Here is a 57,671-nt window from a genome sequence, read left to right on the forward strand (position 1 = left end):
GTCTTTCCAGACAGGAAAACGACTTATCCTCTTTGTCGTTCATCCCTCCCTTGCGCCCGATTTGTTCCTCCGCTCGGACTTTGAATTAGAACGGTAGCATTGACAAATGCGTACACGAACAACAATTTTTGAACACTGTCTGTTCAAAAACGTACAGATACAGAGGCAGAAGCGACTGCAATTGTTTGGGAGGGGTGCATGCGGCAGTTCACATGGGACGATCTGCAATATTTTCTGGCGGTCGCGCGCACCGGCCAGCTCTCCACGGCTGCACGGCAATTGCGCACCAGCCATGTCACTGTTCTGCGTCGGATCGACCGGCTCGAGCAGGCCCTTTCGACCAAGCTTTTCGAGCGCAATCCGCGCGGTTATCTGCTGACGCCGATCGGCGAACGGCTGGTGGTGTCTGCCGAGGTCATGGAACGCGAGGCGATGAAGTTCCACACCGAAGCCACCGGCAATCTGGCGGCGCTGTCGGGTGTCGTGCGCCTTTCGACGCTGGAAGGTTTCGGCAATTTCTTTCTTGCCGACCGCCTGCCAGTGCTGGCGCAATCCTATCCAAGCCTGTTTGTGGAAGTGGTGACGATCCAGCAGATCATGTCGCTGTCACGTCGTGAGGCGGAACTGTCGATCACGTTGCATATGCCGCGCACGGGTCCCTATCACAGCGAGAAGCTGACGCCTTATCGTCTTTTCATCTATGGACATCGCGATTATCTGGAGCGGCATCCGCCGATCAGGACGCGCGAGGATATGGCCCGGCATCCCTTCATCGGATATATCGACGACATGGTTTTCACGCCTGGCCTCGATTATATGCGCGAAATCCTGCCGGGGCAGCGCTGTACCTATCAAAGCTCCAGCATCCATGCGCAGCTTATCGCCACGCAGATCGGATATGGCCTATGTGTCCTGCCTTATTTTATCGCCAGCCGGCATCCGGAACTGGTTCCGGTTCTGCCGCGTGAAATGCATCTGGTGCGTGAATACTGGATGAGCTGCCATATCGACGTCGTGGCCGCACCGCGAATCCGGGTGCTGAGCGATTTCATGATCCGCGCTGTGCGCGAGTCTTCAGCAATCTTCCTTGGGGAACCCCTGCTGCGGGCATGAATTATAGTGAGATGGTCGTTCGTTGCCGGTCAAAGCATTTCCAGCAAAAGTGCGAAGCGTCTACGTGGGGAAATCAGTTCACTGGACTGATTTCTGATCCCGCTTCGATGCGTAGGATAATGCGTAAAAACAAAGAGATAGAGCGGCTCTACGATTCCGTCTTAACTGAAACCGCTCTAGATCGTGCCCCCGCCAATGGCGAAAATGCATGTGATGACGAGCGCGGTAAAACCGAACCCGATAATGAATAAATTGAGCGTTCTCATGTCCCCTCCTTTTCAACCCAGGGGCGTTATGTTCGACTTGGGGTGGAATGTCTACCTTAAATTGCAATGATCCAGACTAAAGTTGTGGAGTCTTGTTTCAAACAGTTTCGCGCTCGATATCACGACGAAGAACGATTGCAGTAGTGAGATCCTCTACAGTTTCATGGGTAGCGATGAGATCGCGCAGGCTGTTGAGACGATCGATGGTAGGCACTTCAACCTCGACGATAAGATCAAGCTGACCGCTCACCGAGGAGACCCGGCGCACTTCGGCGTGTCGCGCCAGTTCATCGAGAAGACCGAGGGCCGGGGTGCGTTTGAGGCTGACGAGGATCATGGCGCGGATGACATTCTTGTCGATCTGGCCTATGTCGGCCCTGTAGCCGCGTATGACACCGTTCTTTTCAAGATTGGCGACGCGCTCGCCGGTTGCGCTGCGGGACAGGCCGATACGCCCCGCCAGCGTTTTCAGCGGTATGCGCGCTTCCTTGGAAAGAATGGCCAGTATCTCGCGATCTTTCGCATCCAGTTCCCGCATGGTCGGTTCTTTCGTGCTGCCGTAAATGTGCCGGTTCATTCCGGCAAAGTGCCGGTCTGACCGACGTCTTGTCTGATGCCTGAAAATCGCGGACATGCCAAGCTGATCCTATGATCTCCCATTCATATTCAACCCGTGAAGCACCTCCCATGACCGATATCTCGCATCCCGCCCCCGACTTTTCTGCGCAAGAGGCCGAAGTGCTGGCCCAGCTTCATTTCGGTGTGACGGCAAGTGCTTCACCGCTCGACAGTGAGCGCGACCGCAATTTCCGGCTGAAGACGGGCAATGGATCAGGGGACTGGATTCTGAAGGTCGTGAATGCGAGCGAGCCGCGCGTGGAAAGTGAGTTCCAGACCGCGCTCCTGCAGCATCTGGCCAAGGCCGATCCGGCGCTCGCCGTGCCGCGCCTGAAGGCGAGCCTGTCGGGCGAGGTTCTGGCTTCTGCCGAAAAGGAAGCGGGCAAGCCGCATGCGCTGCGGGTGGCAAGCTGGCTTCCCGGCACGCCGCTGGCCGAGGTCAAGCGCACCAACACGCTGATGCACAATCTGGGCGGTGCACTGGGGCAACTGGACCGCGCCTTGCAGGGCTTCATTCATCCGGGCGCCTTGCGCGATTTCGACTGGGACGTGCGCCATGCGGGCCGGGCGCGTGATCGCCTGCATTTCATCGACAAGCCGGAAGATCGTGCCGTCGTCGAGCGTTTCCTTGTTCGTTTCGAGCGTGATGTGGCTCCGAAACTGCCGCTCCAGCGCGCGCAAGTGATCCACAGCGACGCCAATGACTGGAATGTGCTGGTCGACCCGCAGGACAACGAGCGTATCGCCGGGCTGATCGATTTCGGCGATGCGGTTCACACCGTTCTGGTTGCCGAAGTGGCGATTGCCGCTGCCTATTCCATTCTGGATATGGACGACCCGATTGGTGCCGCCGCTGCCCTTGCTGCCGGGTTCCATGCGAAATATCCGCTTTTGCCGCAGGAAATCGACCTCATATTCGATCTGATTGCGATGCGCCTCGTCACCAGCGTGACACTGTCGGCCTCGCGCCGCGAAAAGACCGGCGATAATCCCTATCTTGCGATCAGTGAAGCGCCTGCATGGCGGCTTCTGCACAAGCTCGATGCCATGAACCCGCGCTTTGCGACCGCCATTTTGCGCAAGGCCTGCGGTTTCGATGCTGTCGACGGTGCCGGTGCGGTCCGCGACTGGATCAGCGCCAACCGAAAGAACTTCGCCTCCATCGTCCGCCCGCATCCGGCGACCATGACCAAGGCGCTGGTGCCTTATGGCGATCCGGCCCATGTGATGACAGTCGATTCCGCCGCGCAGCGCCCGAAGGAAGCAACGGCCTGGTGGGACGATTTCTGTGCCCGCAACCATGTGGAACTGGGCATCGGCCCGTGGGGAGAAAATCGTACCGTTTATACCGATGAGGCGTTTCGTTCCCGCTTTGTCGAAGGCGAGCGGCGTGTCCACCATCTGGGGCTCGACCTGTTCATGCCTGCAGGTACGCCCGTCTACACGCCGCTTGCAGCCACTGTGAAAAGCGTCGAGATCGAGACCGCGCCGCTTGGCTATGGCGGGCTGATCGCGCTGGAGCATCAGCCGGAAGGCTGCCCGCCTTTCATCACGCTTTGGGGCCATATGGCGCATGAGGCTGTGTCCCGCCTCAAGCCGGGGCAAAAGCTCGCCGCCGGTGATCTCGTTGGCCCTATGGGCGACATGCATGAGAATGGTGGCTGGACGCCGCATCTCCATTTCCAGATTTCGACCGATACCGGCCTCACGGCAGCGGAAATTCTAGGTGTCGGCGAGAATGCTTATCTCGATGTGTGGGCCGATATTTTCCCGGATGCCGCAGTCCTTGCCGATATTCCGGCGGAAGCCTTCCATCAGACAGGACGCACGCGCGCCGAAATCGTCAGCGCACGCAAGGACATTTTGCTGCCGAACCTCTCCATCTCCTATTCCGAGCCGATCAAGTTCGTGCGCGGCGAAGGGGCATGGCTGATCGACAATCGGGGTCGCGCCTATCTCGATTGCTTCAACAATGTCTGCCATCTCGGTCATGCTCATCCGCAAGTGGTGGAAGCGATCGCCAGACAGGCTGCGATCCTCAACACCAATACGCGCTATCTGCACGACAATATCGTTTCCTATGCGGAACGCCTGACAGCGACCTTGCCTGAAGGTTTGACGGTGGCGTCTTTTGCCTGTTCGGGCAGTGAAGCGAACAGTCTGGCGCTGCGCATGGCACGCGCGCATTCAGGCCAGCGCGATGCGCTGGTGCTCGACTGGGCCTATCACGGCACGACGCAGGAGCTGATCGATCTCAGCCCCTATAAATACAAGCGCAAGGGCGGCAAGGGACGTCCGGACCATGTGTTCGAAGCGGTTATTCCCGACAGCTATCGCGCGCCGGAAAATTGGCCGTTGCAGGAACATGGCAAGCGTTTTGCCGAAAGCATTGCCGAGCAGATTGAGGCCATCAAAAGCCTTGGACGCGGCCCGGCTTATTTCATCGCCGAGTCGATCCCGAGCGTTGCCGGTCAGGTCTTCCTGCCGGAAGGTTATCTGCAGGAAGTCTACAGGATGGTGCGGGCGGCTGGCGGTGTCTGCATCGCGGACGAGGTGCAGGTCGGCTTCGGCCGTGTCGGCAGCCACTGGTGGGCATTCGAAATGCAGGATGTGGTGCCGGATATCGTCACCATGGGCAAGCCCATCGGTAACGGCCATCCGATGTCGGCTGTGGTAACGACCCGCGAAATAGCCAACGGCTTCAACAATGGCATGGAATATTTCAACACATTCGGCGGTAATCCGGTTTCCTGCGCGGCGGGTCTGGCAGTGCTGGATGTCATTGAGCGCAATGATCTGCGCCGCAACGCGCTCGATATCGGCAATTATCTCATCGACGGGTTCCGCTCGATGCAGAAGCGCTTCGATATTATTGGCGATGTGCGCGGGCAGGGGCTGTTCCTCGGTATCGAACTGGTGATGGATCGCAAGACCAAGGAACCGGCGACGGCGCTGGCCAAGAAAATCAATGATGGCGCGCGCGAACGCGGCATTTTGATGGGAACCGAAGGCCCGTTCGACAATGTTCTGAAAATGCGCCCGCCGATGATCTTCACACGCGCCAATGCCGATCATCTCTTAAGCATTCTGGAGGATAGCTTCGCGGCTGCTCTGAAGTAGTTCGTAGTCGGATAACTGAACAAACAACAAGCCCGGCGGCATGTCGCCGGGCAATGGATCGGCTTTTGCCGAAACTCTGGGAGGAGGAACAATGAAAAAGATAGTTTTGGGTTCGTTGTTGGCGGCAGGTTTTGCTCTGTCTGCCCAGACTGGTGCGCAGGCGGATACGCTCAGCACCGTGAAGGAGCGCGGCAAGATCAATTGCGGCGTCAGCCAAGGGGTTGCGGGATTTTCGTCGCCGGACGACCAGGGCAAATGGACCGGCTTCGACATTGATTTCTGCCGCGCCGTATCGGCGGCAGTCTTCGGCGACCCTGACAAGGTGAGCTTTATTCCGCTTTCGACCAAGGAGCGCTTTACCGCATTGCAGTCCGGCGCGGTCGACCTGCTTTCGCGCCAGACGACCTGGACGCTTTCACGCGATGCGGGCATGGGCGTCCATTTTGTCGGCACGGCCTATTATGACGGACAGGGCTTCATGATCCGCAAGGATCTGGGCGTCGATAGCGCCCTGAAGCTTGATGGTGCGTCGGTCTGTACCGAACAGGGGACGACCACTGAACAGAACGTTGCCGATTATTTCAGCGCCAACAACATCAAATACGAGCCGGTGGTGATCGATTCCGCCGACGGTATTCTGAAGGCGTTCGAAACGGGTCGCTGCGATGTTTATACGACCGATGCATCCGCACTTTATGCGCAGCGTCTCAAGCTTGCCGAACCCGATGCTTTCACCGTTCTGCCGGAAGTGATTTCCAAGGAGCCGCTTGGACCCGCCGTCCGACAGGGTGATGACAAATGGTTCAATATCGTTCGCTGGACCCTGTTTGCAATGCTTGAGGCAGAGGAGTTGGGCATTACGCAAGCCTCTGCCGAAGCGGATCTGAATTCCAAGAAGCCGGATGTGCGCCGGTTCCTTGGAACCGAAGGCGACAGCGGCCAGCAGCTCGGCCTTGAGCCGAAATGGGCCTATAATGTCGTCTCCAAGATCGGCAATTATGGTGAAATGTTCGAACGCACCATCGGCAAGGGCAGCCTGCTCAAGATCGACCGTGGCATCAACGCATTGTGGAACAAGGGCGGGCTGATGTACGCGCCGCCCGTAAAGTAATAGGACTTATACCAAGGCGCTGAAATGCTAACGCATCACGCCTTGAAAAAGTTCAATCGCCACTTGGGCTTAACCAAAGTCCAATGAGTTTTATTCAATGGACTTAGAGCATTTCCTATTTTGGTTCAATTTTTGGAAATGCTCTATCTATTTGTTTTTACGCATGTCTTTATCCCGAAACCGGTTCCCACTTTCGGGAGACATGTTCTAGGTTTACAATTCCTCGAGCAGATCGCCGAAGGCTTCAATATCGCGCAGGCGCTTTCGTCCGGAAGCGCCTGCTTTTTCAATCGCCCGCGTGGTCAGCAGATGGCAGAGCGCCATGACCGCGACGTGGTTGAACAGCGGGCCGGGCGCCAATGTCTGGCAATGAAAATGCCATTGCGCGGAAGCCCGGAACGGCGCGCCTTCATCGGTGATATAGAGAAGTTTCGCACCGCGCTTTTCGATGGCGGCAAGAATGTCATCCATCTTCGCGATGCGGCGGCGAAGCGCGAAGACGATGACCAAATCGTCGGGGCTGATGCTCGCAATATATTCACCGAGTGTCTGGCCCGGTCCGGGAACCGCAACGATATTGTCCACCACCTGTATCATCTGCCATTGCAGGTAGGCCGCAAAAGGCTGGCTGCTGCGAAAACCGAACACCCATGTCTTGCGCGCACTGAGCATCGCGTCCACAACGGCATCAATCTGCGTTTCGCGTATGGAAAGAAAGGTCTTTTCCAGATTGGCAATGCCCTGACCGACATGCGAGGATAGGGACTGCCCGCTCTCTGAATCGGTAGCACTCGACAGAAACAAACGCGATCCCGTCTGTTTCTCTTCGCGGGCGTGACGTCGGGATTCTTCATAAGTGTCGTAGCCGAGACGCTGCACGAAGCGCGTCACAGTCGCGTTGGAAACATGGGCGAGCGCCGCCAGTTCCGACGCCGAATAGCTCGCCAGTTCCCCCGGAAAATCACAGACGAATTCACCAAGCCTTTTTTCGGCTGGCGGCAGTTCGCCCATGACGTCTCTTACACGGGTCAGAAAGGACTTTTCGGTGGGTTTCATGGCCTGCCTGATGAAATCAGATTTTCAGAATGCCTAACTATTAGCAGCTTTTGATTAATTTTGCATCTTTTTCGCTTAAGGATTGAGCAGATTATCTATCTGAAAATAAAGGATAAAAAAGTTCTTGTAAAAATTGATTTTCTGATGTTTGATTATGAAAAAATAATTTCATGCGGCTAATATCATGGGAGTTGGACCGTTATGGCAGGGGAACAAATGATACAATCCGGTGCGACATCACCGGCCATCAAGCAGATGGAAAATGCTTTGGGAAACATCGGTGTGACGACTGCGCACAAGCAGATTCTCGCGCTGATCCTGATCGGCTGTCTCTTTGACAGTTTTGAGCAGAATACGATTGGCCTTGTGGGGCCGATCCTTCGCGAACAATGGGGTCTGTCGGGTGCCGATATCGGTTTCCTCAACACCATCACCTTCGCAAGTGCGGCAGCAGGCCGTCTCCTGTCCGGCATTCTTGGTGACCGGTACGGTCGCCGTGTCATGCTGACAATCAATCTTCTTCTCTTCACCGTCGGTTCCGCACTTTGTGCACTCGCTCCGAGCTTCGGCTGGCTCTGCTTCGCCCGTGCCATTGTCGGTTTTGGTGTCGGCGGCGAAATCTCGACCGCAGTGACGATGCTTGCCGAATTCTGTTCGCCGAAGTTCCGCGGAACCGCTGCCGGTCTCGTCAATGTTGGTGCAGGCGGCTTTGGCAACTTCCTCGCACCGGCTTTCGGCCTGCTGGTCTTCACGCTCTTTCCGGGCGACGACAACTGGCGCTGGCTCTTCGCCGTATTGGCTATCCCCGCTTTCCTCGTCGTATTCTTCCGCCGTTACGTGCCGGAAACACCGCGTTTCCTCGCTTCGCAAGGCAAGATCGACGAAGCAAACAAGGTGCTTTCCATTCTGGCGTCCGGAACACTCCGGCCCAAGAACCTGAAAGTCACTGAATATCTGTCGAAGTCGGAAGATAGTGACGTCAAGCCAGTCAAAGGCAACTGGAAGGAACTGTTTCAGGCCCCTTATCTCGGTCGCACCGTCCCGGTGGCGATTGCGATCTTGATGAGCTACGGCGCGCAGCTTTCTGTCCTGACGCTGATGCCGATGATCTTCGTTTCGATGGGCTATACGCTTTCGGGCAGCCTCCTTTACAGCATGATCATCCAGAGCGGCAGCGTGCTCGGCGCCATTGCGGCATCGGCCTTTGGCTACTACTTCCCGCGTAAGAAGGTTCTCAGCCTCGGTGCGGTCTGCGCCTGCGCCGCAGCACTTTCGATCATCTATCTTGGCACGAATATCTATCTGGTGCTGTTCTTCGGAGCCTTGTTCCAGTTCTTTGTGCTGTTGCTGAACACGTCGATCTGGATTTACGCGCCGGAACTCTACCCGACCCGCATCCGTGGCTTCGGTGTGGCACTTATCCTCGCGAGCGGTTCGGCAGCCGGGTCCTTCGTGCCGACAATTGCTGGCGCCTTGTTCGACACATATGGAATGCTCGGTGTCTTCGGCCTTGCAGCATCGATGTACGCGATCTTCGCATTCTGCATCCAGCTTGGACCGGAAACCTATGGCCGGTCCATGGAAGACCTGACCCAGCCGGCGGAAGCCGAGGAGCCAACGGTCGACTTCACTAAAACTGCTAAAGAACAGGCCTGAATATGACTGCATCATCCCCTTATGTCCTACTGATCAATCCAAACAGCTCGGAGGCAACGAGCGGGATGATGCTCGATATTGCCAGACGCAGGGCGGATGGACGGCTTCGGATTGAAGCCGCCACCGCCACGCGCAGCCCCTCGATGATCGTCAATGACGAGCAGCTTCATGCTTCGGCGGCACAGGTCATCGAAATCGGCAGAGGGCAGGATTCGAACTGTATCGGGGTCATCGTCAGCGCTTATGGTGATCCCGGTGTCGTGCATCTGCAGGAGATACTGGCCGTGCCGGTTCTTGGCATATGTGAAGCGTCGATGTTGGATGCAACACGAAATGGACGACGTTTCGGCATTGCGACAGTAACGCCGGATCTTGCCGATGCGATAGCGGCCCGGGCGGAAAGCCTCGGCCTGTCGCATCTTTATACAGGTATCCGTTGCACGCCCGGCGACCCTGAAAAGCTGGCGCGCGACGGCGCGCGTCTGCGCACTGAGCTGGAAGCGGCAGTGCGGTTATGCATCATGGATGGAGCGGAAGCGGTCATTATCGGCGGCGGACCGCTTGGGGAAGCGGCAGAACAACTGCGCGGAAGCTTCGATATTCCGATTGTGGCGCCGATCTCGTCAGCCGTGGAACTGATGATTGAAGCGCTCGACAATCAGCAGATTTGCGGAGAAGTGCAGGCCTGATCGCGAGTTCTATTTGCACGCTTCCCTCTTGGCCGAGAGGGAAGCGTGTTTTTGTCTGGACCGGTTTATCGCTGTTTGGCGAGGCCCTGTTCGCGCATCTGGCTGAGGCTCATTTTTGGTGAAAGTGCTTCGGGGTCGATGCGGATTTCGATCAGTCCCGGCTTGCCGGACTTTTCGCAAGCCTCGAAGGCCGGTGCAAAATCAGCCGTCTTTTCCACCACTTCGCCATGCAGGCCGTAAGCACGGGCAAGCGCTGCAAAATCGGGGTTGGCAAGACCGGTGCCTGAAACGCGGCCCGGATAGGTGCGCTCCTGATGCATGCGGATCGTGCCATACATGCCGTTATTGACGACGATGAAGATGGCATTGGCCCCGTATTGGGCTGCTGTTGCCAGCTCCTGCCCGTTCATGAGGAAGCAGCCGTCGCCTGCAAAGGCAACGACCGTGCGTTCCGGCGCCGTGAGCTTGGCCGCGACGGCAGCCGGTACGCCATAGCCCATCGAGCCGTTGGTCGGCGCAAGCTGGCTGCGATAGGTACGATACTGGTAGAAGCGATGCGGCCAGGCGGAGTAATTGCCTGCACCATTGGTTATGATGGCGTCGGCAGGCAGGTGCGCGCGCAGCCACTCCATCACTTCGCCCATCTGCACATCGCCGGGGATGACAGGCGCTTTGATATTGTCACGGTAATCGGCATTCGCGCTGTCCGTCCATGCCTTCCAGCGTGGATTGGCAACCGGCGCGAGCTTTGCCGCCGCAGCACAGAAGGCAGGCATGGAGGCATTGACCGGAACGTCTGCATGATAGACGCGGCCGAGTTCCTCTGCGCCCGGATGGATATGGACGAGCTTCTGCTGCGGCACCGGAATGGATACCAGTTCGTAGCCCTGTGTCGTCATTTCGCCGAGGCGCGCGCCGATCACGATCAGAAGATCGGCGTCGCGCACGCGCTGCGCCAGCTTGGGACTGATCGAGGTTCCCATTTCGCCCGCATAGAGCGGATGGGTATTGTCGAACATATCCTGGCAACGGAAGGATGCCGCGACCGGCAGGTGCATGTTCTCGGCAAATTTTTGCAGATCGCTGACGGCTCTAGCATCCCAGCCGCCACCGCCGACGATGACCAGAGGCCGCTCGGCCTTCGCGAGCAGCGCCTGCATGTCCTGGAGCTGGTCAGCGCCTGGATGCATCTGAACCTGCTTAAAGGCAGGTGCGTCGCTGACGGCGGCAAAAGATGTCAGCATGTCTTCCGGCAGTGCGATCACGACTGGGCCGGGGCGACCGTTGACGGCGCGGTGAAAGGCTTGGCTCACAAGTTCCGGTATGCGTGCGGCATCGTCGATCTGCACGACCCATTTGGCCATCTGGCCGAACATGCGGCGATAATCGATTTCCTGAAACGCTTCGCGCTCGACCTGATCGCTGGCGACCTGACCGATGAAAAGCAGCATCGGCGTCGAGTCCTGAAAGGCTGTATGTACACCGATGGAGGCATTGGTCGCGCCGGGACCGCGGGTGACGAAGCAGATGCCTGGCTTGCCGGTGAGCTTGCCATAGGCCTCCGCCATATAGGCCGCGCCGCCTTCCTGCCGGCAGACGATCAGGTCAATCGCGTCGCTGGAATCATGAAAGGCGTCAAGCGCTGCGAGATAGCTCTCGCCGGGGACGCAGAAGACCCGGTCAGTGCCATGGATGCGCAGCGCATCCACCAAAATCTGACCTCCGGTACGGGCATTGGGTTTGCTCGTCATGTGATGCATTTCCTCAATCTCACCATGTCTGGCTTGCCATTCCGGCTCGCCTTGCAAGGACGGTTTCTCCGCCTCTTTTCGAAAAAGATTGCCGTAAATTTCCGACAACCTATGTGTTTAGGGGAACGGGAATTCATGGTCAGACGCACCCAAATGGCCGAAAGGTGCACCGGGCCTGTTTAGTTTTACGGCAAAGTTTTCTTGTTCAGCCGTCTGCTTCTCCTCCCAGTCAAACACGCTGATATGAACATAGCCAGCGGTGCGAATACAGATTAAACATCATGACTAAACTGTATGAACTCATGATGCACCGGTATGGAGGAACGGCGATGGCCAAGGAAAACACGGGCAAGATTCGCATCGGTATTGGCGGATGGGCCTATGAACCGTGGGACAAGAGTTTTTATCCTGAAAAACTGTCGAAGAAGCGCCAGCTTGAATATGCCTCCAGCAAGCTCACATCCATTGAGATCAACAGCACTTATTACGGGCCGCAGAAGCCTGCGACCTTTGCCAAATGGCATGATGAAACGCCGGAAGGTTTTGTGTTTTCGCTGAAGGCGCCGCGTTTTTCCACCAATCGCCGCGTGCTGGCGGAGGCGGGCGAAAGCATTGAACGGTTCATGACCGGCGGCATGATGGAACTGAAGGACAAGCTCGGTGTGGTCAACTGGCAGTTCATGGGAACGAAGAAGTTCGATCCCGTGGATTTCGAGGCGTTTTTGAAGCTGCTGCCGAAGCGTGTGGACGGGCGCGATGTGCGCCATGCGGTCGAAGTGCGCCACGACAGTTTCAATTCACCGGACTTCATTGCCTTGCTGCGTGAATATGGGGTGGCCGTGGTGATTGCGGGCGACAGCGACTTTCCGCAATTTGCTGATATGACCGCGCCTTTCGCCTATCTTCGCATCATGGGAACGAAGGAAAGCGAACCGCTTGGCTATAGCGAAAGCGATCTCGACCAGTGGGCGGCGCGCGCGCAGGCGATAGCCGTGGGAGAAATTCCCGAAGGATTGAGGACCATCACGCCGCCTGTCGCCGATCATATCGCCCGCGATGTCTATCTCTATGTCATCAGCGGCTATAAGGCGCATAATCCGCATGCGGCCATGGCCTTGATTGAACGGATAAAATAATGCCTCGTGGTGACTGTTGATTTTCATCTGAGTCGCCTGAGCATCATGTCAAAATTCGATCTTTCCGCGCTTGAAGCCTTCGTTCATACCATTCCGCAGAATTACAAGGGGCCGGGCGGTGCGGTCGCGGTGCTGAAAGACGGCAAGGTCGTGCTGCGCCATGCATGGGGCTTTGCCGACCTTGCTGCGCGCAAGGCGATGACGCCCGAAACGCGTATGCCGATCTGCTCGGTCAGCAAGCAGTTCACCTGCGCCGTTCTGCTCGACAGTGTCGGCGAGCCGGAAGTACTTGACGATGCGCTGGCCGCCTATCTCGACAAGTTTGCGGAAAAGCGGCCAAGCGTGCGCGATCTGTGCAACAATCAGTCGGGCCTTCGCGATTACTGGGCGCTGACGGTTCTGTGTGGGGCCGATCCGGAAGGCGTTTTTCTGCCCGAACAGGCGCAAAGCCTGCTGCGCCGCCTGAAGACCACGCATTTTGCACCGGGCACGCATTATTCCTACTGCAACGGCAATTTCCGCATTCTGGCTGATCTAATCGAGCAGCATACGGGCCGGTCGCTTATCGAACTTCTGTCGAAACGCATTTTTCAGCCAGCGGGCATGAAGACGGCGGAGCTTATCCCCGATACCGCGCTGTTCAACGAGTGCACCGGCTATGAGGGCGATACGGTGCGCGGCTTCCTGCCTGCCGTCAACCGCCTCCACTGGATGGGTGATGCGGGCATCTGCGCGTCGCTGGACGACATGATTGCCTGGGAACAGTTCATCGACGCAACCCGCGACGACGAAAACGGAATCTATCGTCGCCTGAGCGGGCCGCAGACATTCCGCGATGGTGCGTCAGCGCCTTACGGTATGGGCCTCAAATTCGAGGAAACGGGCGGCAAGCGGCTGACCGGTCATGGTGGTGCTCTGCGCGGCTGGCGCTGCCAGCGCTGGCATTGCGCCGATGAGCGCCTCTCGACAATCGTCATGTTCAATTTCGAAGGCGGCGCATCTGACGTTGCCTTCAAGCTGATGAATATCGCGCTTGGCGTTTCCACATCGGAGCCGGTGCGGGTCGAAGCCGATGCCGCGTGGTTCGGCTCATGGCTCGACCGTGAAACAGGTCTTGTGCTGAGCCTCGAAGATGCGGGACGTGGATGCATGAAAGCACGTTTCAGCACCGGTCCGGAAATCATGGACGTGATGAGCGAGAACGAAGCGCATTCGTCAATGACCACAATCCGTCGCGATGGTGATACGATCCATCTGGCGCGTGAGGATGAAAATCTGAGCCTGACGATGCAGCGCCTGAAAGGTACGGCGAAGCAGGATATTGCGGGGCGTTATCGCAGCGACGAACTTGAGGCCGATCTTTTGATCGTCAATGAGGGCGGTGCTTTCTATGGAGCCTTTGAAGGATTTCTCGGCAAAAGCGATATGTATTCGCTCTATGAGGCGGGACCGGATGTCTGGCTGCTGCCGGTGCAACGCTCGATGGATGCGCCGTCGCCGGGGGAATGGAAACTTGTCTTCCATCGCGATGCCAAAGGCGAGATAACAGGCATGACCGTCGGCTGCTGGCTGGCACGGCATGTGGACTACAGGAGAATTCAGGAATGAGCGAACTGAAAGTCAGAACCCGCGAGACGGGCGCCGTCGCCGAAATGCCGCATGGAAAGCTGCCTGTCATCACTACGCCGACCGGCGGCGTGGTTGAAATCGTCACCAGTGTCAGTCAGGCAGGGTTTAACCCGCTCGACCTCATCTATTCGTCGGTCGCCGCCTGCATGGCGCTCAGCGCACGTATTGCCGCTGGCAAGCTTGAACTGAAGGAAAAACTGACCAATGTTCGGGTGGAAGTGAAGGGCGACAAAGCCCACGAAGGGCCGTCGCGTATCGAACGGTTCAACATCACCTTCCATTTCGATGGCGATCTGACGGATGATGAAAAACATCGCCTTGCCGAAATGGCCGAGGAAATCTGTACGGTCAGCAATACGCTGCGCGGCGAGCCGCAGTTTGATCTGAACGTGTCCTAACGTTCAGATCACGTCCCGAATACGCTCGACGCCGACCTTAATGACGTTTTCCATCGCCAGACGCGCCTTTTGCGGATCACGCGATGCAATGGCATGCGCAATGCGCAGGTGATTGGCCGCGCATTCGGTAATGCCCTCGCGCGAAGCCGCTGGTGAGGAGAGCTGAAATGAGACTGCCAGTGCCGCCTCAATTAATCCGCTGACCGAACGCATGAACGGGTTACCGGACATGCGGGCAATGGCAAGATGGAATTCAAGATCGACCTTGGCGATGGATTCCGGCGTGTGGCTTGGATCGTCGAACTTGGCAGCGAGCGCGTAAAGCTCGACAATCTCGTCGCTGGAAGCGCGCTCTGCTGCCGCGGCTGCGGCTGCCGGTTCCAGTGCCATGCGCATTTCGGCCAGATGGTCCACGAAGACCTCATCGAAGCCTGCTTCAAAGCGCCATGTCAGCACATCGGGATCGAAGAAGTTCCAGCTTGCATGGCCCAGAACACGCGTGCCGACCTTGGCCTTGGGTTCGATCAGGCGCTTGGCGGCAAGTGTTTTCATCGCCTCCCGCAAAACTGTGCGGGAGACGCCGAAGCGCAACGACAGTTCATGATCGCCCGGAAGGATGGACCCTTCGGGAATGGTGCCCGCGACGATGCCACGACCCAATTCCCCCACGACGACTGCGTGACTATTATGGCGCTTGCGTCCGGTTATGGCCGTTTCCAGCAATCCCAATTCAGGCCTCCTTCATACGTTGCCTGGTTAGATATTTGTTTCAACGCGCATCTTGCCCGAAAACCGTTTCCCACTTTTCGGGATGCGCTTTAGATCCGAGAACCACGCAAGTCCTCGTTGCAGGGCAATAAACAGGAACAGCAATATACCGATTGCTATTTTCGTCCACCAGGAAGACAGCGTGCCGTCAAAAACAATGTAGGTCTGGATCAGCCCCTGAATGAGAATGCCGACGAATGTTCCGGCCACAAGGCCTGCACCGCCCGTCAGCAAGGTGCCGCCGATCACCACCGAAGCGATGGCGTCCAGTTCCACCCCGACCGTCGCCAGCGAATAGCCTGACGAGGTGTAAAGCGTATAGACGATCCCGGCGAGGCCGGAAAGGATGCCTGACATCGTATAGATGCCAATTGTCGTGCGGGCAATCGGAACGCCCATCAGTTCCGCCGACTGCTGGTTTCCACCCAGCGCATAGATATTGGCGCCGAAGCGCGTGCGATGAGCGATGATGCCGCCGATGATGAAGACTGCGAGCATGAGCATGGCGATGAATGTCAGCCTGCCGCCACCGGGAAGGCGGAAATAAAGCCCCTGCAACGTATCGAGAAATGGATGCGCGATGGGCACGGATTGCGTCGAGATGAGAAATGCTGCGCCGCGTGCCAGAAACATGCCGGCAAGTGTTGCCACGAAAGGCGGGATGCCGAGGAAATGGATCATCATGCCCATCCACGCCCCGAACAATGCAGCAATCACCAGAACGAGCGCGAAGGCCACAAGCGGATGCACCCCAAGCTGTCCGACCAGCACGGCAACGAAGACACTTGTAAAGGCGATGACGGAGCCGACCGAAAGATCGATGCCGCCGGAGATAATCACAAAGGTCATGCCGACTGCGGCAATGCCGAGAAAGGCATTGTCCGTCAGAAGATTGCCGATGACCCGTGTCGACAGCATGTTCGGAAACTGGATGACGCAGAGCGCATAGGCGAGCAGGAAGATCGCGACTGTGGTCAGGAAAGGCAGATTGCGAAGAGCTCTCATTGCCGTGCTCCCTGCTGGCTTTGGCCGACTGTGTTGGCTCCATTGCCCTTGCGTTCGGAGCGCAGGAAGGTGATGAGCTGGACTATTGCCGGCGACTGGAAGGTGAGCACGATCACGATGATGACCGCCTTGATGATGAGGTTGAATTCCGGTGGAAAGCCCGCCATCAGGATGCCTGTGTTGATCGACTGGATGATGAGCGCGCCGAGCAGCGAGGCCATGATCGAGAAACGCCCGCCATTAAGCGATGTGCCACCGATGACGACGGCCAGAATGGCGTCGAGTTCAAGCCACAGTCCGGCATTGTTGGCATCCGCGCCGCGAATATCCGCCGTCGCGATCAGCCCCGCAAGGGCAGCGCCAACGCCCGAAACTGCATAGACGCTGAACAGCAGGAACCTCGCCTTGACGCCCGCCAGCATGGCGGCGCGCCGATTGATGCCGGTTGCTTCAATCAGAAAGCCGAGAGCGCTGGAACGCACCGCGATACCGACTACCAGCCCGGCGAAAATCCAGATCAGCACCGGGATGGGTATGCCGAGAAATGCGCCGGAGCCTAGCGCTGCAAAGGAATCATTGTTGAAGGTCAGGATTGCGCCTTCGGTGATAAGCTGTGCGATGCCGCGCCCTGCTACCATCAGAATGAGCGTTGCAATGATCGGCTGGATATCGAAGACGGCAACCAGAAACCCGTTCCACAAGCCGCAGAGAAGACCGACGCCGAGCGCTGCTGGAATGACAACTGCAAGGGGATAGCCTGCGACGATCAGCGATGCGGCAAAGGCGCCACTGATAGCCATGACAGCGCCGACGGACAGATCTATGCCACGCGTTGCGATCACCAGTGTCATGCCGACGGCCAGAATCGCGACGGGCGCTGCACGTACCAGAATGTCGATCAGGCTGCCGTAGAGCCGCCCGTTCTGAAACGAGATGTCGAGAAAACCGGGCGCGATAATTGTATTTGCCGTCAGGATCAGCACCAGAGCTGCCAGTTGCGGTGACAGCCTTTTCAGCTTTCTGCCCATGCGGTTCATCATGCCGCAGTTTCCTTTTCGCTTCCGGTCTCTGCGATTGCCCGGACGATATTGTCGGCGGTGATTTCCTCACCCGTGAGTTCAGCGACGTGGCGGCGATCGGACAGGACGACGACGCGGTTGGCGACGGCGGCAAGCTCTTCGAATTCGGACGAGATGATGACCAGCGACATGCCTTCGGCGCAGAGTTCGCCAATAAGCTTCAGGATTTCAGCATGGGCGCCGATATCGATGCCGCGCGTCGGCTCATCGAGGATCAGCAGGCGGGGGTCGGTGGCGAGCCAGCGCGCCAGTATGGCCTTCTGCTGATTGCCGCCGGATAGGAACTTGATCGGCTTGTCGGGGTCGGGCGGACGAATATCGAGCGCCTTGATGTAGCGCTGGGCAAGCGCCGTCTTCTCGCGTGAGGAAATCGGTCTGGACCAGCCGCGCTTGGCCTGAACGGCCAGCGCAATGTTTTCGGCAACCGAGAAATCGCCGATGATGCCATCGGTCTTGCGTTCCTCCGGGCAGAAGGCGAAACGTTCGCCAATCGCCGCGACGGGCGAGGGGAGCCTGATTTCCTTTCCGTCGACGGTCAGTGTCCCGCTGTCGGTCTGATCGACGCCGAACATCAAAAGTGCTGTTTCGGTTCGGCCAGAACCGAGCAGCCCTGCAATGCCGACGGCTTCTCCGGGCTTGATGGCGAGATCGAACGGGGCGACGCTGCCTTGTCTGCCGAAGTCCGCAAAGCGGATCGGCGCGACCGTCTCGCGGCTTACTTCTTCGGTGAGCTGGCGGCGCACGGTTTCCTGCAACTGGTGGCCGAGCATCATGGAAATGAGATCGGTGCGCGGCAATTCCGATAGATTGCGGCTTCCAACCAGACGACCGTTGCGCAGCACGGTGGCGCAATCAGCAATCGCGTAGACCTGATCCAGAAAATGCGTGATGACGACAATGCCGAGACCTTCGGCCTTCAATTGACGCAGCACGCCGAACAGCATTTCGACTTCGCGCGCGTCGAGGCTGGCGGTTGGTTCGTCAAGAACGAGTACCTTGCCCGACAGGTCGACAGCACGCGCAATCGCAATGATCTGCCGTATGGCGACTGAATAAGCGGAAAGGGGCACGCCGACATCGATGGCGAGGCCATAGCGGGCAAGGAGACTTGCCGCATCCTTTTCCAAACGGCTACGGTCGACCAACCCGAAACGTTTCGGCTGGCGCCCCAGAAACAGGTTTTCGGCGACCGTCAGATTTTCGAGAAGGTTGACCTCCTGATAGACCGTGCCGATGCCGAGCGTCTGCGCTTCCGCCACGGAAGCGGGCGCAATCGGCTGGCCGTCAAGTAGGATCGAACCGTCGAAGCCATGATAGGCGCCCGTCAAGATCTTGATGAGCGTCGATTTGCCCGCGCCGTTTTCGCCGAGCAGCGCGTGAATTTCACCACGGTTGAGCGTGAAATCGACGTGATCGAGTGCGGTCACGCCCAGAAAAGATTTGGTGATCGAACGGGCTTCAAGAAGCGGCATTGCGGCCGCCGATGGAGCGTCTTTTGCAGCCATGGCAGTCTTCCATTGCATGTGCAAAGGTCATTCCGGGCCGCGATAAACGCGGCCCGAAGACGAGGGGATCAGTAGCCGAGGCCCTTCTTGGCTTCGTAGACGGCCTTCGGGTCGTCAGCCTGGGTGTAGAGCTTCGATTCCGTCTGGATCCACTTCGGCGGAACGGTGCCCTTGTCCTTGAAGGCTTCAATCGCGTCGAAGGCCGGGCCAGCCATGTTTGGCGTCAGCTCGACGGTCGCGTTGGCTTCACCATTGGCCATGGCCTGGAAAATATCCGGCACGGAATCGATCGATACGATTTTGATCTCGGTGCCCGGCTTCAATCCGGCTTCCTTGATGGCCTGAATGGCACCGACGGCCATGTCGTCATTGTGGGCATAGACAGCGCAGATATTCTTGCCGCCACCTTCAGCCTTGATAAAGCTTTCCATGACTTCCTTGCCCTTGGTGCGGGTGAAGTCACCGGTCTGCGAGCGGGAAATCTTGATGTTGTCGTGGCCCTTGATCGCGTCCTCGAAGCCCTTCTTGCGGTTGATCGCCGGCGAGGAACCGGTGGTGCCTTGAAGCTCGACGACATTGCACGGCTTGTCGCCCACGTCCTTCACCAGCCAGTCACCGGCAACTTTGCCTTCATGAACCTGATCGGAGGTAACGGCGGTGAGATAAAGATCTTCCGGCGAATCGATCTGGCGATCAAGCAGGACAACCGGAATTTCCGCTTCCTTGGCTTCCTTCAAAACTGCATCCCAGCCCGTGGAGACCACTGGCGCTATCAGGATCGCGTCGACGCCTTGCGCGATGAAGCCACGCACGGCCTTGATCTGGTTTTCTTGCTTCTGCTGGGCATCGGCGAATTTGAGCGTGTAACCACGCTTTTCAGCTTCCTGCTTGGTCAGGGCCGTTTCTGCGGCACGCCAGCCTGATTCCGAGCCAATCTGCGAAAAGCCGACCGTCAGCGATGCGGCGGATGCGCTGGAAATCAGGGCAAGCGAAGATGCTGAGATCAGTGCGGCCGTCAGGGCCGTCAAACTGCGTTTCATGGTGGTTCCTCCCATTAAGGCCCTCCCGGCCTCGTCATTTATGAAGCATATAATATTACTTTATGGCAAGTATCTTTCGGCGTTTCCCAACAAAATGCCGGTGCGACAAACGGGCAATTTTCTCGTTTGTTGATATAAAACAAAGGCTTGTATCCGTCTTCATATGGCAGGCTTTTCCAACCAGTGGGGCGGGTGCGTCTGCTTGCTTGACAAAGCGGGCTGGAGCAAAATAGTCATATTAATAACGCGAACCGTATATTGACGCCGTATGGTGTCTTCAAGCGGTCGGGGTGAATTCCGCAATGGGTAATGCGGAAAATGGGAGGATCAATGTTACGTCTGGTACAGTTCCGCGATGCGGGCGGTGAAACGCGTGTGGCTGCATGCGGTGATGATGGTGTGGCGCATGTCGTCAAAGGCGCGTCCACGACCTATGAACTGGCCTGGGCGGCAATTCAGGCAGGCATTGGCCTCGCAGAGCAGGTTGAGCGGAGCGGTAAGGGCGAAGCCGTCGATCTCGACGCCGCTTTGGCTGCGGGCCGCGTCGGCCTGCCGATCACCCATTCCGATCCGGCTCATTTGATCGTTGCTGGCACCGGCCTCACACATCTTGGCTCTGCTGACGGTCGCGACAAGATGCACAAGGCTGCGCAGGCTGCCGAAAAGCCGACCGATTCGATGCGCATGTTCCTGATGGGCGTCGAGGGCGGCAAGCCGAAGCCGGGCCAGACCGGCGTTCAGCCGGAATGGTTCTATAAGGGCGATGGTTCCGCGCTGGTCGCGACTGGCGGCGAACTGGTTTCGCCTTCCTTCGCCGAGGATGGCGGCGAAGAGCCGGAACTTGCAGGTATTTATCTGATCGGACCGGATGGCGCGCCGCACCGTCTCGGCTTCTGCCTTGCCAATGAATTCTCCGATCACGTGACCGAAAAGCAGAACTATCTCTGGCTCGCCCATTCCAAGCTGCGTCAGGCGTCGCTGGGGCCGGAGCTTTATGTGGGTAGCCTGCCGGATCACGTCGAAGGTGTTTCGCGTATTCGCCGCGGCGATGAGGTGATCTTCGAAAAGCCGTTCCTGTCGGGCGAAGCGAACATGTCGCACACAATCGCCAATCTGGAACATCACCATTTCAAATACGAGCTGTTCCGCCGACCGGGCGATATTCACGTCCATTTCTTCGGCACGGCAACCTTGTCTTTCTCGGAAGGCGTGAAGACGCAAGTCGGCGATCAGTTCGAGATTTCGGCCAAGCCGTTCGGTTATCCGCTGGTCAACAGGCTGGCGCAGGCCCCAGCCGAAGATGCCGAAGATATTGCCGTGAAGGCGCTCTGAAATGGCTGCACAATCGAACATCGCTCTCGCAATCGTCGGTCTCGGCAAGATTGCACGTGACCAGCACCTGCCGTCCATTGAAGCCGTCGATGGTATCGAGCTGAAAGCCATTGCCAGCCGCAATGCCGGGCTGGACGGCCTGCCGTCTTTTCATGATATCGAGCAATTGCTGGCGTCGGAAGTCGCTATTGACGCGGTTTCGCTCTGCACGCCGCCGCAGGGGCGTTTCCAGCAGGCCTACGCGGCCCTGAAGGCACGCAAGCATGTAATGCTGGAAAAGCCTCCCGGCGCGACCATTTCTGAAGTGCAGGCGCTGGAGCGGCTCGCTGAAAAGCAGGGCGTATCGCTTTATGCGACATGGCATTCACGTGAGGCGGCGGCGGTGGAACCGGCCCGCGATTTCCTGAAGGATGCCGCGATCCGCTCGGTTGCGGTTGCCTGGAAGGAAGATGTGCGGCACTGGCATCCGGGCCAACAATGGATCTGGGAGCCGGGTGGGCTTGGCGTGTTCGATCCGGGTATCAATGCGCTTTCCATCGTCACGCATATTTTGCCGGAGCGCTTCTTCCTGACGCAATCCGATCTGTATTTCCCGGAAAATCGCGCCGCGCCGATTGCCGCCGACCTTCAATTCCAGACAGAAAGCGGCATACCGGTTTCGTTCGAACTGGATTGGCGCCAGACAGGCCCGCAGACATGGGACATTCGCGTCGAGACCGACAGGGGCACGGTTCTGCTCAGCCATGGCGGTAGTCGACTGACCATTGCGGGGACTGAAAAAATGGCCGAGCCGGATCGCGAATATCAGCGTCTTTACAAGCATTTTGTGCAATTGATCGGTGCGGGGCGTTCGGATGTCGATCTCGCTCCGCTGACGCACGTCGCCGATGCTTTCCTGTTTGGAAAACGGCGCGTGGTCGAAGCATTTGAAGATTAGGAAATGAGGTTGTCGCAACGCGGCCTCTTACCCAGCAGGACAAAGACATGAATAAGCCCGTCACTCCGAAAACTCCAAAGTTCCGCTCGCGCGCATGGTTCGACAATCCAGACAATGTCGACATGACGGCGCTCTATCTTGAGCGCTACATGAATTACGGCTTGAGCCAGGAAGAATTGCAGTCGGGCCGCCCGATCATCGGGATCGCGCAGACGGGTTCCGACCTCTCACCTTGTAACCGGCATCATCTGGAACTGGCCAAGCGCGTGCGCGAAGGTGTTCGTGAGGCAGGCGGTATCGTCATCGAATTTCCGGTTCATCCTATACAGGAAACCGGCAAGCGCCCGACCGCAGGTCTGGACCGCAACCTCGCCTATCTTGGCCTCGTGGAAGTGCTTTACGGCTATCCGCTCGATGGCGTCGTGCTGACGATTGGTTGCGACAAGACCACGCCTGCCTGCCTGATGGCTGCCGCGACGGTCAATATTCCGGCGATTGCGCTTTCGGTCGGCCCGATGCTCAATGGCTGGTTCCGTGGCGAGCGTACCGGTTCGGGTACCATTGTCTGGAAGGCACGCGAACTTCTGGCCAAGGGCGAGATCGATTATCAGGGCTTTGTGAAACTGGTTGCTTCCTCGGCACCGTCCACTGGCTATTGCAATACGATGGGCACGGCTACAACCATGAACTCGCTTGCTGAAGCGCTGGGCATGCAGCTTCCGGGTTCTGCGGCTATTCCGGCACCTTACCGTGACCGTCAGGAAGTGTCCTATCTGACCGGTCGCCGTATCGTCGAGATGGTCTATGAAGACCTCAAGCCTTCCGACATTTTGACCAAGGACGCTTTTGTCAACGCCATCCGCGTCAATTCCGCCATTGGCGGCTCGACCAATGCGCCAATCCATCTGAACGCGCTCGCCCGCCATGTCGGCGTGGAGCTGACGGTCGATGACTGGCAGAAATATGGTGAGGAAATCCCGCTTCTGGTCAATCTGCAACCGGCTGGTGAATATCTCGGTGAAGATTATTACCATGCGGGCGGTGTGCCAGCCGTCGTCAATCAGCTAATGGGGCAGGGCCTCATCAACGAGGATGCGCTGACCGTCAATGGCAAGACCATCGGCGAAAACTGCAAGAACGCCACCATTGAAGACAGCAATGTCATCAAGACCTATGATCAGCCACTGAAGAAGCATGCCGGTTTCCGCGTGCTGCGTGGCAATCTGTTCTCGTCGGCGATTATGAAGCTCAGCGTTATTTCGGACGAGTTCCGCAATCGCTATCTGTCCGACGATAAAGACCCGAACGCCTTTGAAGGCAAGGCGGTCGTGTTCGACGGACCGGAGGATTACCATCACCGCATCGATGATCCGTCGCTGGAAATCGATGAGCATACGGTGCTTTTTATGCGCGGTGCCGGCCCGATCGGCTATCCGGGGGCGGCGGAAGTCGTCAATATGCGAGCGCCGGATTATCTTTTGAAGAAGGGTATCAGCTCGCTGCCATGCATTGGCGATGGTCGCCAGTCGGGTACGTCGGGTTCACCGTCAATCCTCAACGCCTCGCCGGAAGCTGCCGCTGGCGGCGGTCTGGCAATTCTGAAAACCGGCGACCGTGTGCGCATCGATCTCGGTCGCGGCGCGGCGGATATTCTGATCTCTGACGAAGAACTGGCAGCGCGTCACAAGGCTCTGGAAGCGGCTGGGGGCTTCAAGTATCCGGAAAGCCAAACGCCGTGGCAGGAAATCCAGCGCGCCGTTGTCGGCCAGATGGAAACCGGCGCGGTTCTCGAAAACGCGGTCAAATATCAGGACATCGCGCATACGCGTGGCCTGCCGCGAGATAACCACTAAGGTCCGCCCGGAATGGCTCTCGATAAAAAGCCGTTTGCTGCTGTCGCCGACTGGGGCACCACCCGGTTGCGGCTCTGGACGCTGGATGCGGACGGTGTCGTGCTGGGTGAAAGCCGGGGCGATGACGGCCTGCTGCGGGCAAAGGAAGCCGGTTTCGAGCCAACGCTCGAACGGCACCTTGCTTCTATTGGCGCGCCGGACGATCTGCCCGTAGTGATCTGCGGTATGGCCGGTTCACGGACCGGCTGGATCGAGGCTCCTTATATGAGCTTGCCTGCCGGACTGGATGGCATTGTGAAGGCTGCGGTGCGTGTTCCTGCGCGCCGCCATGTCATCATGCTGCCGGGCGTTGCGCGGCGGGACGAAGCTGCTCCCGACGTCATGCGCGGCGAGGAAACCAAGCTTCTCGGTCTTGTGCATGGCGGCACGCAGGATGCGGTTGTCGTCATGCCCGGCACCCATGCCAAATGGGTGCGGATTGCCGATGGCGGTCTCGCGGATTACCGGACCTTCATGACGGGCGAATTGTTCGCACTTCTGAAAGACAAGTCGGTGCTGGCCGGTGCGCTGGAAGGCGCTGGTCCGGTTGATCCGACCGGAGCGGCGTTTGCGGCGGGTATCAAAGCCTCGCTCGAAACGCCGGAACTGATCGCCAATGCCCTGTTCTCCGTTCGTGCAGGCTGGCTCGTGCATGACGGCAAGCCGACCGACCAGCTTGCGCGGCTTTCCGGCCTGTTGATCGGGCTGGAAGTTGCGGGCGGGCGCACGCTTTACGGCAAGCCGCAGCAGGTGCTGCTGCTCTCCGACGGCATGATGGGCGGGCTGTATGCAAGCGCGCTTGAAATTGCCGGGCTTGCGTTCAAGCGCGTCGAGGCGGACGAACTGGTGCGCGACGGTCTGTTCATGGCCGCAAAGCACGCTTTTGCGGGAGGTGCCCAATGAGTGCGCGCGTTGCATGGCCGAAACTGCGCTTCCGTTGGTCGCAATCCTGCGCGGCATGGGACAAGATCGCGGGCTGACGGTCCCTGTGATTTGTTTTGGAGGAATTCCGCATAGCCGGAAGGTGGGGGCGGAAATTTTGGGAGAACGACAGGCGGAAAAGCCTGTCCCAATTTTGGGAGTGAGACAATGGCAGGCATGAAATCTCTAACAATGGCAGTCGCGATGGCCGCGCTTGCCTTCACAGGCATGGCACATGCGGAAGACAAAGGTCTTGTCGCAGTTGCCATGCCGACGAAGTCGTCGGCGCGCTGGATCGCCGATGGTGACAACATGGTCAAGGTTTTGAAGGAACGTGGTTATCAGGCCGATCTTCAATATGCTGAAGACGATGTGCCGAACCAGTTGGCGCAGATCGAAAACATGGTGACCAAGGGCGCCAAGGTTCTCGTCGTTGCATCCATCGACGGCACCACGCTTTCCGACGTACTGGCCAAAGCGCATGATGCAGGCATCAAGGTCATTGCTTATGACCGCCTGATCCGCGACACGCCCAATGTCGATTACTATGCCACGTTCGACAATTTTCAGGTTGGCGTGCTGCAGGCACAGTCGATTGAAACGGCTCTGGACCTCAAGAACAAGCCGGGCCCGTTCAATATCGAACTGTTCGGCGGTTCACCGGACGATAACAACGCCTATTTCTTCTATAACGGCGCCATGTCTGTCCTGCAGCCCTATATCGATAGCGGCAAGGTTGTCATTGCCAGCGGCCAGACCGGCATGGACAAGGTCGCAACGCTGCGCTGGGACGGTGCAACTGCACAGGCCCGCATGGATTCGATCCTCTCGGCCTATTATTCCGACAAGAAGCTCGATGCGGTCCTGTCGCCTTATGACGGCATTTCCATTGGTATCCTGTCGTCGCTCAAGGGTGTAGGCTATGGCAGCGGTGACATGCCGATGCCGGTCGTATCCGGTCAGGATGCGGAAGTGCCTTCGGTGAAGTCGATCCTCGCTGGTGAACAGAATTCGACCATCTTCAAGGACACGCGTGAACTTGCGAAAGTCACGGTTGATATGGTCGATGCGCTGATGAGCGGCAAGGAGCCGGAAGTCAATGACACCAAGACATATGACAATGGCGTCAAGGTCGTGCCGTCCTATCTGCTCAAGCCGGTGATCGTAGACAAGTCAAACTGGAAGCAGGTTCTGATCGATAGCGGTTACTACAAGGAAGACCAGATCCAGTAATCTGTGGTTCTAATTTATGGTTCTGGGCGCATCGGAGGATATGCCCGGGGCTTTTCTGCAAGCCGTTGCCCCCAAAACCCCAGTCTTTCGGCTGGGGTAGCCTTGGCGATTGACAACGTTGTCTTTTTGCTGGGGCAATGGCCGCAGAAGTTGAAATGGGAGCGAGCGATGAATGTAGCCAATCCTGTCCCGCTGCACGAGCAGGGTGGCCAGCCGAATGATGCTGGCAAACCTATTCTGGAAATGCGCGGCATCAGCAAGTCCTTCGGGGTCGTGAAGGCGTTAAGTGACGTTAACTTCACGGTTATGCCGGGGGAGATTCACGCATTTGTTGGCGAAAACGGCGCTGGCAAATCCACGCTCATGAAGGTGCTGTCGGGGGTCTATCCCCATGGCAGTTATGAAGGCTCGATCTTCTTCGACGGAGAAGAACGGCAGTTTCGCGACATCAACGATTCCGAGGCGCTCGGCATCGTCATCATCCATCAGGAGCTGGCGCTGATCCCGCTGATGTCGATTGCGGAAAATATTTTCCTGGTCAATCCACCGTCAAGCCATGGCGTCATCGACCGCAGTGCCGTGCATATGCGCACGCGGGAGCTTTTGAAGAAAGTGGGCCTGTCGGAATCGCCCGATACGCTGATCACCGATATCGGTATCGGCAAGCAGCAGCTCGTCGAAATCGCCAAGGCGCTGTCGAAGCGCGTACGGCTCTTGATCCTCGATGAGCCGACGGCCAGCCTCAACGAGACGGATAGTGCAGCACTTCTGACGCTCCTGAAGGAGTTTCGGGCGCAGGGCATCACGTCGATCTTGATTTCGCACAAGCTCAATGAAATCCGTGAAGTTGCCGACAAGATCACCGTGCTGCGCGACGGCAAGGCCGTGGCGACGCTCGATTGTCATGCAGGCGAGGTCGAGGAAGACGATATCATCCGCAAGATGGTCGACCGCGATCTGGAAAGCCGCTATCCGAAGCGCGATCCCAAGATCCGCGATGTTATTTTCGAAGTCGATAACTGGTCGGTCTATCACCCGTTGCATCCAGAGCGGCATTCGGTCAAGAACGTGTCGTTCAAGGTCAAGGCGGGTGAGATTGTCGGCATTGCAGGCCTGATGGGCGCTGGGCGCACTGAATTCGCTATGAGTCTGTTCGGACGCTCCTGGGGCACGAATATTACCGGCGAGGCACGCATCAACGGCAAGGCCGCAGATATTTCCACCGTGGCGCGGGCGATCAAGTCGGGACTTGCCTATGTGACCGAGGATCGCAAAAAGCTTGGCCTCGTTCTGGGCGAAAACATTTCACGCAACATTTCGCTGGCCAATTTGCGGGGCGTCAGCCCGAAGGGTGTCATCGACGATATTCGCGAAATGAAGGTTGCCGGTGAATATCGCAACCAGATGAGCATTCGCAGCCATAATGTCTTTCAGCAGACCGGCACGCTTTCGGGCGGTAATCAGCAGAAGGTGGTGCTGTCGAAATGGCTGTTCACCGGACCGGATGTGCTGATCCTCGATGAGCCGACGCGCGGCATTGATGTCGGCGCGAAATACGACATTTACACCATTATCAATTCACTGGCGGAGAGCGGCAAGGGCGTGGTCGTCATTTCTTCGGAAATGCCGGAACTGATCGGCATCTGCGACCGCATCGTCGTCATGCATGAAGGCGCTTTCGTCGGCGAAGTCGCGGGCGAAGAGGCAACGCAGGAAAACATCATGCGCGCCATCATGCGGAACAAGGGAAAACGGCAATGAGCGAGAACATAATCGGAAGCAGTGGATCGAAAGTTCCGGCAAGCAGCGTGGGGCGTTATCTCAAGAACAATCTGCGCGAATCCGGGATGCTGCTCTCGCTCGTCGCGATCATGATCTTCTTCCAGATTGTCACCGGCGGTGTGCTGATGAAGCCGCTGAACCTGACCAATCTGGTGTTGCAGAACAGCTATATCGTCATCATGGCGCTCGGCATGCTGCTCATCATCGTGACCGGCCATATCGACCTGTCGGTCGGTTCGGTCTGCGGCTTCATCGGCGCAGTGGCTGCGGTGATGATGGTGAAATGGGGCGTACCGTTCCCAATCGCCGCCATTCTCTGCCTGCTGGTTGGCGGACTGATCGGTGCGTTACAGGGCTTCTGGGTTGCCTATTTCAACATACCGTCTTTCATCGTCACGCTGGCGGGCATGCTGGTCTTCAAGGGTCTGACGCTCGCTGTGCTCGGCGGTCAGTCAGTCGGGCCTTTCCCGGTCGTGTTCCAGAAACTGTCGTCGGGTTTCATTCCGGAAATCATAGGCACGACAGGCGGCGTCTATCTGACATCGCTCATCATCGGCGTGCTTTTGGCGGCCTTCATGATCTGGCAGAATGTGAAGTCGCGCCAGCGCCATATCGCGCATGAAGTGGAAACGGAGCCGTTCGGCTTGTTCGTCATCAAGAACGTTCTGTTCTTTGCAGCGATTGCCTATCTATCGCTGCTGATTTCCATGCATCGCGGCCTGCCGAATGTGCTGATCATCATGGCGGTGCTGATTGCGGCTTATGCCTTTCTCACCAACCGCACGGTGATCGGCCGCCAGATCTATGCGGTCGGTGGCAACCGCCATGCGGCCAAGCTTTCCGGCGTGAAGACTGAGCGGCTGACCTTCCTCGCTTTCGTCAATATGGGGGTGCTGGCGGCACTTGCCGGTCTGGTCTTCGCCGCCCGTCTCAACACCGCGACGCCGAAGGCTGGTATCGGCTTCGAGCTGGACGTGATCGCGGCCTGCTTCATCGGCGGTGCATCGGCCTATGGCGGTGTGGGCCGTGTGACCGGTGCCGTGATCGGCGCACTCATCATGGGCGTGATGAACAACGGCATGTCGATCCTCGGCATCGGCATTGACTATCAGCAGGTGATCAAGGGGATCGTGCTGCTGGGGGCCGTCTGTATCGACGTCTATAACCAGAAACGCTGATATTTCGGCTCTGGCGGCCTGCAAATGGCGCTGTTCTGTTTTGGGCGCAATCGTTTCAGGTTTGTCTGTCGCGACGCTTATCCCTCATCCTGAGGTGCGGAGCGAAGCGTAGCCTCGAAGGACGAGGGCAGGCGCGGTGGGTTTTCCCTCGATCCTTCGATCCTTCGACAAGCTCAGGATGAGGAGCGAGGAAAAATGGTTACGTCATGCCTCAGATTGCCGTGCGGCGGGCGTGGTCGAGATAGATCTCACGCAGGCGCTGGGCCACTGGTCCCGGTTTGCCCGTGCCGATGGTCTTGTCATCGATGGCGATGATCGGGGTGACGAATGTGCCAGCGCTGGTGAGGAAAGCTTCCTTCGCGGCGTAGGCTTCATTGATGGTGAAGAGGCGTTCTTCCAGCTTCATGCCGCTCTCGGCGATCAGTTGCAGAAGCGAAAGCCGCGTGCAGCCGGGCAGTATGGAGTTGCTGTTGGGGCGCGTAACGACGATATCATCCTTGGTCACGATATAGGCGGTGGACGATGCGCCTTCTGTGACGTAGCCGTCCTCGATCATCCAGGCTTCGTCGCAACCGGCATTTTTGGCGATTTCCTTGGCCAGCGCCTGCGGCAGCAGGCAGACCGTCTTGATGTCGCGGCGCTTCCAGCGCAGGTCGTCCAGCGAAAGCACGCGGGCACCGGTTTTCAGTGCGGGCTTGTCGAGCAGATTGGTTTCCTGTGTGAACAGGACCACCGATGGCTTCATGCCCTTTGCGGGTACGAAGTCGCGGTCGCGTCCGTCGCCGCGTGTCACCTGCAGATAGACCAGACCTTCGGTCAGATTGTTGCGGCGGATCAGTTCACGCTCGATGGCCACGATCTCGTCTTCGTTCATCGGCATCGGAATGCCGATTTCGCCGGTGGAGCGGCGCAAGCGCGTCATATGCGGGCCGCTGTCGATGAGCTTGCCTTCCAGTACGGCGGTCACTTCATAAATGCCGTCGCCGAACAGGAAGCCCCGGTCGAAGATGGAAATGCGGGCATCGCGCGCGGCAACATAGTCACCGTTGACGTAGACAATACGGTTCTCAAGGTCTTCTGCTGAAACGGCCATGATGGGATAAGTCCTGAAATGAAAGGGCCGCGACAAATGTCGCAGCCCTTTCATAATCCACTCGATATTTTGTAGGAACAATTTTTTTCAGGCAGCCTGTTTTGCCGCTGCAATGGCTTCGCTGCGGATTTCTTCCGTCAACTTCAGGCGCAGTTCGGAAAATTCCGGGCTTGCCTTGACGTGGTAGGTGCGCGGATGCGCGATATCGACTGGCGTGATCGATTTGATCTTGCCCGGACGTGCGGTCATCGTGACCACGCGCGTGGCCATGAAGATTGCTTCTTCGATATCGTGCGTGACGAAAATCACAGTCTTGTGCTCGCGTTCCCAGATGCCCAGCAGCAGTTCCTGCATCAGGCCGCGTGTCTGGTTGTCGAGGGCACCGAACGGCTCGTCGAGCAACAGGATTTTCGGATCGTTGGCAAGCGCGCGGGCGATGGCCGTGCGCTGTTGCATGCCGCCCGAAAGCTGCTTTGGCCAATGATCTTCAAAGCCACGCAACCCCACCTTGTCGATATAGCTGTCGACGATTTCGCGGGCCTGTTTTTCCGGCACACCCTTTTCACGTAGGCCGAAGCCGACATTCTGACGGATCGTGAGCCACGGAAACAGCGTGTAGGATTGGAACACCATGCCGCGATCGGCGCCGGGGCCGGTTACGGGTTTACCTTCCAGCGTCACGGTGCCGGTGGTCGGTTTGTCGAGACCTGCGATGATACGCAGCAATGTAGATTTGCCGCAGCCCGAGGGGCCAAGGACGGTCACGAAATCGTTCTTGGGGATGACGAGATCGGTCGGCTGTAAGGCAAGCGTCGGCTTGCCGCCATGCACACCCGGAAAGGTGCGGCTGACGCCCTTGATGACGAGTTCCTGGTCGCTTTTCGTAACCATTATGCGAACCTCCATGCGAAGAGCCAGCGGTTGAAATATTTGAAGGCAAGGTCGGAGATCAGGCCGATCACACCGATCACGATGATGCCGAAAATGATCTGGCCAGTGGCCATCAGCGCCTGGCTGTTGATGATCATGTAGCCGATGCCTGACGATGCGCCGATAAGTTCGGCGACAATCACATAGGTCCAGGCCCAGCCGAGGACGAGACGCAGCGTTTCGGCAATGTCCGGGGCGCTGGCCGGCATGAGAACACGGCGGATGATACCGCTGTTCGATGCGCCGAGCGTATAGGCGGCTTCAACAAGATCGCGCCGCGTATTGGAGACGGTCACGGCGATCATGAGGATGATCTGGAATACCGCACCGATGAAGATAACGAGCAGCTTCTGCGTTTCGCCGATGCCGGACCAAAGAATCAGCAACGGCACGAAAGCCGAAGCGGGAAGATAGCGCGCGAAGGAGACGAAGGGCTCCAGCAGCGCTTCGATGGGCTTGTAGGCGCCCATGGCGATCCCAAGCGGTATGGCGACGATGCTTGCCAGAACGAAACCACCCAGCACGCGCCAGACCGTTATGCCAATATCGAAAAGGAAGCCCTGATTGGCGATCAGGTCCCATCCGTCCTTCACCATGGTGATGGGATCGGCGAGAAATGTTGGGGAAACGAAACCGCCCAGCGTGGCGACGCCCCAGAATGCAAAGAAGAGAACGAAGAATAGAATGCCCAGTAATATCCGGGCCTGACTGCCTATCGGCTGCAAGGGCTGCATATATTTTTCCGTTTAGAGCGCAGCCCGAAAAGTGTGAAACAGTTTTCGGAAAAGATGCGCGTTAAAACAAATATTCAGATCGAAACGCGCTCTAGTCGCGTATCCGCCTCGCTCTACGGGCGGAAATGAGGAAGCCCGGACATAACGTCCGGGCTAGCCCATGAAGCGGTGTTACTTGATGAAGCGCGTATCAACGATGTCGTCGAGATTGGGCTTCGATTTGATAACGCCGGCCTGTAGCAGTAGGTCGGCGGCTTCGGTCGAGAATTCCTTGAATTCCTTCTCGAAGAATTTCTGGTTTGCCGCCTTGTCCTGCCAGCGCAGATAGTCTGCCGACTTGCCGAAATCCTCGCCCGACTGCTTCACGTCCTTGCCCATGATTTCATAGGATTTGGCTTTGTCGGAAGCGATCAACTGCAAGGCTTCAAAGTAGCTGTCGGCAAGCGCCTTGGCGGCCTCCGGGTTCTTTTCAAGGAAATCGGGGGTGCAGCCAACCGTATCCATGACTGCCGGATAATCGAGTGTGGTGGCGAGAATCTTGCCCTTGTCGGGCGCTGCGCGCACGGTGGACAGATATGGCTCATAGGTCATGGCGGCGTCATTCTGGCCAGCCACGAAAGCCTGTGCTGCCGGTCCCGGTTCCATATTGACGACCTTGACGTCCTTGGTTGTCATGCCGTTCTTGGCGAGCATGAAGGCGAGAAGGAAGTAAGGCGAGGTACCCGGTGCAGAAGCGGCAACCGTCTTGCCCTTTAGATCGGCAAAAGAGTTTACGTCGGCGCGCACTGCTATGCCATCGGCACCGTAGGACTTGTCCATCTGGAAAATCTGCTTGGTCTTTACACCCGCCGCGTTCCAGACAATCCAGGTCTCCACGGTGGTGGCCGCGCACTGGATGTCACCGGAAGCCAGCGCCAGATGGCGGCTTGCCTGCGGAATCTTGGTCAGCGTGACATCAAGGCCGTTTTTCTTGAAAATACCGGCATCTTTCGCCAGCGTCAGCGGAGCAAAACCGGTCCAGCCGGACAAGCCGAGTGAAACGGCAGTTTCAGCGTGTGCGGCAGACACAAAAGTGGAAGCTGCTATTGCTGCCCCGGCAAGCAAAGTTTTCTTCATGTTTAGTACCCCTTTTATAGTGAGACTTTTCTGTCTCTTAACTCCTGCCAAATTAACAGGACCGTATCGTCTGTCCAGAGAGTTCGTCGCAGGTCTTCAAACTCCCGTTTCTCCCTGGAAAAGGCGTAAGTTACTGATCAGATTGCGCTAATCGAGATCAGGTAAATCGTTCCTTTCCCCTTTAGTTCAAGAGGCAAGGCGTCGCAGTTCGTTAGAACCGCGCAATCATGTTCCGCAAGTTTCGCCGCCTTTCCCGCAGATATGAGATCGATCTGACCTTCGGCACAGAAAAGAAGAGCCGGATCGCCACTGGCCTGCATCTGTATGGTGTCGCTGACGGGTAGGCGCTGGACCCGGTGAGCAAAACGCCAGCGTCGGGTCATGACATTGAGGTCGGTGATGGCGGAGCCGATCAGGTACGCCGCCGAACGGCTGTCAGCCGCAAAGGCCAAGGGTGCGCTTTCACGGGTGAGGGTGCTGATCTGTCCTTCGACGTCGAGCACGATACCGTCTCCCTCCAGCACCGACAATGTGCGGTCGATGCCGGGAAAGACTGAAAACGGACCATCGCTGGCAACGGTCGCCATGGAGATGCGCCAGTCGAAATCATCGACGGACGCGCCTTGCGGGTGGACGGCGATCTCGACCGTCACGCCGCCGCCGTTTTTCCACGGCATGCGGCGATGATTTTCGGCCTTTAGGACAGTGATGCCCATTCGACCTCAGTTCCCCAAAATGCCGGGCAGGCGCAGGCCCTGCTGCCTGGCCCAGTCGAGCGCTTCTTCATAGCCCGCATCGGCATGGCGCATGACGCCGGTGGCCGGATCGTTCCACAAGACGCGCTCCAGACGGCGGTCTGCATCTTCCGTGCCGTCGCAGCAGATGACCATACCCGCATGCTGGCTAAAGCCCATGCCGACGCCGCCGCCATGATGCAGTGACACCCAGGTCGCACCGGAAGCGGTGTTGAGGAGGGCGTTGAGGAGCGGCCAGTCGGACACGGCATCCGAACCGTCCTTCATGGCTTCCGTTTCGCGGTTTGGCGAAGCGACAGAGCCGCTGTCGAGATGGTCGCGACCGATGACGATCGGCGCTTTCAGCTCGCCATTGCGGACCATTTCGTTGAAGGCGAGGCCGAGACGATGGCGGTCGCCAAGGCCGACCCAGCAGATGCGTGCGGGCAGGCCCTGAAACGCGATGCGTTCTTTCGCCATGTCCAGCCAGTTGTGCAGGTGCTTGTTGTCGGGCAGCAGTTCCTTCACCTTGGCGTCGGTCTTTGCAATATCTTCCGGATCGCCGGAGAGAGCGGCCCAGCGGAACGGGCCGACGCCACGGCAGAACAGTGGGCGGATATAGGCAGGTACGAAACCGGGAAAATCGAAAGCGTTTTCCAAACCCTCTTCCAGCGCCATCTGACGGATGTTGTTGCCGTAATCGACTGTTGGAATGCCTGCATTCCAGAAATCGAGCATGGCCTTAACCTGCACCTTCATCGAAGCGCGGGCGGCTTTCGCAACACCCTTTGGATCGCTCTCCTGCTTGGCGCGCCATTCGGCGACGGTCCAGCCAAGTGGCAGATAGCCATGCACCGGATCATGCGCGGAGGTCTGGTCGGTGACGATATCCGGCTTTACGCCACGCCTGACGAGTTCCGGGAAGATTTCAGCAGCATTGCCGATAAGCGCAATGGACTTTGCCTCGCCTGCCTTGGTCCATTCATCGATCTTGGCCAGTGCTTCATCAAGGCTGTGAGTCTTCTCATCGACATAACGGGTACGCAGGCGGAAATCAGCGCGGGTTTCGTCACATTCCACGGCGAGGCAGCAGGCACCGGCCATGACGGCTGCGAGAGGTTGCGCGCCGCCCATGCCGCCGAGACCACCAGTCAAAATCCATTTCCCCTTGAGGTTGCCGTCATAATGCTGGCGACCAGCTTCCACGAAGGTTTCATAGGTGCCCTGAACGATGCCCTGTGCGCCGATATAGATCCATGAACCGGCGGTCATCTGGCCATACATGGCAAGACCCTTCTTATCCAGTTCGTTGAAGTGATCCCAGGTTGCCCAATGCGGCACGAGGTTGGAATTGGCGATCAGAACGCGCGGTGCATCCTTATGGGTGCGGAACACGCCGACCGGCTTGCCAGACTGCACCAACAGGGTTTCGTCTTCATTGAGTGTCTTGAGGGTGGCGACGATCTTGTCGAAATCGTCCCATGTGCGGGCAGCGCGGCCAATGCCGCCATAGACCACCAGCTCATGCGGACGCTCGGCCACATCGGGATCGAGATTGTTCATCAACATGCGCAGCGGCGCTTCGGTCAGCCAGCTCCTGGCGTTCAGCTCGTCTCCGCGCGGCGCTCGGACTTCGCGCTCGTTGTGGCGTGGGTTGGACATGGTTTCCTCCTCAGGATTTCAGGTCGGCGGCAATCGTTTCCAGCCGCTGCAAAAGAGTTTTGAGATGCACGCGAAGCTTGTCCGCTTTGGCTTCGTCATAGGCAAAAGGCACGGCTTCGGTCGCTAGATGGGTTGATTGGGCAAGCTCCATCTGGATGGCGTGCACGCCGGTTTCCGGCTTGCCATAATGGCGCGTCGTCCAGCCGCCTTTGAAGCGGCCATTGAGGATCGACGTGTAACCATCTGCCCCCGCGGTCACTTCGACGGCTGCTGCCTCGATCTTCGGATCGCAGGTCTTGCCCATATCCGTGCCGATGTTGAAATCGGGTAATTTGCCTTCAAACAGGAACGGAATATGCGAGCGGATCGAATGGCAGTCATAGAGGATGGCGACGCCGTGAATCGCCTTCACACGCTCGATCTCGGCAGCAAGCGCGTCGTGATAGGGTTTGTGGAAGCGAGCAATGCGGTCGGCAATATCGGCTTCCGTCGGGACTGCTCCATCCTTCCAGATCGAAAGCCCGTCGAAGTCGGTTTCGGGGATCAGCGTCGTGGTGTTTTGCCCCGGATAGAGGCTCACACCCGCCGGATCGCGATTGGCGTCGATGCAATAGCGGTGGAAGGTGGCGCGCACCATAGTCGCGCCGTCGATCAGACCGTCATAGAGCGTGTGAATGTGCCAGTCCGTGTCGGCGAGAATCCGGCCATTGTCGTTGAGCCGCGCAAAAATATCCTGCGGCACATTGGTCCCGGTGTGCGGAAGGCCAAGAATGACTGGCGACGTTCCCTGACGAACTTCGAACGGGCACATGCTCACGCCTCCAGCGCTGGCAGGATGCCGCTCGAAACCGCACCGGAAAGCGCACCTTCCGCCACCAGTTCGGCAGCATTCTTGAGGTCGTCGGCCATATAGCGGTCGTCTTCCAGCGTTGGCACCTTTGCGCGCAGCACGGCGATGACCTTGGCCAGTTCCGGGCTTGTCGTCAGCGGCTCGCGCAGTTCGACGCCGAGTGCGCCGGTCAGTGCCTCGATGCCGATAATGGCATTGAGATTGGCGGTCATCTGCAACAGGCGGCGCGCGCCATGGCAGGCCATGGACACGTGGTCTTCCTGATTGGCCGAAGTCGGCGTGGAATCGACCGAAGCCGGATGCGCCATCTGCTTGTTTTCGCTCATCAGCGCGGCGGAGGTGACTTCCGCGATCATCAGGCCGGAATTGAGCCCCGGCTTGCGGGCAAGGAAGGCCGGAAGCCCGAAGGAAAGCGCCGGGTCAACCAGAAGTGCAATGCGACGCTGCGAAATCGCGCCGATTTCGCAGACGGCAAGCGCAATCTGGTCGGCGGCAAAGGCAACCGGTTCGGCGTGGAAATTGCCGCCCGATACGGCCCGCCCATCCGAGAGAACCAGCGGATTGTCGGTAACCGCATTGGCTTCGATTTCCAGCGTGCGGGCGGCCTGTCGCAGAATGTCGAGGCAAGCACCATCAACCTGCGGCTGGCAGCGGATGCAATAGGGGTCCTGCACGCGCTGGTCGCCTTCGAGATGGCTCTGGCGAATGACCGAGCCTTCTAGCAGGGCGCGCAGCGCCCGTCCTGCATCGATCTGGCCCTTGTGGCCGCGCAGCGTATGGATTTCCTCGTGGAACGGCGCGTCCGATCCCATGGCGGCATCGGTGGACAATGCGCCGGTGATCAAAGCCGTTTGCGCGGCGCGATGGGCGCGGAAAAGCCCGGCCAGTGCAAGCGCTGTTGATGTCTGCGTGCCGTTGATCAGCGCCAGCCCTTCCTTGGCGGCAAGCACGACCGGCTTCAGACCTGCTTTTGCCAGTGCCTTCGCACTCGGTAGGCGCTCGCCTTGATAGAAGGCTTCGCCTTCGCCGATCATGGCTGCGGTCATGTGGGCCAGCGGTGCAAGGTCGCCGGACGCGCCGACAGAACCCTTTTCAGGGATCATCGGGCTCACGCCTTTTGCCAGCATGTCTTCGATGAGGGTGATGACTTCAAGCCGCACGCCGGACGCGCCGCGACCGAGCGAGATCAGCTTCAGCGCCATGATGAGGCGTACGATGTTTTGCGGCAGTGCTTCGCCGACGCCACAGCAATGCGACAGGATCAGGTTACGCTGCAGCGTGGCGACATCGCCCGCCGCGATGCGGATCGAAGCGAGTTTTCCAAAGCCGGTGTTGATGCCGTAAACCGGCTCGTCGCCTGCCGCGATTTCCGCAATGCGCGCGGCGGCCTTTTCGACACCGGCATGAAATGCAGGGTCGATGCGGACTGGAACCGCATCGCGATAGATGGTTTCCAGCGTTTCAAGCGGAACAGAACCGGGCTTGAGGATGATGGTCATGAAAGGCTCCGTTGGGTTCCCGCATGGGCCATGCCCATACGGACAGTATTAAATTCGGCCTTTGAAAACCCGCTTCCACAGCGGGTTGAAGCCGATACGGTAGACGAGTTCGGCGGGGCGCTCGACGTTCCAGATGGCGAGATCGGCATCCTTGCCGATAGCAAGCGTGCCGGTCTGGTCGAGAATGCCCAGCGCCCGCGCGGCTTCGCGGGTGACGCCTGCGATGCATTCGTCGACCGTCATGCGGAAGAGCGTTGCGCCCATATTCATGGTGAGCAGAAGCGATGTCAGCGGCGATGTGCCGGGATTGTTGTCGGTGGCAAGCGCCATTTTCGTACCGGCGGCGCGAAAGGCCTCGACCGGTGGTTTTTGCGTTTCTCGGATGAAGTAATAGGCGCCGGGAAGCAGAACCGCGACGGTTCCGGCCTTGGCCATCGCGGCAGCACCTTCTGCATCGGTATATTCGAGGTGATCGGCGGAAAGTGCACCATAGGAAGCGGCAAGGGCTGCACCATGCAGATTGGAAAGCTGGTCGGCGTGAAGTTTGACCGGAATGCCATGCGCTTTGGCCGCATCGAACACGTGCGCGATTTCATCTGGCAGGAAGGCGATGCCCTCGCAGAAACCATCAACTGCATCGGCCAGATGTTCGGCTGCGATGGCGGGCAGCATGTCGTCGATCACCTTGTCGATATAGGCGGCTTTATCACCATTCATTTCCGGCGGCAGCGCATGCGCGCCAAGGAAAGTGGTGCGGATTGCCACGTCGCGTTCTTCGCCGAGCCGACGGGCGGCTTTCAGCGACTTGATTTCGCTGTCGCGGTCGAGACCGTAGCCGGATTTGACCTCGACGGTGGTGACGCCTTCGGCAATCAGCGCATCAAGACGAGGCAGGGTTTCGCGCACCAGATCGTCTTCGCTGGCAGCGCGCAAATTCTTGACCGACGAAACAATGCCGCCGCCAGCGCGTGCGACTTCCTCGTAGGACGCGCCCTTCAAGCGCAGTTCGAATTCATGCGCGCGATTGCCGGCATGGACGAGATGGGTGTGGCAATCGATGAGGCCCGGCGTGATCAGCCGGTTTTCGCAATCGATTCTATCGAAGGAGGCATAATCGGCAGGCAATGCGGACTGCGGCCCCACATAAGCGATCTTGCCGTCCTTGATCGCAAGTGCCGCATTCTCGATGAGACCGAGACCGTTCGCGTCTTCCTCCAGCGTCGCAATGCGCGCATTGATAAAAACGGTGCTTGAATTCTTGAGCATGAGCGTTTTCTCGCTTCCCCTGTTTTTTGATAATGTATATACATATTAGTGAGACAGCCAAGAGAGAAAATGCGCGGGAACATTCGAGGAGATGAATTTCATGTCAGCAGCCACGCCTGAATTGCGTTTTATCCATGCCGGACAGGCGCTTCTCGATAATGGCTGGGCCGAGAATGTCCGCATTGGCGTTGCCGGTGGAAAGATCGCCTCGCTGGAGGTGGATAAGGCTGCCGGGTCAGGGGATGAACGTCACACGGCGATTATCGCAGGCGTGCCCAATCTGCACAGCCACGCTTTCCAGTACGGGATGGCGGGGCTTGCCGAAAGGCGCGGCCCGTCTGCCGATTCGTTCTGGAGCTGGCGCGAGATTATGTACAAATTTGCGCTCACCATGTCGCCCGAACAGGCGGAAGCTGTAGCGCTGCGGCTTTATGTCGACATGCTGGAGGCCGGGTTCACCCGCGTCGGAGAATTTCATTATCTGCACCATGACCGCGACGGCACGCCCTATGCCAATCTCTCCGAAATGGCCGACCGTATTGTGGCTGCGGCAAAGGCGGCGGGAATCGGCCTGACGCTGCTTCCCGTTTTCTATGCGCATTCTGGCTTCGGCGGCAGCGCGCCCAGTGAAGGCCAGCGCCGTTTCATCAACGATCCGGAACGCTTTGCGCGGCTGATCGAAGGCTGCAAACAGGCGCTGGCGGGTTTCGACGGCGCGGTTCTTGGTGTCGCGCCGCACAGCCTGCGCGCCGTGACGCCGGATGAGCTGAACGTGGTGACGAAGATTCTGCCTGACGCGCCGGTGCATATCCATGTGGCCGAACAGGTGAAGGAAGTGGAAGACTGCATCGCCTGGTCGGGCAAGCGCCCGGTCGACTGGCTTCTTGACCATCAGGACCTGTCCTCGCGCTGGTGCCTGATCCATGCAACCCACATGACAGACGACGAAACACGGCGCATGGCCAAGGCTGGTGCGATTGCCGGTCTATGTCCTGTGACCGAAGCCAATCTCGGCGACGGAACCTTCAATGTGACGGTGTTCACGGAGGCGGACGGCAAGTTTGGGGTCGGCTCGGATTCGAATGTGCTGATCGGCATCGGCGATGAATTGCGCCAGCTTGAATATTCGCAGCGTCTCCATCGTCGGGCCCGCAATGTGCTGGCGGAAAGCGAAGCCTCGACGGGCCGCGCCCTGTTTGATGGTGCGGTGCGCGGCGGCAACATCGCGATGGGTCGCGCGAATGACGGGTTGAAGCTCGGCGCTTCAGCGGATTTTGTCGCACTCGATACGGAGCGTCTGCCTCATGCGAAAGGCGATGCAGTGCTGGATGGCTGGATTTTTGCCGGTCGCGCGCGGGTCAACGATGTGTGGGTGCGCGGCGTGAAACAGGTAGAGCGCGGACGTCACCGCTTGCGCGATCAAGCCGAGCGTGCTTTCCAGAAAGCAATAGGCGAGTTGCTGGGCTAAGCATTTCCAGCAAAGCGAGAAAACAAGGGGGAAATGGCATGGCGGATGACGGTTCAGCGGCAAAAGACGGTCCGGTGCTTTCACTGCATCAGCGTATTTTGGACGACATTGAATCGCACATCCTGTCGGGGGAATGGGCGCCGGGGTACCGTATCCCGTTCGAGCATGAACTGACCGAGCAATATGGCTGTTCGCGCATGACGGTGAACAAGGCGCTGACCCAGCTTGCCAAGGCCGGTCTGATCGAGCGCAAGCGGCGGTCCGGCAGCTTTGTTTCCTTTCCGCAATCGCAGGCGGCGATCCTCGAAATCCACGATATTCGCGATGAAGTGGCAGCGCTTGGCGTTGCCTATCGGTTCGAATTGACGAGCCGACGCGAGCGATTGAGCGGACCTGCCGATGCAAAGCATATCGACATGCCGCGCCACACGCCGCTGATTGAGCTTGTTTGCCGTCACTATGCGGGCAAGCGCGTTTTTACCCTTGAAGAGCGCATCATCAGTCTGGATGCGGTTCCGACAGCCGCGCAGACCGATTTTGCTGAAAACTCGCCGGGGCCATGGCTGGTTTCGTGCGTGCCATGGAGCAGTGCAAAACACTCGATACGCGCGATTGCCGCCACGCAGGAGAATGCGGGCATGCTCGGTATTCCGCTGGGTTCGCCGTGTCTGGTGATCGAAAGACAGACCTGGAATGCCGAACAGCCGGTGACGCATGTGCGCTTCACCTATCCCGGCGACAGCCATGCGCTGGTGGCGAATTTCACGCCGTCGCAGGGATAAGCAGGTCAGAAAGAAAAAAGCCGCCGCAGGGGAACAGCGGCGGCTAAAAGGCAGCATGACTTGGGTGAAATCAGGCTGCGCGTTTGATGGCGTCGCCAAGGATGGACACGATGGTGTCGATCTGCTCCTTTTCCACGATGAGCGGCGGCGAAAGCGCGATCACATCGCCGGTCACGCGGATGAGCAGGCCCTTCTGGAAGCAATCCACGAAAATATCGTAGGCGCGTGCGCCCGGTGCATCCTTGCGCGATGAGAGTTCGATTGCGCCGACCAGACCGAGGTTGCGAATGTCGATGATGTTGGAAATGCCCTTGAGCGAATGAAGTGCTTCCTGCCAATGGTCGGCAAGCCCGGCACCGCGCGTCAGCAAGCCTTCCTCGGCATAGACTTCCAGCGTTGCAAGACCGGCGGCGGCAGCAACCGGATGGCCGGAATAGGTGTAGCCGTGGAACAGCTCGATGGCGTTTTCCGGGCCGGTCATCAGGCCGTCATAGACCTTGCGGGCGGCAAAGACTGCACCCATCGGGATAGCGCCGTTGGTCAGGCCCTTGGCCGTCGTCACAAGATCAGGAACCACGCCGAAATAATCGACTGCAAACGGCGTGCCGAGACGACCGAAACCGGTGATGACTTCGTCGAAGATCAGCAGAATGCCGTATTTGTCGGCAGTGGCGCGGATGCGCTCCAGATAACCCTTCGGCGGCAGAACGACACCAGCAGAGCCGGACATCGGCTCAACGATGACGGCGGCGATTTTTTCAGCGCCATGCAGTTGCACCAGACGTTCCAGATCGTCGGCCAGTTCGATGCCGTGCGCAGGCAGGCCCTTGGAAAAGGCATTCTTTTCAATATCGAGCGTATGGCGCATATGGTCGGCAGGAATCTGCGGGAAGACGCGGCGGTTGTTGACCAGGCCGCCAACCGAAATGCCACCGAAACCAACGCCGTGATAACCCTTCTCGCGGCCCAGCACCATGGTGCGGGTGCCTTGGCCGATGGCGCGCTGATAGGCGATGGCGATTTTGAGTGCGGTGTCGACCGATTCCGAACCGGAATTGGTGAAGAACACGCGGTCGAGTTTTGCATCCGGTCCACCCGGCGCGATGGCTGCGAGCTTTTCGGCAAAGTCAAAAGCTACATTATGGCCCATCTGGAAGGTGGGAGCGAAATCCATGGTCGAGATCTGGCGCTCGACGGCTTCGGTAATGCGCTTGCGACCATGACCGGCATTGCAGCACCAAAGACCAGCCGTGCCATCCAGAACCTGATTGCCGTCGGTGTCGGTGTAATACATGCCCGAGGCACTTGCGAGCAGGCGAGGCGCTGCCTTGAACTGCCGGTTCGCGGTGAACGGCATCCAGAAGTTCTCAAGGCTTGGCGTGTTGGTTTTGGTGAGCATAGTTACCTCCTATTTGCGAGCAGCAGGCCACGCTTTGCGAAGGGCAACAAGTCCTTTTCTTCAGGATATTAAGTCATTGTTTTTATGTAGGGTAATTATCAGCTTTGTGCTATATCGAACATCATAAACATGAGGGGAAGGTTCGATGAGCATCGATATTGGCGGGCGGCTTCGCTATGTGCGCATGCGGCAGAATCTGTCGCAGCGTGAACTTGCCAAGAGGGCAGGTGTGACGAACTCCACGATCTCCCTCATCGAAGCCAATCAGTCCAATCCGTCCGTTGGTGCATTGAAACGTATTCTCGACGGCATTCCCATCGGCATGGCCGAGTTTTTCGCGCTCGAACCGGACGCCCCGCATAAGGTATTCTATCAGGCGGAGGAGTTGGTGGAAATCGGCAAGGGGCCGATTTCGTATCGTCAGGTGGGCGATCATCTGTTCTCGCGTTCGTTACAGATGCTGAAGGAGCGGTATGAACCGGGCTCCGACACGGGCAAGGTGTTGCTCATGCATGAGGGCGAGGAGGGGGGCATCGTCATTTCGGGCCGGATCGAAGTGACGGTTGGCAGCGAGCGCCGGATTCTGGGGCCGGGTGACGCTTATTATTTTTCCAGCAAGCTGCCGCACCGGTTTCGTTGCGTCGGACCGGTGCCATGCGAAATCGTCAGCGCCTGCACGCCGCCGAGTTTCTAATAAAAATGGACTGACAAGGTTTTGAATCGCCTTCCTCAGAAGGCGATTCAATGTGTTGCGCGATTTTTACTCGTAACGGGAAACACCGAGATCATCGGCCCGGATATCCGGCTTGTTGCCGGAAATAAGGTCGGCGAGCAATTTGCCGGAGCCGCACGACATGGTCCAGCCAAGCGTTCCGTGGCCGGCATTGATGAACACGTTGTCGTAGCGTGTTGCACCGATGATCGGGGTTGAATCCGGCGTCATCGGGCGCAGGCCAGACCAGAAGGTCGCTGCTTTCAGATCGCCGCCGGGGAACAGGTCGGTGACCGACAGATCGAGTGTTGCGCGCCGCGCGGCAGGCAGATCCTTGGTGAAGCCCGAGACTTCCGCCATGCCGCCGACGCGAATGCGGTCGCCAAGGCGGGTGATGGCAATCTTGTAGCTTTCGTCCAAAACCGTCGAAACCGGCGCGCGATCCTCATCGACAATCGGCGCCGTGATGGAATAACCCTTCACCGGATAGATCGGGGCGTTAAGGCCAAGCGATTTGACGAGCGCAGGCGTATAGCTGCCAAGAGCGACGACATAACGGTCGGCGGTCAGGACACCCTCGGAGGTTTCGACGCCGGAAACCTTGCCGCCGGACATCAGCAACGACTTGATGTTGACGCCGAAGCGGAATTTCACGCCGAGCCCTTCGGCAATCTTTGCCAGCGCATTGGTGAATTTGAAACAGTCGCCAGTTTCGTCATGCGGAAGACGCAGGCCGCCGACAAATTTGTCCTTCACGCGGGCAAGCGCTGGTTCCACTTTGGCGCATCCGTCGCGGTCGAGGACTTCGAACGGTACGCCGTCCTGACGCAGCACCTCAATGTCCTTGCCGATGCCGTCGAGCTGGTACTGCTCGCGGAAAAGCTGGAGCGTGCCCTGCATGCGCTGGTCGTATTCGATGCCGGTTTCCTTGCGCAGATCAACGAGGCAATCGCGTGCATATTCGGCAACGCGCACCATGCGGGTCTTGTTGACCTTGTAGCGGCTGTCGGTGCAGTTGGCGAGCATCTGCATCAGCCAGCTATACTGGGCCGGATCGCAGGTCGGACGCAGAATGAGTGGCGCGTGCTTCTGGAACAGCCATTTCGCAGCCTTGAACGGAATGCCGGGCGCGGCCCATGGCGAGGCATAGCCCGGCGAAACCTGACCTGCATTGGCGAAGCTTGTTTCCAGTGCCGGGCCTTCTTCGCGGTCGACAACGGTTACCTCATGACCGAGTTTGGCGAGGTAGTAGGCTGTTGTGACGCCGATAACGCCGCTGCCGAGGATGGTGATCTGCATGTTCGCCTCTTGTCTTATGCTTTTATGTCGCTCGTGCCGCTCTCCACGTAGACACGTGCATAACGGTTGCCGAGCGCAGTCAGGATTTCATAGGGAATGGTGTCGCAGTCGCGCGCCACGTCTTCGAGACGCTGGTGCGGGCCGATCAGCTCCACAAGGCTGCCGAGTTTCAGCGCGCCTTCCGGCAATGCGCTGACGTCGAGCGTAATCGAGTCCATCGACACACGACCGATGATCGGCAGGCGCGTATCGCCGAAGAAGGCCGCGCCCTTGTTGCTGAGAGAACGGAACCAGCCATCGGCGTAGCCGACAGCAATCGTCGCGACCCGCATTGGACCTTCGGCAACATAAGCGCCGCCATAGCCAACTGCTGCGCCCTTGTCGATGTCGCGCACCTGAATGACACGTGCCGAAAGGGTGAGGACAGGAACGATCTCGCTTTTAGGTCCAACGCCATAAAGTGCGACACCGGGGCGGGCGAGGTCGAAATGATAGGTCTTGTCGAGAAAGGTTCCGCCGGAATTGGCAAAGGCAACCGGCAGTTTTGGCAGCCGCGCCAGCAAAGCAGTCATATTGGCGAGCTGACGGGCATTGGCTGCATTTTCCGGCTCGTCGCCGCTGGCCAGATGGCTGATGACGAACTTGATGTCGATGTTGTCCAGAAGAGCTGAACTTTCCAGAAGGCGTTCAAATTCGTTCGGCGACAGGCCGAGACGTGACATGCCGGTATCAAGCTGCAGCAGGGCGGGTAATTTCTTGCCGTGTTTGGCAGCGAGCGCCGCCCAGTTTTCAACCTGTTCCAGCGAGTTGAGTACCGGCAGAATGCCTTCGCGGGCGCAGGCTTCTTCCGTTCCCGGCTGAAGACCATTCAGGACGTAAAGGGTCGCATCGGGCTGGAGAAATGGCTTCAGTGCAATGGCTTCGCCAAGATGTGCAACGAAGAAATCACGGCAACCGGCATCGTAAAATGCTGGTGCGACGCGGCTGGCGCCAAGGCCGTAGGCATCCGCCTTCACGACAGCGGCGGCGCGGGTGGGGGTAATGTGCCGGGCAATGGCCGAATAATTATGGCGCAGGGCCGACAGGTCGATGGTCAATATGCCACCGGCGGCAAGGTCGCGCTCATCCTGGGAAAATTGCATCGACATATCAACCATTTGCACGGTTCTTTCCAAACTGCTCACTACGCTACGAGAACGCTCGGAAGGTCATCATCGATACGGATCGTCTGCCGCCCAAAGCATATAGCTCGGGAGGAAAAACCCTGCGGCTGCACCCTCCCGAAGCTTAGGTGCATAATAGTCGAAGACTATTCGAATGTTTTTGCTATTTGTCGCATATTATGCGAATTTTGGCACATCTTGCGCATATTTTAGCTTTCAGGTTGAAGATTATTCATGCCGACGCTCGACAGTATCGACCGCAATATCATCCGCTGCCTGCGCCGGGATGGGCGCATGACCAACAGCCATCTTGCCAGTGAAGTGGGGCTTTCGCAGTCTGCCTGTCTGCGGCGGGTGCAAATATTGGAGGAAAGCGGCGTTATTCGTGGCTATACGGCCATCGTCGGGTCATCCGATGGCGACGAGCGACTGGTCGCCATCGTGCGCATTACGCTTGACCGACAGACTGAGGAGTTTCTGAACCGTTTCGAGGAGGCAGTGCGGCGGCACCCGGAAGTGCAGGAATGTTATCTCATGACGGGCGACGCGGATTATATTCTGCGTGTCGAAGCCGAAAATGCTGCGGCTTATGAGATCATTCACAAGGAAATCCTGTCGCGACTGCCCGGTGTCGCGCGCATCCATTCCAGTTTCGCCATCCGAACGGTGCTTCTGTCGAAAGCACCGACTTCACGCGGCTGAAATGAAAAAGCCCGGCTGCAGCCGGGCTTTTTTCTTCGAATGATAACGTGTTTAGCGGAATTCGTAGCGAAGACCGGCCCGGATCGTGTGCATGTTGAAGCCGTTGTCTTTTGCCTGCGTGCCGGTTGCGCCGGGCCCTTCCGCATTGCCGTAAGGATTGGTGCTGCGATCGGCTGCGTCGAAACCGTAGGCTTTGCCGCCATTGATGCGCATATAGCGGTAACCGACATCCAGCTTGAGTTGTTCGGTCAGGTCATAGCTGACACCGGCCATGAGAGCCATTGCAAAGCGCCAGCTGTCGAGGCCGTCCTTCTCGCTGGAATAGGTGCAGCCTGCGCAAACTTCATGGGATTTCCAATCGTCATATTGCACATAGGCTGCGCCCAGACCGGCACCGAGATAAGGCGTGACAGACCCCACACGCGGCAGATCGACATAGGCGTTGGCCATAGCCGTCCAGATATTGGCCGTCGAAGAATCCTCGTAGTTGCAGTTGTCCTCAACCGGATTGAAACCCTTTGAGGATTTCACATAGCTCGGACACGCGGTGCGACCGTTGATGCCTGCGCGGAAGAAATCCAGCGTCGCGTCGGCGCGGAACATGTCGGTGAAGCGATAACCGACACCCACGCCGTAGGTTGCGCCTGCCTTGAGGTCGAAATCGTCATAGCGCAGCGTGTCGTCAATGCCGCGATAGGGCGGATCGAACTGGTTCCAGAAGCTCCAGTCGCCATCCGTGCTGGATTTGAAATTGTAACCGAGGTCGCCACGAATATACCAGCCGGAGGAATTGACCGGTTCCGGCATGGGCTCAATGACAGGGTCTGCAATTATGTCGGCGGCAAATGCCGCTCCTGATCCCGCCATCAGACTGATAGCCACGATGGCAATGGCGGAAGTGCACTTCATCGGTTCCCACTCCAAATCCGAACAGAAAAATGGCCCACAAGCCCTATTGCCGGATATGGTAAAGAGATATGTTTAACACTTGGTTATTTTTAAATAACCTTACGGTGCATCGATCGCTGGGGTTCGCGCATGGCGCGATTTTATTGAAGTAATTACTAAAGTATAGGAGCCGACGCGGGGCCGGCTCCAAATGTCGTCAAAAATTTACGGAATGGATGATCGACTTGTCGATATTGTTGATATCGCGCTTGCCGCAGAGTGCCATCGTGACATCCAGTTCCTTGCGGATGATTTCGAGCGCCAGCGTTACACCGTCCTTGCCCATCGCTCCGAGGCCATAGAGGAACGGGCGACCGATGAACACGCCTTGCGCGCCGAGTGCGCGCGCCTTGAGCACATCCTGGCCGGAGCGGATACCGCCATCGACGTGAACTTCGATCTTGTCGCCGACAGCGTCAACGATTGGCTGCAGCATGGAGATCGAGGACGGCGCACCGTCGAGCTGACGGCCGCCATGGTTCGATACGATGATCGCATCGGCCCCCGACTTTGCCGCCATCCTGGCGTCCTCGACATCGAGAATGCCCTTGAGGATCAGCTTGCCGCCCCACTGTTCCTTGATCCAGGCCACGTCGTTCCAGTTGAGCTGTGGGTCGAACTGTTCCGCCGTCCAGGAGGAAAGCGAAGAAAGGTCGGTGACGTTCTTTGCGTGGCCGGCAATGTTGCGGAAGGTGCGGCGCTGCGTGCCCATCATGCCGAGGCACCAGCCGGGGCGCGTCGCCATCTGCCAAATGTGCTTCGGGGTGAATTTAGGCGGGGCGGAAAGGCCGTTGCGGATATCCTTGTGACGCTGGCCGAGAATCTGGAGATCAAGCGTGAGCACCAGTGCGGAACAGCCAGCAGCCTTGGCGCGGCTGATCAGGTTCTTCACAAAGTCACGGTCCTTCATCACATAAAGCTGAAACCAGAACGGCTTCTTGGTGACTGAAGCGACATCTTCAATGGAGCAGATGCTCATGGTCGAGAGCGTGAAGGGAACGCCGAAGGCTTCAGCCGCCTGTGCTGCCAGCATTTCACCGTCGGCATGCTGCATACCCGTCAGGCCGGTTGGCGCAAGAGCGACCGGCATGGACACTTTCTCACCGATCATCGTCGTTTCCAGCGAACGGTTCGTCATGTCCACGAGAATGCGCTGGCGTAATTTGATCTTCTTGAAGTCGTCTTCATTTGCGCGGTAGGTCGACTCGGTCCATGCGCCAGAATCCGCGTAATCAAAGAACATCTTGGGGACGCGGCGCTGGGCAAGCCGCTTCAGATCGGCGATTTCAACGATGTTGGGCATCTTCCCACCCCTTGTGGTAATTTTTCTTGACCATTCGCATGACCGATCGCGCGGTCGAAATCAAGTACGAACAAGTATCGAATAACAATTGCCTCGCGGTTAATTGAAGGACCGGGTAATTGCTCTTATGGTAATGGCACCCGCCCAAGGCAATTTTCTGCCAGTCGAAGAAGGCGGTCCCGCAACTGGGTTAGAGGGTAACGGATGAGCAAGGCCACCAAAACCGGTTTCATCGGCAAGCGATCCGCTGCAGCAGGTGGATGGGGTGCGTTGAAGAGCTGCGGCAAGCAATTGCTTGCAAGCGGTGCTCCGCTCTCCGGCGCGCGCACGCTTCTGAAAGCGAACCAGCCTGACGGGTTCGATTGCCCTGGTTGCGCCTGGGGTGATCCGGAACATGGCTCTTCCTTTGAATTTTGCGAGAATGGCGTGAAGGCTGTCGCCTGGGAGGCGACCGACCGGCGCACGACGCCCGCCTTCTTTCGCGAGCATACGGTTTCTCAGCTGCGCGGCTGGACGGATTACGATCTGGAGAATACGGGTCGTCTGACCCATCCGATGCGTTACAATGCCTCGACAGACCAGTATGAAGCCATCGAATGGGGTGAGGCATTCAAGGCTATTGGCGACATTCTCAAGAGTTTCGATCGCCCGAACCGCGTCGAATTTTATACGTCGGGCCGTGCTTCGAATGAAGCTGCGTTTCTCTACCAGCTATTCGTGCGTGCCTACGGAACCAACAATTTCCCCGACTGTTCCAATATGTGTCACGAAGCAAGCGGCGTCGCACTGAAACAGTCTGTCGGTGTTGGCAAGGGGACGGTGCTGCTGGAAGACTTCGAGATGGCCGATGCCATTTTCGTGGTCGGGCAAAATCCGGGCACCAACCATCCGCGCATGCTGGGTGATTTGCGTCGTGCAGCCGAGCGGGGCGCGCGCATTGTTGTTTTCAATCCGATCCGCGAACGCGGGCTGGAGCGGTTCGCTGATCCACAGAACAAGCTTGAAATGCTGCATGGCGGCAGCGAAGCCATAGCCAGCGACTACTTCCAGCCGCGTCTGGGTGGTGATCTTGCTGCTTTCCGCGGTATGGCCAAGGCGGTTTTTGCCGCAGACGATGCCGCACTCGCCGCAGGCAGGCCATCGATCCTCGACCGGGATTTTCTTGGCACACATACGGCGGAACTGGAAGCTTACCGCGTTGCGGTAGACAGTACGTCGTGGGAGGAAATCGAAGACCAGTCCGGGCTTCTTCGCCAGTCGCTGGAGCGCGCGGCGCAAATCTATATGGAATCGGAACGGGTCATCTGCACCTGGGCGATGGGCATCACCCAGCATCGCCATTCGGTGATCATGATCCGCGAGATCACCAATTTCATGCTGTTGCGCGGCAATATTGGCAGGCCGGGAGCCGGGCTTTGCCCGGTGCGCGGTCACTCCAACGTTCAAGGGGACCGCACGGTCGGCATCAATGAACGGCCTCCGGTCGCATTCCTTGATGCACTGGAAAAGGAGTTCGACTTCGAGGTTCCGCGTGAACCGGGGCACAATGTTCTGGGTGCCATTGGCGCCATGCTCGACGGATCGGCTCAGGCCTTCATCGGCCTTGGCGGCAATTTCGCACGCGCTACTCCGGATAGCCCGCTTATTTCGAAAGCGCTTTCCGGTCAGCGTTTGACGGTCCATATCGCGACCAAGCTCAACCATTCACATCTCGTGCCGGGGCAGGATTCGTTTATCCTGCCTTGCCTTGGCCGCACGGAAATTGATCTTAATTCTCGCGGAACCGCGCAGATCGTGACGGTCGAAGACTCCATGAGCATGGTGCATGGCTCAGGCGGCATCAATGCACCTGCATCTGCACATCTGCGTTCGGAAGTGGCGATTATTGCGGGCATGGCGCAGGCGACGCTTGGGCCGCAGCCGGTCGACTGGCTGGAGCTCGCCGACGATTATGACCTTATCCGTGACCGCATCGCCCGCGTTTTGCCAGACTTTTACAACTTCAACGAGCGCGTGCGGGTCCCGCGCGGTTTCCACTTGCGCAATTCTGCCCGCGAGCTGGAATGGAACACGGCAAAGGGCAAGGCGACGTTCTGGACCGGCGCTCTGCCGGAAACTGTCGAACATCAGCAGGCACGCGGTATGCCGGGGCGCTATGTGCTGCAGACATTCCGCAGCCATGATCAGTATAACACCACCATCTATGGCATGGATGATCGCTATCGCGGCGTTTACGGCGAGCGGCAGGTGGTCTTCATGAATGCGGATGATATGGCGGATATCGGCGTTGAAGCGGGTGACCGGGCAGATATTGTCGGCGAATTTGATGATGGCGTGGAGCGTATTGCACGGGATTTCCGTTTTGTACCTTATGACATTCCGCGCGGCTGTATTGCTGGCTACTATCCGGAAATGAACGTGCTGGTACCGCTGGCCAGTTCCGGGGATGAAAGCTTCACGCCGACCTCGAAATCGGTAATCGTTTCGTTCCGTCCTCTTAAATCGGCTGCCGCATGATGGATGAGGGCGAGGCGGAATATATGGCGTTCGTCGACGCGCTCATGACTGCATCCCGCAGCCTTACCGGGCTTGGTGCCGGGATTGTCGCTGCGGCGGCGCTCGAAATTGCTTCAGACAGCCGGACTTTTTCGCGGCTGCTGGGTGTTGCTCACGCGCTGGTGCTCCGGGAAATTTCAGTGCTCGGACAGGACCACGGTTATATCAAGATCAGACAGCGCGATCCGCGCACACAACGCACACGTTATGAATTGAGTGCTGTCGGTCAAAGGCTTGTCGAGGAGGTAAGGGGTTAGCGAACTGCTCGCAGCAGCCGATATTCTTGATATTTAACAGAGCTATATATTTCTACTCATAAATACCCTGATGGAAGGCAGCAGCCTTTCAATTGTCTTGAGCAAATTCTTGAAAAGATTTTAACAGCGATAACTATGAAACATGATCTTTTACAACGCGGCTTTTCTCTGCTTAGCTTTAGTTGCATTCTCAACAGAACCGAACCAGTGAGAATCGTGTAAATGGCAGTAAAATCATTCGTTTACGGTTTGCGAAACGGGTGGAGGCGAGTTGCGAGCCAACCTGCTCCCCATTTCAGAACACCCGACGTGCTCCTTGTTTGTTTGGGGCTGCTTGTGCCAGGCGCCACGGTTCAGGCGCAGGCAGACCCGCTCAATGTCGTGCCGGTGGCGGTAGTGAAAGTGGTCGCAAGCGATTATCAGCCGAAACTGACGTTGTCCGGTGCGATAGCGGCCCGATCGCTCGTCAATGTATCGTTTCGTCTGAATGGTCAGGTTGTGCAGCGTCTGGTCGAAATTGGCCAACACGTGGAAAAGGGGCAGCCCCTCGCCAGCATCGACAATGTCGAACAGCAGGCTAATCTGCGTGTTGCGCAGGCCACGAAAGATGCCGCTCAGGCGCAGCTCGTGCAGGCGCAGGCCAATTTTGCAAGACAGAAGGCTTTGCTGGCGCAAGGCTTCACGACGCGCAGTACCTATGACCAGGCGAACCAGAACCTGCAGACGACGCAGAGCGCCCTTGCCAGTGCTGAAAGCCAGCTTAACGATGCGCGCGACCAACTGTCCTACACGCAATTGCAGGCACCCGTTTCAGGCGTGATTACCGCGCGCAATGTTGAGGCCGGTCAGGTCGTGCAGGCCGCACAGACGGCGTTCTCGATTGCTGAGGACGGGCCTCGTGACGCGGTCTTCGATGTTCAGGAAACGTTGGTCAATCATGCCAAGATTGGGATGGGCGTAACGATTGCGCTTCTGTCCGATGCTTCGATAAACGCCGAAGGCAAGATTCGCGAAATTTCTCCGGTGGTCGATGCGCAGACCGGAACCGTGCGGGTGAAGGTCGGAATAGCGCAAACTCCGCCCCAGATGGCGCTGGGAGCCACGGTGACGGGAACGGTCCATATGGACACTGTGAAAGTCGTGGTTCTGCCGTGGAGCGCAATGACTTCGGATGCAGGGCGCACGGCCGTCTGGAGGCTCGCGAAGGATTCCAAGGTGGCAACGCTGGTTCCGATCAAGGTGCTTGCCTTCGCGAAAGGCCGGTTGCTGGTGGAGGACGGACTGCAGGAAGGCGAGCTGATCGTCACGAAGGGCGCACAGATGTTGCGTTCCGGCGAGCCAGCCGAAGTCGTGCAGGAACAGGAAGGGCTCATCGCGCAATGAAAACGGCAATCCAGCTTCCTGCGATCCGGTCAATAGGGTATCTCGTCGTGTTTGGCGCGGCGGTTGTGCTCAGCGCTTGTGGCAAGGAAGAAGAAAAACAAGCGAACGCGGACGTTGTGCGTCCCGTTCTTTACATGGTGGTCGAACCCAAGCCCGTAACGCAGACAGGCTTCGCAGGCACAATTGAGCCGCGTTACTCCACCGATCTTGCATTTCGTGTACTCGGGCGGATTATCAATCGGCCCGTGCAGGTGGGGGATCTCGTGAAGAAAGACGAGATGGTGGCGATGCTCGACCCTTCCAATCTCGATCTTGCCGTTCAGTCGGCAAGGGCAGATCTGGCAAGCGCCGAAGCACAGTTTGCCAACGCCTCTGCAAGCGAGGAGCGCCAGCGTATCCTGCTCAAGGGAAACAATGTCTCGCAAGCTGACTATGACGCCGCAAGGCAGGCGCGGGACAGCGCGGAGGCGGGACTTGAAAAGGCTCGGGCAGGGCTGAAGAAGGCGCAGGACCAGCGCAGCTATGCCGTGCTGCGTCCGGATTACGATGGCGTCATCTCAGCAACGGATGCGGAAGTCGGACAGGTGGTTGCCGCCGGTCAGACCGTCATGACGGTCGCGCGTCCCGATATTCGCGAAGCAGTGCTCGATATTCCCGACAGCATGACGCAGTATTTCGAGCAGGGCACGTCATTCAATGTGCAGCTTCAGGCCGATCCCACTGTCACCGGGCACGGAATGGTGCGCGAGGTCGCCCCACAGGCTGATGCGCAGACGCGCACGCGTCGCGTACGTATTGCCCTCGACAATCCGCCGGAAGGCTTTCGCCTCGGTGCGACGATCAGGGCTGCGATGGCGGCGCCCGAACAGAATCTTGTGACGATGCCGATTCAGGCCTTGCTCGATGAAAATGGCAAGACAAGCATCTGGGTCATCGATCCGCATAAACAGACGGTCTCTCTTCATGACGTGCAGGTGACTGAGCGGCACGGCAACAGTTTCGTTGCCGGAGGCGTGGACATCGGAAGCTATGTTGCGATTGCCGGTGTGAACGAGCTGAAAGAAGGACAGAAAGTCCGCCTGAACGAGAAAGGAGCCGGCCTGTGAAGAAGGGATTCAATCTGTCTGACTGGGCTCTGAATCACCGGTCTCTGGTCTGGTATTTCATGCTTGTCTTTCTGGTGGCGGGCCTGATTTCGTATATTGACCTCGGACGTGAGGAAGATCCGGAATTTACCGTCAAAACGATGGTCGTTCAGGCCAACTGGCCCGGGGCATCTGTCGAGGAAACGCTCAACCAGGTTACCGACCGGCTGGAAAAGAAGCTCGAAGAACTGGATACGCTGGATTATACCCGCAGCATAACCACAGCGGGCAAGTCGGTCGTGTTTGTATTTCTTAAAGATACGACCAGGGCGGAGCAGGTCAAAAAGTCATGGACCGAAGTACGCCACCTTCTGAACGATATTCAGAACACGCTGCCGCAAGGCGTTCTCGGACCATATTTCAACGACCAGTTCGGTGATGTTTACGGGAACGTCTATGCGTTCACATCGGACGGGCTGTCGATGCGGCAGTTGCGGGATTATGCCGAAAGCACGCGAACCAAGATTCTGACATTGCCCAATGCGGGCAAAGTTGAACTGATCGGTGCGCAGGACGAAGCGATCTATCTGGAATTCTCAACGCGCCAGATTGCGGCGCTTGGGCTGGATCAGCAGGCAATCCTGCAAGCCTTGCAGGACCAGAACGCCATTACGCCCTCGGGTGTGGTTGAAGCCGGGCCGGAGCGCATCAGTGTGCGTGTCAGCGGGCAATTCAACTCGGAAGCCGATCTGCGTGCTGTAAATCTGCGCGTCAATGATCGTTTTTTCCGCCTTTCCGACGTGGCGACGATCACACGAGGTTATGTTGATCCGCCGACATCCATTTTCCGGGTGAACGGACAGGATGCCATCGGCCTCGGCATCGGCATGAAGCCCAACGGCAATCTGCTCGAATTTGGTGCAGCGCTCGACAAGATGATGAGCCAAGTGACGGCAGAACTTCCGGTCGGCGTCCAGGTATTCAAGGTTGCCGATCAGCCGCAGGTTGTGACTGACGCCGTTTCGGGCTTTACCAAAGCGCTGTTTGAAGCGGTAGTTATCGTCCTCGCCGTCAGTTTCGTCAGTCTCGGGGTACGAGCGGGCTTTGTAGTCTCTCTTTCGATACCGCTGGTGTTGGCCATCACCTTCCTGGCGATGTCGTTGATGGATATTTCACTGCAGCGTGTATCGCTTGGTGCGCTTATCATTGCGCTGGGGCTACTGGTTGATGACGCGATGATCGCGGTTGAAATGATGGTAGCCCGGCTGGAAATGGGTGACCCCATCAACAAGGCCGCAACTTACGTGTATTCGCATACGGCCTTTCCGATGTTGACGGGTACGCTCGTGACCATCGCCGGGTTTATCCCGATTGGTCTGAACAATAGTCAGGCCGGTGAATACACCTATACGCTGTTTGTGGTGATCGCGGTTTCGCTGCTGGTTTCATGGATCGTGGCGGTTCTGTTCGCGCCCTTGCTGGGGGTCACTTTCCTGCCGAAGAAAATGAAGGCGCATGAGGAGAAACATAGTCGCTTCTTCAACATCTTCTCTCAGGTCCTGCTTGCATCCATGCGGCATAAATGGATCACGATCGTTACGACGATTGCGCTTTTCCTCGTGTCGGTTTTCGGCATGGGCTTCATCGAACGGCAGTTCTTCCCGCAATCAGACCGTCCGGAACTGGTGCTCGACTGGACGCTGCCGCAAAACAGTTCCATCACTGATACCAAGGCCCAGATGGAAAAGTTCGAAGCAACGATGCTTAAGGACAATCCCGATGTGGATCACTGGAGCACCTATATCGGGGAAGGCGCTATTCGTTTTATTCTTTCGTTCGACGTGCAACCTGCAAACCCGTATTTCGGGCAGATGGTCGTCGTTGCAAAAGATCTTGAAGCGCGCGACAGGCTTAAGCAGAAATTCAACGAGGTTCTGCGCAAGGACTACGTTGGTACAGATGTTTATGTGAAATATCTGGAGCTTGGACCGCCTGTTGGCCGTCCGGTGCAGTATCGTGTCTCCGGGCCGGATATTCAGAAGCTGCGCGGCGTCGCGCAGGATTTTGCCGGTATCCTCAGTTCCGACAAGCGGCTTGGGGTTGTGAGCTACAACTGGAACGAACCAGGCCGGGTTATCCGCGTGGACGTTATGCAGGACAAGGCGAGAAAGCTTGGCATTTCCTCCAAGGATATTGCAACAACTCTCAACGGTATCGTCGGTGGTATTACGATCACCCAGGTGCGGGATTCGATCTATCTGATCGATGTCATCGCGCGGGCGCAGAAACACGAACGCGACTCGATCGATACGTTGCAGAGCCTTCAGATCGCAACCGGTAACGGGACTTCGGTGCCCTTGGCGGCGATTGCAAATTTCCGGTATGAACTGGAGCAGCCGGTTATCTATCGTCGCTCACGTACACCGACGATCACGGTTGCGGCCGGGATCATCGACAAGACGATGCCGGACACGATCGTCAAGGATCTGGCGCCGGCTATCAAGACCTTTGCCGACAAGCTGCCATCGGGATATTATATCCAGACGGCAGGCACGGTGGAGGAAAGCGGCAAGAGCCAGGGCCCGATTGCTGCCGTGGTGCCCCTGATGCTGTTCGTCATGGCTACGATCCTGATGATCCAGTTGCAGAGTTTCCAGCGCCTGTTCCTTGTCGTCGCCGTGGCGCCGCTAGGTCTGATCGGTGTGGTGGCGGCGCTGCTGCCAAGCGGAAAGCCGCTCGGTTTCGTGGCGATCCTCGGCGTTCTGGCGCTGGTTGGTATTCTTATCCGAAACTCGGTCATCCTGATCGTGCAGGTCGAGGAGCATATCACGGAGGGCATGCATCCATGGGATGCGGTGACACAGGCCAGCCAGCACCGAATGCGACCCATCGCACTGACGGCGGCGGCGGCAAGTCTGGCGCTGATCCCGATTGCGCGTGAAGTGTTCTGGGGTCCGATGGCCTACGCCATGATGGGCGGGATCATAGCGGGCACGGCAATCACGCTGCTCTTTCTGCCGGCGCTTTATGTCGCCTGGTTCCGGATCAAGGAGCCAGAACACGGCGCAGATGAACCGCCAGCCGAAGCGCATCCCGCTCAGCAACCACATTAAGCTAAAAAGGCCCGCTTAGACGCGGGCCTTTTTCATGAGATTGTCACTTGCTATTGGTTCTATATAGGTTCTATTATGTAAAACATGAATAGAACCACATTGATCACGGCCATCGAAGAGCGCGGCTTGCATGATCCGCAGTTGACGGGGCCGCTTTACCGGAACCTTGCGCGTATTCTCGGTGAACTGATCGAGGAAGGACAACTTGCGCCTGCTGTGGGACTGCCGCCGGAGCGTGATCTGGCGGAACAGCTTGGCGTCGGCCGGATCACTGTTCGCAATGCCTATAAGGAACTACTGACGCAAGGCGCGGTAGAGGCGCGGCGTGGCAGTGGCACCTTTGTCGCTGAACGCCCGGCGCGTATCAGCCAGCACCTCTGGCGTCTGACTTCGTTTTCCGAG

At 57.9% G+C, this 57,671-nt stretch carries 47 protein-coding genes (1 of these 47 cut by a window edge); 25 read left to right on the forward strand and 22 right to left on the reverse strand.

Features of this window, described 5'->3' with window-relative positions:
* The first annotated feature begins 198 nt into the window (after nucleotides 1–198).
* Nucleotides 199–1,113 carry a LysR family transcriptional regulator gene (locus tag FIB18_RS15535; RefSeq protein ID WP_140021565.1) on the forward strand — a complete coding sequence of 305 codons (915 nt, stop codon included), beginning with the start codon at nucleotides 199–201 and terminating at the stop codon, nucleotides 1,111–1,113.
* A gap of 363 nt (nucleotides 1,114–1,476) precedes the next feature.
* Here the strand turns inward: FIB18_RS15535 and FIB18_RS15540 are convergent, their stop codons facing one another.
* The gene (locus FIB18_RS15540; RefSeq protein ID WP_071633156.1) at nucleotides 1,477–1,917 is read right to left on the reverse strand and encodes an Lrp/AsnC family transcriptional regulator; all 441 of its coding nucleotides are present in this window, start codon (nucleotides 1,915–1,917) and stop codon (nucleotides 1,477–1,479) included.
* A gap of 149 nt (nucleotides 1,918–2,066) precedes the next feature.
* Between FIB18_RS15540 and FIB18_RS15545 the strand changes: the two genes are divergently transcribed.
* The gene (locus tag FIB18_RS15545) at nucleotides 2,067–5,117 is read left to right on the forward strand and encodes an aminotransferase class III-fold pyridoxal phosphate-dependent enzyme (RefSeq protein WP_140021566.1); all 3,051 of its coding nucleotides are present in this window, start codon (nucleotides 2,067–2,069) and stop codon (nucleotides 5,115–5,117) included.
* Nucleotides 5,118–5,208: 91 nt separating this feature from the next.
* The gene (locus FIB18_RS15550) at nucleotides 5,209–6,228 is read left to right on the forward strand and encodes an amino acid ABC transporter substrate-binding protein (RefSeq protein WP_140021567.1); all 1,020 of its coding nucleotides are present in this window, start codon (nucleotides 5,209–5,211) and stop codon (nucleotides 6,226–6,228) included.
* A gap of 213 nt (nucleotides 6,229–6,441) precedes the next feature.
* On the opposite strand, the gene FIB18_RS15555 is transcribed toward FIB18_RS15550, so the two are convergent.
* On the reverse strand, nucleotides 6,442–7,284 hold the full coding sequence (locus FIB18_RS15555; RefSeq protein ID WP_140021568.1) for a MurR/RpiR family transcriptional regulator: 843 nt from the start codon (nucleotides 7,282–7,284) through the stop codon (nucleotides 6,442–6,444).
* 201 nt (nucleotides 7,285–7,485) lie between these two features.
* On the opposite strand from FIB18_RS15555, the gene FIB18_RS15560 reads away from it, so the two are divergent.
* Both FIB18_RS15560 and FIB18_RS15565 read left to right on the forward strand, forming a co-directional pair.
* The gene (locus tag FIB18_RS15560; protein ID WP_174977440.1) at nucleotides 7,486–8,940 is read left to right on the forward strand and encodes an MFS transporter; all 1,455 of its coding nucleotides are present in this window, start codon (nucleotides 7,486–7,488) and stop codon (nucleotides 8,938–8,940) included.
* 2 nt (nucleotides 8,941–8,942) lie between these two features.
* Nucleotides 8,943–9,629, forward strand: coding sequence for an aspartate/glutamate racemase family protein (locus FIB18_RS15565; RefSeq protein WP_140021570.1), 687 nt, complete (start codon nucleotides 8,943–8,945; stop codon nucleotides 9,627–9,629).
* Nucleotides 9,630–9,694: 65 nt separating this feature from the next.
* Here the strand turns inward: FIB18_RS15565 and FIB18_RS15570 are convergent, their stop codons facing one another.
* On the reverse strand, nucleotides 9,695–11,380 hold the full coding sequence (locus FIB18_RS15570; protein ID WP_140021571.1) for a thiamine pyrophosphate-binding protein: 1,686 nt from the start codon (nucleotides 11,378–11,380) through the stop codon (nucleotides 9,695–9,697).
* A 329-nt stretch (nucleotides 11,381–11,709) separates the two neighbouring features.
* Between FIB18_RS15570 and FIB18_RS15575 the strand changes: the two genes are divergently transcribed.
* Genes FIB18_RS15575 through FIB18_RS15585 form a run of 3 tightly spaced genes read left to right on the forward strand, consistent with a single transcriptional unit; the run spans nucleotide 11,710 to nucleotide 14,543 of the window.
* Nucleotides 11,710–12,516, forward strand: coding sequence for a DUF72 domain-containing protein (locus tag FIB18_RS15575; RefSeq protein WP_140021572.1), 807 nt, complete (start codon nucleotides 11,710–11,712; stop codon nucleotides 12,514–12,516).
* A 45-nt stretch (nucleotides 12,517–12,561) separates the two neighbouring features.
* Nucleotides 12,562–14,124, forward strand: a complete 1,563-nt coding sequence (locus FIB18_RS15580; RefSeq protein ID WP_140021573.1) for a D-aminopeptidase — start codon at nucleotides 12,562–12,564, stop codon at nucleotides 14,122–14,124.
* Complete coding sequence (locus FIB18_RS15585) at nucleotides 14,121–14,543, forward strand: OsmC family protein (RefSeq protein WP_140021574.1); 423 nt, start codon at nucleotides 14,121–14,123, stop codon at nucleotides 14,541–14,543. Before FIB18_RS15580 ends, FIB18_RS15585 begins: the two co-directional genes overlap by 4 nt.
* Before the next feature lie 3 nt (nucleotides 14,544–14,546).
* Here FIB18_RS15585 and FIB18_RS15590 read toward each other — a convergent pair whose 3' ends face one another.
* From FIB18_RS15590 to ytfQ, 5 genes are all read right to left on the reverse strand, one after another.
* Nucleotides 14,547–15,272: a FadR/GntR family transcriptional regulator gene (locus FIB18_RS15590; RefSeq protein ID WP_140021575.1), complete on the reverse strand. Its 726-nt coding sequence runs from the start codon at nucleotides 15,270–15,272 to the stop codon at nucleotides 14,547–14,549.
* Nucleotides 15,273–15,299: 27 nt separating this feature from the next.
* Complete coding sequence (gene yjfF / locus FIB18_RS15595) at nucleotides 15,300–16,316, reverse strand: galactofuranose ABC transporter, permease protein YjfF (RefSeq protein WP_140021576.1); 1,017 nt, start codon at nucleotides 16,314–16,316, stop codon at nucleotides 15,300–15,302.
* The gene (locus FIB18_RS15600; RefSeq protein WP_140021577.1) at nucleotides 16,313–17,356 is read right to left on the reverse strand and encodes an ABC transporter permease; all 1,044 of its coding nucleotides are present in this window, start codon (nucleotides 17,354–17,356) and stop codon (nucleotides 16,313–16,315) included. The genes yjfF and FIB18_RS15600 overlap by 4 nt, the downstream gene beginning before the upstream one ends.
* Entirely contained in the window at nucleotides 17,353–18,900 is a 1,548-nt protein-coding gene (locus FIB18_RS15605; RefSeq protein ID WP_140021578.1) for a sugar ABC transporter ATP-binding protein, read from the reverse strand. The genes FIB18_RS15600 and FIB18_RS15605 overlap by 4 nt, the downstream gene beginning before the upstream one ends.
* A gap of 68 nt (nucleotides 18,901–18,968) precedes the next feature.
* Complete coding sequence (gene ytfQ / locus FIB18_RS15610) at nucleotides 18,969–19,940, reverse strand: galactofuranose ABC transporter, galactofuranose-binding protein YtfQ (RefSeq protein WP_140021579.1); 972 nt, start codon at nucleotides 19,938–19,940, stop codon at nucleotides 18,969–18,971.
* Between the two features lie 330 nt (nucleotides 19,941–20,270).
* On the opposite strand from ytfQ, the gene araD1 reads away from it, so the two are divergent.
* From araD1 to mmsB, 7 genes are all read left to right on the forward strand, one after another.
* Nucleotides 20,271–21,272, forward strand: a complete 1,002-nt coding sequence (gene araD1, locus FIB18_RS15615; RefSeq protein ID WP_140021580.1) for an AraD1 family protein — start codon at nucleotides 20,271–20,273, stop codon at nucleotides 21,270–21,272.
* A 1-nt stretch (nucleotide 21,273) separates the two neighbouring features.
* Nucleotides 21,274–22,209, forward strand: a complete 936-nt coding sequence (locus FIB18_RS15620; RefSeq protein WP_140021581.1) for a Gfo/Idh/MocA family protein — start codon at nucleotides 21,274–21,276, stop codon at nucleotides 22,207–22,209.
* Nucleotides 22,210–22,256: 47 nt separating this feature from the next.
* Complete coding sequence (locus FIB18_RS15625; RefSeq protein ID WP_140021582.1) at nucleotides 22,257–24,062, forward strand: IlvD/Edd family dehydratase; 1,806 nt, start codon at nucleotides 22,257–22,259, stop codon at nucleotides 24,060–24,062.
* Between the two features lie 12 nt (nucleotides 24,063–24,074).
* Nucleotides 24,075–25,004: a 2-dehydro-3-deoxygalactonokinase gene (locus FIB18_RS15630; RefSeq protein ID WP_140021583.1), complete on the forward strand. Its 930-nt coding sequence runs from the start codon at nucleotides 24,075–24,077 to the stop codon at nucleotides 25,002–25,004.
* A 186-nt stretch (nucleotides 25,005–25,190) separates the two neighbouring features.
* Entirely contained in the window at nucleotides 25,191–26,255 is a 1,065-nt protein-coding gene (gene chvE / locus FIB18_RS15635) for a multiple monosaccharide ABC transporter substrate-binding protein (protein WP_140021584.1), read from the forward strand.
* 168 nt (nucleotides 26,256–26,423) lie between these two features.
* Entirely contained in the window at nucleotides 26,424–28,016 is a 1,593-nt protein-coding gene (gene mmsA / locus FIB18_RS15640) for a multiple monosaccharide ABC transporter ATP-binding protein (RefSeq protein WP_140021585.1), read from the forward strand.
* Entirely contained in the window at nucleotides 28,013–29,215 is a 1,203-nt protein-coding gene (mmsB, locus tag FIB18_RS15645) for a multiple monosaccharide ABC transporter permease (RefSeq protein ID WP_140021586.1), read from the forward strand. Before mmsA ends, mmsB begins: the two co-directional genes overlap by 4 nt.
* A gap of 211 nt (nucleotides 29,216–29,426) precedes the next feature.
* Here mmsB and FIB18_RS15650 read toward each other — a convergent pair whose 3' ends face one another.
* The 9 genes from FIB18_RS15650 to hutI form a co-directional block, all read right to left on the reverse strand.
* On the reverse strand, nucleotides 29,427–30,308 hold the full coding sequence (locus FIB18_RS15650) for a D-amino-acid transaminase (protein ID WP_140021587.1): 882 nt from the start codon (nucleotides 30,306–30,308) through the stop codon (nucleotides 29,427–29,429).
* An 87-nt stretch (nucleotides 30,309–30,395) separates the two neighbouring features.
* A complete protein-coding gene (locus FIB18_RS15655; RefSeq protein WP_140021588.1) occupies nucleotides 30,396–31,199 on the reverse strand; it encodes an ABC transporter ATP-binding protein in 804 nt (267 codons plus the stop codon).
* The gene (locus tag FIB18_RS15660; protein WP_140021589.1) at nucleotides 31,199–31,972 is read right to left on the reverse strand and encodes an ABC transporter permease; all 774 of its coding nucleotides are present in this window, start codon (nucleotides 31,970–31,972) and stop codon (nucleotides 31,199–31,201) included. Before FIB18_RS15660 ends, FIB18_RS15655 begins: the two co-directional genes overlap by 1 nt.
* Nucleotides 31,973–32,143: 171 nt before the next feature.
* A complete protein-coding gene (locus tag FIB18_RS15665) occupies nucleotides 32,144–33,088 on the reverse strand; it encodes an ABC transporter substrate-binding protein (RefSeq protein ID WP_168436423.1) in 945 nt (314 codons plus the stop codon).
* A 137-nt stretch (nucleotides 33,089–33,225) separates the two neighbouring features.
* On the reverse strand, nucleotides 33,226–33,804 hold the full coding sequence (locus tag FIB18_RS15670) for a HutD/Ves family protein (RefSeq protein WP_140021591.1): 579 nt from the start codon (nucleotides 33,802–33,804) through the stop codon (nucleotides 33,226–33,228).
* Between the two features lie 6 nt (nucleotides 33,805–33,810).
* On the reverse strand, nucleotides 33,811–35,484 hold the full coding sequence (gene hutU, locus FIB18_RS15675) for a urocanate hydratase (protein WP_140021592.1): 1,674 nt from the start codon (nucleotides 35,482–35,484) through the stop codon (nucleotides 33,811–33,813).
* A gap of 10 nt (nucleotides 35,485–35,494) precedes the next feature.
* Nucleotides 35,495–36,295, reverse strand: a complete 801-nt coding sequence (gene hutG / locus FIB18_RS15680; RefSeq protein WP_140021593.1) for an N-formylglutamate deformylase — start codon at nucleotides 36,293–36,295, stop codon at nucleotides 35,495–35,497.
* 2 nt (nucleotides 36,296–36,297) lie between these two features.
* Nucleotides 36,298–37,833 (reverse strand): histidine ammonia-lyase, encoded by a 1,536-nt coding sequence (gene hutH, locus FIB18_RS15685; protein WP_140021594.1) that lies wholly within the window; start codon nucleotides 37,831–37,833, stop codon nucleotides 36,298–36,300.
* Nucleotides 37,834–37,881: 48 nt separating this feature from the next.
* Complete coding sequence (gene hutI / locus FIB18_RS15690; protein WP_140021595.1) at nucleotides 37,882–39,099, reverse strand: imidazolonepropionase; 1,218 nt, start codon at nucleotides 39,097–39,099, stop codon at nucleotides 37,882–37,884.
* Nucleotides 39,100–39,199: 100 nt separating this feature from the next.
* Here hutI and FIB18_RS15695 point away from each other — a divergent pair, with 100 nt between their 5' ends.
* Nucleotides 39,200–40,567, forward strand: a complete 1,368-nt coding sequence (locus FIB18_RS15695) for a formimidoylglutamate deiminase (protein ID WP_140021596.1) — start codon at nucleotides 39,200–39,202, stop codon at nucleotides 40,565–40,567.
* A gap of 38 nt (nucleotides 40,568–40,605) precedes the next feature.
* Complete coding sequence (gene hutC, locus FIB18_RS15700; RefSeq protein WP_140021597.1) at nucleotides 40,606–41,349, forward strand: histidine utilization repressor; 744 nt, start codon at nucleotides 40,606–40,608, stop codon at nucleotides 41,347–41,349.
* 70 nt (nucleotides 41,350–41,419) lie between these two features.
* Here hutC and FIB18_RS15705 read toward each other — a convergent pair whose 3' ends face one another.
* A complete protein-coding gene (locus FIB18_RS15705) occupies nucleotides 41,420–42,748 on the reverse strand; it encodes an aspartate aminotransferase family protein (RefSeq protein WP_140021598.1) in 1,329 nt (442 codons plus the stop codon).
* A gap of 145 nt (nucleotides 42,749–42,893) precedes the next feature.
* On the opposite strand from FIB18_RS15705, the gene FIB18_RS15710 reads away from it, so the two are divergent.
* Nucleotides 42,894–43,442: a cupin domain-containing protein gene (locus tag FIB18_RS15710; protein WP_010659512.1), complete on the forward strand. Its 549-nt coding sequence runs from the start codon at nucleotides 42,894–42,896 to the stop codon at nucleotides 43,440–43,442.
* A 66-nt stretch (nucleotides 43,443–43,508) separates the two neighbouring features.
* Here FIB18_RS15710 and FIB18_RS15715 read toward each other — a convergent pair whose 3' ends face one another.
* Together FIB18_RS15715 and alr are read right to left on the reverse strand one after the other, a co-directional pair.
* Entirely contained in the window at nucleotides 43,509–44,759 is a 1,251-nt protein-coding gene (locus FIB18_RS15715) for a D-amino acid dehydrogenase (RefSeq protein WP_140021599.1), read from the reverse strand.
* Nucleotides 44,760–44,773: 14 nt separating this feature from the next.
* Nucleotides 44,774–45,916: an alanine racemase gene (alr, locus tag FIB18_RS15720; protein ID WP_140021664.1), complete on the reverse strand. Its 1,143-nt coding sequence runs from the start codon at nucleotides 45,914–45,916 to the stop codon at nucleotides 44,774–44,776.
* Nucleotides 45,917–46,156: 240 nt separating this feature from the next.
* On the opposite strand from alr, the gene FIB18_RS15725 reads away from it, so the two are divergent.
* Nucleotides 46,157–46,624, forward strand: a complete 468-nt coding sequence (locus FIB18_RS15725) for an Lrp/AsnC family transcriptional regulator (protein ID WP_010659515.1) — start codon at nucleotides 46,157–46,159, stop codon at nucleotides 46,622–46,624.
* 51 nt (nucleotides 46,625–46,675) lie between these two features.
* Here FIB18_RS15725 and FIB18_RS15730 read toward each other — a convergent pair whose 3' ends face one another.
* Together FIB18_RS15730 and FIB18_RS15735 are read right to left on the reverse strand one after the other, a co-directional pair.
* Nucleotides 46,676–47,533, reverse strand: coding sequence for an outer membrane protein (locus FIB18_RS15730; protein ID WP_140021600.1), 858 nt, complete (start codon nucleotides 47,531–47,533; stop codon nucleotides 46,676–46,678).
* A 196-nt stretch (nucleotides 47,534–47,729) separates the two neighbouring features.
* Complete coding sequence (locus FIB18_RS15735) at nucleotides 47,730–48,875, reverse strand: alpha-hydroxy acid oxidase (protein ID WP_140021601.1); 1,146 nt, start codon at nucleotides 48,873–48,875, stop codon at nucleotides 47,730–47,732.
* Between the two features lie 204 nt (nucleotides 48,876–49,079).
* Here FIB18_RS15735 and FIB18_RS15740 point away from each other — a divergent pair, with 204 nt between their 5' ends.
* The 6 genes from FIB18_RS15740 to FIB18_RS15765 all read left to right on the forward strand — a co-directional run.
* A complete protein-coding gene (locus FIB18_RS15740) occupies nucleotides 49,080–51,392 on the forward strand; it encodes an FdhF/YdeP family oxidoreductase (RefSeq protein ID WP_140021602.1) in 2,313 nt (770 codons plus the stop codon).
* Nucleotides 51,389–51,688: a hypothetical protein gene (locus FIB18_RS15745; RefSeq protein WP_140021603.1), complete on the forward strand. Its 300-nt coding sequence runs from the start codon at nucleotides 51,389–51,391 to the stop codon at nucleotides 51,686–51,688. The genes FIB18_RS15740 and FIB18_RS15745 overlap by 4 nt, the downstream gene beginning before the upstream one ends.
* Nucleotides 51,689–51,910: 222 nt before the next feature.
* On the forward strand, nucleotides 51,911–53,071 hold the full coding sequence (locus FIB18_RS15750) for an efflux RND transporter periplasmic adaptor subunit (RefSeq protein WP_140021604.1): 1,161 nt from the start codon (nucleotides 51,911–51,913) through the stop codon (nucleotides 53,069–53,071).
* Complete coding sequence (locus FIB18_RS15755) at nucleotides 53,068–54,177, forward strand: efflux RND transporter periplasmic adaptor subunit (RefSeq protein ID WP_140021605.1); 1,110 nt, start codon at nucleotides 53,068–53,070, stop codon at nucleotides 54,175–54,177. Before FIB18_RS15750 ends, FIB18_RS15755 begins: the two co-directional genes overlap by 4 nt.
* A complete protein-coding gene (locus tag FIB18_RS15760) occupies nucleotides 54,174–57,269 on the forward strand; it encodes an efflux RND transporter permease subunit (protein WP_140021606.1) in 3,096 nt (1,031 codons plus the stop codon). Before FIB18_RS15755 ends, FIB18_RS15760 begins: the two co-directional genes overlap by 4 nt.
* An 84-nt stretch (nucleotides 57,270–57,353) precedes the next feature.
* Nucleotides 57,354–57,671 carry the 5' end (the start) of a GntR family transcriptional regulator gene (locus FIB18_RS15765; RefSeq protein ID WP_140021607.1) on the forward strand. The gene runs 450 nt beyond the window's last position, so 318 of the gene's 768 nt are visible here — the first part of the coding sequence; it begins with the start codon at nucleotides 57,354–57,356; its stop codon lies beyond the right edge, outside the window.

This window comes from Brucella pecoris, from assembly GCF_006376675.1.
GTDB classification, from domain to species: domain Bacteria; phylum Pseudomonadota; class Alphaproteobacteria; order Rhizobiales; family Rhizobiaceae; genus Brucella; species Brucella pecoris.

What these genes read in the sequence shown, in the direction of transcription:
- FIB18_RS15535 (WP_140021565.1), top strand. Translation starts at nt 199, where the DNA reads ATGCGGCAGTTCACATGGGACGATCTGCAATATTTTCTGGCGGTCGCG.
- FIB18_RS15540 (WP_071633156.1), bottom strand. Translation starts at nt 1,917, where the DNA reads ATGCGGGAACTGGATGCGAAAGATCGCGAGATACTGGCCATTCTTTCC.
- FIB18_RS15545 (WP_140021566.1), top strand. Translation starts at nt 2,067, where the DNA reads ATGACCGATATCTCGCATCCCGCCCCCGACTTTTCTGCGCAAGAGGCC.
- FIB18_RS15550 (WP_140021567.1), top strand. Translation starts at nt 5,209, where the DNA reads ATGAAAAAGATAGTTTTGGGTTCGTTGTTGGCGGCAGGTTTTGCTCTG.
- FIB18_RS15555 (WP_140021568.1), bottom strand. Translation starts at nt 7,284, where the DNA reads ATGAAACCCACCGAAAAGTCCTTTCTGACCCGTGTAAGAGACGTCATG.
- FIB18_RS15560 (WP_174977440.1), top strand. Translation starts at nt 7,486, where the DNA reads ATGGCAGGGGAACAAATGATACAATCCGGTGCGACATCACCGGCCATC.
- FIB18_RS15565 (WP_140021570.1), top strand. Translation starts at nt 8,943, where the DNA reads ATGACTGCATCATCCCCTTATGTCCTACTGATCAATCCAAACAGCTCG.
- FIB18_RS15570 (WP_140021571.1), bottom strand. Translation starts at nt 11,380, where the DNA reads ATGACGAGCAAACCCAATGCCCGTACCGGAGGTCAGATTTTGGTGGAT.
- FIB18_RS15575 (WP_140021572.1), top strand. Translation starts at nt 11,710, where the DNA reads ATGGCCAAGGAAAACACGGGCAAGATTCGCATCGGTATTGGCGGATGG.
- FIB18_RS15580 (WP_140021573.1), top strand. Translation starts at nt 12,562, where the DNA reads ATGTCAAAATTCGATCTTTCCGCGCTTGAAGCCTTCGTTCATACCATT.
- FIB18_RS15585 (WP_140021574.1), top strand. Translation starts at nt 14,121, where the DNA reads ATGAGCGAACTGAAAGTCAGAACCCGCGAGACGGGCGCCGTCGCCGAA.
- yjfF (WP_140021576.1), bottom strand. Translation starts at nt 16,316, where the DNA reads ATGAGAGCTCTTCGCAATCTGCCTTTCCTGACCACAGTCGCGATCTTC.
- FIB18_RS15600 (WP_140021577.1), bottom strand. Translation starts at nt 17,356, where the DNA reads ATGATGAACCGCATGGGCAGAAAGCTGAAAAGGCTGTCACCGCAACTG.
- FIB18_RS15605 (WP_140021578.1), bottom strand. Translation starts at nt 18,900, where the DNA reads ATGGCTGCAAAAGACGCTCCATCGGCGGCCGCAATGCCGCTTCTTGAA.
- ytfQ (WP_140021579.1), bottom strand. Translation starts at nt 19,940, where the DNA reads ATGAAACGCAGTTTGACGGCCCTGACGGCCGCACTGATCTCAGCATCT.
- araD1 (WP_140021580.1), top strand. Translation starts at nt 20,271, where the DNA reads ATGTTACGTCTGGTACAGTTCCGCGATGCGGGCGGTGAAACGCGTGTG.
- FIB18_RS15620 (WP_140021581.1), top strand. Translation starts at nt 21,274, where the DNA reads ATGGCTGCACAATCGAACATCGCTCTCGCAATCGTCGGTCTCGGCAAG.
- FIB18_RS15625 (WP_140021582.1), top strand. Translation starts at nt 22,257, where the DNA reads ATGAATAAGCCCGTCACTCCGAAAACTCCAAAGTTCCGCTCGCGCGCA.
- FIB18_RS15630 (WP_140021583.1), top strand. Translation starts at nt 24,075, where the DNA reads ATGGCTCTCGATAAAAAGCCGTTTGCTGCTGTCGCCGACTGGGGCACC.
- chvE (WP_140021584.1), top strand. Translation starts at nt 25,191, where the DNA reads ATGGCAGGCATGAAATCTCTAACAATGGCAGTCGCGATGGCCGCGCTT.
- mmsA (WP_140021585.1), top strand. Translation starts at nt 26,424, where the DNA reads ATGAATGTAGCCAATCCTGTCCCGCTGCACGAGCAGGGTGGCCAGCCG.
- mmsB (WP_140021586.1), top strand. Translation starts at nt 28,013, where the DNA reads ATGAGCGAGAACATAATCGGAAGCAGTGGATCGAAAGTTCCGGCAAGC.
- FIB18_RS15650 (WP_140021587.1), bottom strand. Translation starts at nt 30,308, where the DNA reads ATGGCCGTTTCAGCAGAAGACCTTGAGAACCGTATTGTCTACGTCAAC.
- FIB18_RS15655 (WP_140021588.1), bottom strand. Translation starts at nt 31,199, where the DNA reads ATGGTTACGAAAAGCGACCAGGAACTCGTCATCAAGGGCGTCAGCCGC.
- FIB18_RS15660 (WP_140021589.1), bottom strand. Translation starts at nt 31,972, where the DNA reads ATGCAGCCCTTGCAGCCGATAGGCAGTCAGGCCCGGATATTACTGGGC.
- FIB18_RS15665 (WP_168436423.1), bottom strand. Translation starts at nt 33,088, where the DNA reads ATGAAGAAAACTTTGCTTGCCGGGGCAGCAATAGCAGCTTCCACTTTT.
- FIB18_RS15670 (WP_140021591.1), bottom strand. Translation starts at nt 33,804, where the DNA reads ATGGGCATCACTGTCCTAAAGGCCGAAAATCATCGCCGCATGCCGTGG.
- hutU (WP_140021592.1), bottom strand. Translation starts at nt 35,484, where the DNA reads ATGTCCAACCCACGCCACAACGAGCGCGAAGTCCGAGCGCCGCGCGGA.
- hutG (WP_140021593.1), bottom strand. Translation starts at nt 36,295, where the DNA reads ATGTGCCCGTTCGAAGTTCGTCAGGGAACGTCGCCAGTCATTCTTGGC.
- hutH (WP_140021594.1), bottom strand. Translation starts at nt 37,833, where the DNA reads ATGACCATCATCCTCAAGCCCGGTTCTGTTCCGCTTGAAACGCTGGAA.
- hutI (WP_140021595.1), bottom strand. Translation starts at nt 39,099, where the DNA reads ATGCTCAAGAATTCAAGCACCGTTTTTATCAATGCGCGCATTGCGACG.
- FIB18_RS15695 (WP_140021596.1), top strand. Translation starts at nt 39,200, where the DNA reads ATGTCAGCAGCCACGCCTGAATTGCGTTTTATCCATGCCGGACAGGCG.
- hutC (WP_140021597.1), top strand. Translation starts at nt 40,606, where the DNA reads ATGGCGGATGACGGTTCAGCGGCAAAAGACGGTCCGGTGCTTTCACTG.
- FIB18_RS15705 (WP_140021598.1), bottom strand. Translation starts at nt 42,748, where the DNA reads ATGCTCACCAAAACCAACACGCCAAGCCTTGAGAACTTCTGGATGCCG.
- FIB18_RS15710 (WP_010659512.1), top strand. Translation starts at nt 42,894, where the DNA reads ATGAGCATCGATATTGGCGGGCGGCTTCGCTATGTGCGCATGCGGCAG.
- FIB18_RS15715 (WP_140021599.1), bottom strand. Translation starts at nt 44,759, where the DNA reads ATGCAGATCACCATCCTCGGCAGCGGCGTTATCGGCGTCACAACAGCC.
- alr (WP_140021664.1), bottom strand. Translation starts at nt 45,916, where the DNA reads ATGGTTGATATGTCGATGCAATTTTCCCAGGATGAGCGCGACCTTGCC.
- FIB18_RS15725 (WP_010659515.1), top strand. Translation starts at nt 46,157, where the DNA reads ATGCCGACGCTCGACAGTATCGACCGCAATATCATCCGCTGCCTGCGC.
- FIB18_RS15730 (WP_140021600.1), bottom strand. Translation starts at nt 47,533, where the DNA reads ATGAAGTGCACTTCCGCCATTGCCATCGTGGCTATCAGTCTGATGGCG.
- FIB18_RS15735 (WP_140021601.1), bottom strand. Translation starts at nt 48,875, where the DNA reads ATGCCCAACATCGTTGAAATCGCCGATCTGAAGCGGCTTGCCCAGCGC.
- FIB18_RS15740 (WP_140021602.1), top strand. Translation starts at nt 49,080, where the DNA reads ATGAGCAAGGCCACCAAAACCGGTTTCATCGGCAAGCGATCCGCTGCA.
- FIB18_RS15745 (WP_140021603.1), top strand. Translation starts at nt 51,389, where the DNA reads ATGATGGATGAGGGCGAGGCGGAATATATGGCGTTCGTCGACGCGCTC.
- FIB18_RS15750 (WP_140021604.1), top strand. Translation starts at nt 51,911, where the DNA reads ATGGCAGTAAAATCATTCGTTTACGGTTTGCGAAACGGGTGGAGGCGA.
- FIB18_RS15755 (WP_140021605.1), top strand. Translation starts at nt 53,068, where the DNA reads ATGAAAACGGCAATCCAGCTTCCTGCGATCCGGTCAATAGGGTATCTC.